This window comes from Streptomyces sp. sk2.1, from assembly GCF_008120935.1.
Lineage (GTDB): Bacteria > Actinomycetota > Actinomycetes > Streptomycetales > Streptomycetaceae > Streptomyces.
Map to the genome: position 1 here is coordinate 1,843,197 of NZ_RDBO01000077.1, position 56,087 is coordinate 1,899,283.

Below are 56,087 nucleotides of genomic sequence, written 5' to 3' on the forward strand. Positions count from 1 at the left end.
GGGCGGGAGGCGTCGGAGGCTTTACCCGTGATTGGTCTGTACCTATTGACGAGTTGGTCCAGACCTTTTAGTTTCCCCTGTGCTCCATGGCACCAAGGAATCCGGCTCCCCCTCAGGACCGCCTCACCGGTCCCTGCCTCATGGGAGAACACCATGTTCGAGCACATGACCCTCAGACCGAGGACGGCGACCGCGCTCGTCGCCGTCCTCGGTCTGCTCCTCGCGCTGCTCTCGCTCCAGGCCGCCCCCGCGCACGCGGCGGGCAAGCTGACGGCGACCTTCACCTCGGCCGACAACGGCTCCTGGTGGAAGGGCACCTACGTCCTGCACAACGACACCGACACCGCCGTGAGCGGCTGGGAACTCGAATTCGACCTGCCTGCCGGGGTCGCGATCGACACCTCGTACAACGGCACCGTCACCACCCGGGGCAGCCACATCACCGCGGTCAACGCCCACTACAACGGCACGGTCGCCGCACACGGCACCAGCGAGCCGTACAGCTTCTGGTTCGTCGCCAAGGGGCCCGTCACCGCGCCCACCGGCTGCCGGATCAACGGCGACAAGTGCGACGGCTCCGCCGACGTGCCGCCGGGCGCGCCCGGCGGGCTGAAGCGGACCGACGTCACCGCCCGCACCGCGTCCCTGTCCTGGACGGCGGCCGAGGCGGGCGACTTCCCCGTGGCGTCGTACGACGTCCTGGCCGGTGGCGAGGTGGTGGGGTCCGCCACCGCGACCACCTCCACCACGGTCACCGGCCTGACCCCGGCCACCGCCTACTCGTTCACCGTCCGCGCCAAGGACACCCGCGGCAACACCTCGGCCGAGAGCGCGCCGCTGGCCGTCACCACCGTCGACCCGGCCACCGACACCTCCCCGCCCACCGCGCCCGGTTCGCTGCGCTCCACGGCCGTCGACTCCTCGTCCGTCACCCTGGCCTGGAACGCGGCGACGGACGACCAGCGGGTCGCCGCGTACGACATCTACCGGGGCGGCCTGCTCGCCACCACGGTCTCCGGCACGACGACCACCGCCACCATCGGCGGACTCTCGCCCTCGACCTCGTACACCTTCACCGTCAGGGCGCGGGACGCGGCGGACAACGCCTCCCCGGCGGGCGCCGCGCTCACGGTGAAGACCGACGACATCGTCGGCGCGGGCGACTACGCCAAGGTCGGCTACTTCGTCCAGTGGGGCATCTACGGCCGCCAGTACTTCGTCAAGAACCTCCAGGACTCCGGGGCCGCGGGCAAGCTCGACATCATCAACTACGCCTTCGCCAACATCGATCCCAACAACCTCACCTGCCTGAACGGCGTCACGAAGGGCACCACCGCCGACCCCCAGGACCCCGAACAGGGCACCGGGGCCGGGGACGCCGACGCCGACTACGCCCGCCCGTTCGCCGCGGCCCAGTCCGTCGACGGCGTCGCGGACGACGGATGGGCCAAGCTGCGCGGAAACTTCAACCAGTTGAAGAAGCTGAAGAAGCTCAACCCGAACCTGAAGATCGTGGTCTCGCTCGGCGGCTGGACGTACTCGAAGTACTTCTCCGACGTGGCGGCCACCGACGCCGCCCGCAAGAAGTTCGTCTCCTCCTGCATCGACATGTACATCAAGGGCAACCTGCCCGAATACAACGGCGCGGGCGGCCCGGGGGTCGCCGCGGGCATCTTCGACGGCTTCGACATCGACTGGGAGTGGCCGGGCACCGGCACCGGACACCCCGGCAACCACTACTCGCCCGACGACAAGGACAACCTGACCCTGCTGCTCGCCGAGTTCCGCAGGCAGCTGGACGTCCTCGGCGGCGAGCACCGGCTCCTCACCGCCTTCACCCCCGCCGACCCGCAGAAGATCGGTGACGGCTGGGACCTGGCCAAGGTCTTCGACTCGCTCGACGTGGCCAACGTCCAGGGCTACGACTTCCACGGCTCGGGCAGCGACAACTCCTGGGAACCCGACCGCACCGGCCACCAGGCCAACCTCTACCCGGACGACCAGGACCCCTACGCGACCCGGTTCAGCGCCGACACCGCCATCAAGGCGTACACCGACGCGGGCGTCGAACCCCGCAAGCTGACCCTTGGCATACCGTTCTACGGCCGGGGCTGGCAGAACGTCACCGACGGCGGGGTCGCGGGCGAATGGCAGGGCGCGGGCGGCGCCGCCCCCGGGCAGTTCGCCGAGGAGGCCGGCAACCGCGGCTACTCCAACCTCATCGGCGCGTACCCGACGATGACGGTCCACCACGACGAGCAGTCGGTCTCCACGTACGGCTACACCGGCAACCAGTGGTGGTCCTTCGACGACACCTGGTCCCTCGGCAGGAAGACCGACTACGTGAAGTCCAAGGGGCTGCTGGGGGTGATGGTCTGGGAGATGTCGGGCGACACGTCGCAGGGCACCCTGATGAACGCCCTGGACGCCGGCCTGAAGTAGCCGGCCGGGGAGCCGGCCGGTCCGCGGGGCTCCGCCGGCCCCCGCGGACCGGCCGTGCGGCGATCCGGGGTCAGACGCCCCCGAGCGCGCCCTCCGCCGAGGTCAGACAGCGCTCGGCCAGTGCCGCCGGTCCCTCCGGTCCCGTCGCGGGGGCGTCGCCGGCCGCCCAGGTCTCCACCGCGGCCCGCACCGCGGCGCCCGCGACCCCGGCCGTCAGCCGGATCTCCAGCGAGCCCGCCCCGTCCGGGAGTCCGGCGCGCGCCGCGAGCACCGCCGCCAGCGTGGCGTCCGCGTCGTGGCACGCGTCGTTCCACACCGACTGCAGGGCCGGGCTGTCCGCCGCCATCCTCAGCAGCGACCGCACCCACTCCAGGGACTCCGAGGCCGCCGTGTCGCCGGGGGCCGGGGCCAGTGTGCGCCCCGCCGCGTGCCGCAGCGCGTCCGGCACCGACAGGGTGCCCGGCGCGTCCCGCACCGCCTCCACCCACTGCCGGGCGCCGACGGAGAGCAGCGGGGTGATGGCCTCCTCCTTGGTCGCGAAATAGCGGTAGAAGGTGCGCGGGGCGACGCCCGCGGCACGTGCGATGTCCTCGGCGCGCGTGCTCCGCAGGCCGTGCTCCACGAAGAGCGCCGCCGCCGTACGGGCGATGTCCAGCCGGGTCGCGGCCTTGCGCCGCTCCGTCAAAGAGCCACCTTGCATGTGGGTCAGGCTATGCCCTGGAGGCACCGCAGCCGTCAGGCATCAACTGCCTATGTGGCAGAATCTGCCATAAGTGCATGTGGTGAACCAGCAAGAGGTGGCAAGAGCGGTGCGTCGGCGGCAGTTCCTTCTTCAGACGGCCGGCCTCGCCGGCGCCACGGCGGCGTTCGGGCTCACCGGCTGCGAGACACGCAAGGATGTGGAGCTGGATCTCCTCGTGGCCAGCTACGACAAGAGCGTGGGCGCCTCGATCGGCGACCAGTGGGACAAGGTCGTCTCCACTTTCGAGAAGCAGCACGCCGGCATCAGGATCAACCTGGAGCGGGTCCCGTACGACAAGATCGACCGAACGCTCGCCCGCCGGGTCGAGGAGGGTCGGGCGCCCGACATCGCGCAGTCGAACATCTTCGCGCCCTATGCCGAGGACGGCCGGCTCCACGACATGACCGAGCTGTTCGACATCGTCACCCAGGCCGACTTCATCCGGTCCTTCACCGAGGCGGGCACGGTCGACAGCGCCACCTACGGAATCCCCTTCCTGGCCAGCACGCCCCGGCTCTTCTACAACAAGGAACTCTTCCGGCGGGCACGCGTCGACGGTGCCCCCACCTCGTGGGACGAGCTCCAGAAGGCCGCCCGGGTGCTGAAGTCGATCGGCGTGAAGACGCCGTACGGGCTCCAGTTCGGCCCCGAGGCGGCCGACGACGAGGCGCTGTCCTGGCTGCTCGCGGCGGGCGGCGGCTACATGGGGGACACCGCGCAGTACGACTTCGCGACGGCCGCCAACACCGAGGCCCTGACCTGGCTGCGGGACGAGTTCGTCGGGGAGGGGCTGGCCGGGGCCGCCCCCGCGGAGCTCAACCGGACCGACGCGTACGCGCAGTTCCTGGGCGGCGAGATCGGGATGCTGATCGCCCACCCCGTGCTGATGGGCGCGGCCGACCAGGCCAAGGTCCCCTACGCGCACGCCCCGTTCCCCGAGAAGGACGGCGGAGCCGCCGTTCCGCTGGGGCTGAGCGACTGGCTGATGGCGTTCCGGCGGGGTGGTCACCGCGAGGAGTGCGGCACGTTCCTCTCGTTCCTCTACAGCGGGAAGTCCGCCATGACCTACGGCGGCAGCCAGTCCGCGCTCCCCGTGACGTACTCGGCGTCCGACGCGGCGACCGGGAAGCCCGCCGAGCAGCCGCTGTCGGCGTTCGTCGAGCAGCTGTCGGACGCGCAGTTCGCCCCGGTCAACATGCGGTCCTGGCCCGCCGTCCGGGAGGCGATCCGTGCCGACGTGGGCCGGGCGGTGATGAAGGGCGGCGACCCCGGGACCGTACTCGCCGCGCTGGACGAGTCGGCCGCCGAGGCGGAGGCGAGGGCGGCGGCCTCCTGAGACCGGTCCGCCCCCGGCGCATGGCTCCGCCCCCGGCACCGCGCGGTGCCGGGGGCGGAGCCATGCGCCGCGAAGCGGCGGGTCAGCCCAGCTGCTCGTACGCGGGCAGGGTCAGGAAGTCCGCGTAGTCCTGGTCCAGTGAGACCGTCAGCAGCAGGTCGTGGGCCTGCTGCCACTTGCCGGCGGCGAAGGCCTCCTCGCCGATCCCGGCGCGGATCGCGGCGAGTTCCTCGGCCGCGACCCTGCGGGCCAGGTCCGCCGTGGCGTGCTCGCCGTTCTCGAAGACCACGTCCGCGTTGATCCACTGCCAGATCTGCGAGCGGGAGATCTCCGCGGTGGCGGCGTCCTCCATCAGGTTGAAGATGGCGACCGCGCCCAGGCCGCGCAGCCAGGCCTCGATGTAGCGGATGCCGACCGCGACGGCGTTGCGCAGACCCTCGTACGTGGGGCGGGCGTCCAGGCTGTCGATGGCGATCAGGTCCCCGGCGGCCACCGAGACGTCCTCGCGCAGGCGCTCCTTCTGGTTCGGCTTCTCGCCGAGGACCGCGTCGAAGGAGGCCATGGCGATCGGCACCAGGTCCGGGTGGGCGACCCAGGAGCCGTCGAAGCCGTCGTGGGCCTCGCGGTCCTTGTCGGCCTTGACCTTCTCGAAGGCGACCTTGTTGACCTCGGCGTCGCGGCGGGACGGGATGAAGGCCGCCATGCCGCCGATGGCGTGCGCGCCGCGCTTGTGGCAGGTGCGGACGAGGAGTTCGGTGTACGCGCGCATGAACGGGGCGGTCATCGTCACCGCGTTGCGGTCCGGGAGGACGAACTTGGCGCCGCCGTCACGGAAGTTCTTGACGATGGAGAAGAGGTAGTCCCAGCGGCCCGCGTTCAGCCCGGAGGCGTGGTCGCGGAGTTCGTAGAGGATCTCCTCCATCTCGTACGCGGCGGTGATCGTCTCGATCAGGACGGTCGCGCGGACCGTGCCCTGCGGGATGCCGACGTAGTCCTGGGCGAAGACGAAGATGTCGTTCCAGAGGCGTGCCTCCAGGTGGGACTCCGTCTTCGGGAGGTAGAAGTACGGGCCCTTGCCGAGGTCGATGAGGCGCTGGGCGTTGTGGAAGAAGTAGAGGCCGAAGTCGACCAGCGCGCCCGGCACCGGGACGCCGTCCAGCTGGAGGTGGCGCTCGTTCAGGTGCCAGCCGCGCGGCCGGGTGACGACCGTGGCGAGTTCCTCGGCGGGCTTCAGGGCGTACGACTTGCCGGACCCCGGGTCCGTGAAGTCGATGGTGCGGGTGTAGGCGTCGATCAGATTGAGCTGGCCGAGGACGACGTTCTCCCACGTGGGGGCGGACGCGTCCTCGAAGTCGGCGAGCCAGACCCTGGCGCCCGAGTTCAGGGCGTTGATGGTCATCTTGCGGTCGGTCGGACCGGTGATCTCCACCCGGCGGTCGTTCAGCGCGGCCGGGGCCGGCGCGACGCGCCAGGAGTCGTCCGCGCGGATCGCCGCCGTCTCGGGCAGGAAGTCCAGCGTGGAGGTGCGGGCGATCTCGGCGCGGCGTTCGCCCCGGCGGGCGAGCAGTTCGTCACGGCGGGGCGTGAACCGCCGGTGCAGCTCGGCCACGAACGCGAGGGCCGCTTCGGTCAGGACCTCGTCCTGCCTGGGCAGGGGCTCGGCATCGACGATGGCCAGCGGGGACGGCGCTGGTGCGGACATGAGCGGTCACTCCTTCAGCGGGCGGTGCGGGCGGCGCCCCGCGACCGCCGGGTCGCCTGGGACGGCACGGCGTGCCAAGGCTCCGGGATACGGGTGGGGGCGCCGTCTGAGGTGCAGAGGGCTTCTGATCAGTGGATAGTAGTTTCCTCATGGTGGAAGTTCAATGGTTTGTTGATGTCGAGATTCTCCGGATCGACAGAAGCGGAGCGGTGACGGCGCGGCGTGCCACCCCGTTCACTCCAGGTGCCCGAGGTCCTCCGCCGTGTCGATGTCGTACGCCTGGGCCACATCGGAACACTCGACGAGCGTGATCGCATCGCGGCGCTCGCGCAGATAGGCGCGGGCCCCCCGGTCGCCCACCGCGTCCGCCGCCACCTCCGCCCACAGGTCGGCCCCGAACAGCACCGGATGGCCGCGCTCCCCGTCGTACGCGGCCGCCGCCAGGCTCCTTCGGGAGCGGTACGCCGAACGCACCCGGTCCACCGCCCGTGCGCCGATGCCCGGCTGGTCCACCAGGAGGACCAGCGCCGCGTCCGCCCCCGCGCCGGTGAGCGCCCCGAGCCCCGCCCGCAGCGACGAGCCCATGCCCCGCGCCCATTCGGGGTTGACGGTCACGGCGCAGCCCGAGAGGTCGGCGCGGGCCAGCACCTCGTCGGCGGCGGCGCCCAGCACCACGTGGACGGGGTCGCAACCGCCGTCCCGCAGCACCCGCACCGCGTGCTCGACCAGGGGCCGGCCACGGTGTTCGAGCAGTGCCTTGGGCCGTCCGCCGAGCCGTCGTCCGCCGCCCGCGGCGAGCAGCAGTCCGGCGACCGCGGGGGTCCGTTCGGTTGCCTGTGTCGTCCGAGTCATGCGGACTGGATACCCCACCGGCTCCCGGACGCGCACCCTTCGCTGAAGCAAGCGACAGGGGATGCGCGTGGGAACACCGTCCACCGGACGACATGGAGATCACCCTTACGGGACACCCCGAATTCTGTCCGCGGAGTGGCGCTCGGCACCTTTCATGGCGTTAACTTGCGCGCACGCCCGGATACTTGACCGCGGTGCGCGGACCAGGCGGAACACTGGCACAAGGTTGTGCGAGGGGGAGTGCTTTGTTGCGAAGCGTGGGGCAGACGCGGGTGACCAGCAGTGGCGAGGACCCGAGGGTGACGGAGCTGCGCACGGCGGTCTCACGGCTCCGCCGCGAACTGGCCGGGCACCCCGCGGAATTCCCGGACCGGGGCATCGCCGAGGACGAACTGGCCGCGCTCGACGCGATGGCGCTCAGCGGGGTGCCGGAGATCCCGCGCCTGCGCCGTTCGCTGCTGCTGATCGCGGGTGCGATCGGCTCGGTCAGCGCCCTGGCCTCCGCGCTCAGGGACGTACGGGTCGCCGTCGACCTCTTCGGGGAACCGCCGCGCGGCTGAGAGCCTGTCAGGTGGCGGGAAGGGGCGGCGGGTCAGCGGCGGATCAGCCGGCGTGCCGTCGCCGCCGCGACCGCCGAGGTGCGGGAGTCCACGCCCAGCTTGGCGTAGATGTGCACCAGATGGGACTTCACCGTCGCCTGGCTGAGGAACAGCTTCTTGCTGATCTGCTGGTTCGACAGTCCCTCGCCGACCAGCTGGAGGACCTCCAGCTCGCGCTTGGTCAACGCCTGGGCGGGGGTCCGCATCCGGTCCATCAGCCGGTGGGCGACGGAGGGCGCGAGCGCCGACCGGCCGGCCGCCGCCGTGCGCACCGCCGCCGCCAGCTCCTCCGGCGGGGCGTCCTTCAGCAGATAACCGGCCGCCCCCGCCTCCACCGCGGCCAGGATGTCGGCGTCCGAGTCGTACGTGGTGAGGATCAGGACGCGGGGGGCGTCCGGCTCCGCCGTGATGGCCGCGGTGGCCTGCGAACCGTGCATGCCCGCGCCGAACTGCAGGTCCATGAGGACGACGTCGATCCCGCCGTCCGCCGCGAGCGCGACGGCCCGCTCGGCGGTGGCCGCCTCGGCCACCACCCGGAACCCGGGCTCGGAGTCCAGGACGGCGCGCAGCCCCGCCCGTACCACCGGGTGGTCGTCGGCGAGCAGCAGCCTGATGGGATCGGGCGTGGGCGAGGTCATGCGGCGTCCTGTCCTGGCCGGCCGTCGGGCAGCGGGAGGGGAAGGGTGAGGGCGACGGCGGTGCCCTGACCGGGCGCCGACTCGACGCTGAGCGTGCCGCCCAGCGAACGGGCCCGCGAACGCATCGCGGGCAGTCCGAAACCACCGGTGCCGGAGTCCGTGGCGGCCGGTGCGTCCCCGGGGGTGAAGCCGCGGCCGTCGTCGACGACGTCCAGCGACACCGAGGTGTCCATGAAGCTGAGGGTGATCTCCGCCCGCCGGGCCGCGGCGTGCCGCACCGTGTTGGCGAGTGCAGACTGCGCGGTGCGCAGCAACGCCACCTCGTACGGGGTCGGCAGCTCCACCGGGGTGCCGCTCACCGCGAACTGCACCGTGAGGCCGGGGGCCGTCGTCCGCGACGAGAGGCGTTCCAGGGCCGCCGCCAGCGAACCGTTCTCCAGGTCGGGCGGGGAGAGGGCGCGCACGAAACGGCGGGCCTCGGCGAGATTGTCCTGGGCGGCCTCGCGGGCCCGGCGGACGTGCGCGGAGGCGGGGGCGTCGTCGGGCAGGGTGCGCTCGGCGGCGCGCAGCAGCAGCTGGATGCTGGACAGGCCCTGCGCCAGGGTGTCGTGGATCTCGCGCGCCAGCCGTTCGCGCTCGGCGAGGGTGCCCGCGGTGTGTTCCGCCTCGGCCAGCTCCGCCCGGGTGGACACCAGCTCCTCGATGAGCTGCCGACGCCGTTCGCTCTCCCGGAACAGCGCCTCGTACCCCAGCACCGTGGCGACCGCGACCGCCGCGCCGAGCAACGGACCGATGAAGGCGCCCGGTGTGACGGCCTGGCCGTGCAGCGTGAAACCGGCGACGGCCGCGAGCGCGGTGACCGCGACGACCGGCAGGGACCAGCGCGTCGGCAGCAGGTGCAGCTGGAGGAAGTACAGCGGGAAGGCCACCCACAGCGCGTCGGGCGACAGGCCGAGCAGCACCAGCCACCCGGCACCCAGCACCGCCAGCCACAGGGCGGCCGCACGGGTGCGCGGCTGCACGGCGGGGGCGAGCGCGCCCGCCCCGTACACCGCGGCTGTCAGGACGCAGACCACGACGGCGGCGACGGCGTGCGGCGCGCGGTCACCGACGGCCCGCAGCGCCGCGAGGGCGAGCAGTCCGACCAGCAGCGCGTGCATGCACAGCCGCAGTGCGGTGGCGACCGGGGGATGGGTGCGGAAATCCATGATTCGTCCAGCGTAAACAAGGAGCGCCCGGCGCCGGTCAATCGAAAGTTTGATGTCGGGCCCCACCGTCGGGCGATGCCGCCGGGGGGCCCGGGGGCCGAGGCTGGGAGCATGTTCGTCGCATGGAGAGACCTTCGGTTCGCCAAGGGCCGGTTCGCGCTCATGGGCACGGTCGTGGTGCTGATCACGCTGCTCGTGGGCCTGTTGTCCGGGCTCACGGCCGGCCTGGCCCGGGAGAACACCTCGGCCGTCACGGGGCTGGACGCCGACCACCTGGCGTTCGCCGCCCCGCCCGACGGCCGGTCGGTGTCCTTCACCGACTCCGTCGTCGCGGAGGACGCCTGGCGGAGCTGGGCGGACCGGCCCGGCGTGCGCGACGCGCAGCCGCTCGGCATCCGCACCCTGAACGCCGCCGCGGACGAGGGGCGGCGCACGGCGGCGGTGTCGGCGTTCGGCGTGGAACCGGACGGCGGCCTCGCGCCCGACGGCGCGCGGGTCGGCGCGGGCGAGGTGGCGCTGTCCGAGTCGGCCGCCGCCGAGCTGGACGCCGCGCCCGGCGACCGGCTGCGGATCGGCGGCACCGAGGTCACCGTCACGTCGGTCGCCGGGGACGCCTCGTACAGCCACACCCCCGTCGTGTGGACCTCGCTCGACGACTGGCAGCGCTTCGGGGAGGGCGGCGCGGGCGGTGAGCGGCACGCCACGGTCATCGCGCTGACCACTGGCGACGGCGCCGACCTCGCCGCGGGCGACCGGGCCGCCGGCACCAGCACCCTCACCCTGGCGGACTCCCTCACCGCGATCGGCTCCTACCAGGCGGAGAACGGCTCGCTCCAGCTCATGCGCGGTTTCCTCTTCGCCATCTCCGCCCTCGTCATCGGCGCCTTCTTCACCGTCTGGACGATCCAGCGCAGCGGTGACGTCGCCGTGCTCAAGGCGCTCGGCGCCTCCACCCCGTACCTGCTGCGCGACGCGCTCGGGCAGGCCGTCGTGATGCTCGTCGTCGGTACGGGCACGGGCGCCGCGCTCGCCTCCGGCATCGGCGCGCTGATCAGCGGCGGAACGGTGCCGTTCGTCCTCGACGTGGCGACCGTGCTGGTCCCGGCCGCCGTCATGATCGTCCTCGGCGCGCTCGGGGCGGCCCTGTCCATCCGGCGGATCACCGCCGTCGACCCGCTCACCGCACTCGGGAGTGCCCGATGACCCTCACCCTCGCCGACGTCACCCTCACCTACCCCGACGGCGACGACCGGCTCACCGCCCTGGACCGGGTCTCGCTGGAGGTGCCCGCGGGCACGCTCACCGCGGTCGTCGGACCGTCCGGCTCCGGCAAGTCCAGCCTGCTCGCCGTGGCCGCGACCCTGGTCACGCCGGACTCCGGCCGGGTCGTCGTCGACGGGGCGGACACCGGGAGCCTGGACCGGGCGGAGAAGGCGGCGCTGCGCCGCGAGCGCATCGGCATCGTCTTCCAGCAGCCCAATCTGCTGCCGTCCCTCACCGCGATCGAGCAGCTCCAGGTCATGACCCATCTGTCGGGCAAAGCGCCCCGCGGGGCCCGGGGCCGGGCGCTGGAACTGCTGGACGCGGTCGGCCTCGCGGACCGGGCGGGCCGCAGGCCGCACCAGCTGTCGGGCGGTCAGCGCCAGCGGATCAACATCGCGCGGGCCCTGATGAACGACCCTGCGGTACTGCTCGTCGACGAGCCGACCAGCGCGCTCGACCACGAGCGGGGCGCGGCGGTGCTGGACCTGCTGATCACCCTGACCCGGGAGCGGTCGACGGCGACGGTGATGGTCACGCACGACCGGGCCCACCTGCACCGCACGGACCACACGGTCACGATGGACGACGGCCGTCTCACGGTGCCCGAACGGGTCTGAGACGGGACACGGAGAGGGGAAGGGGGCGGCCCCGCGGAGCCGCCCCCTTCCCCTCGTGCGTCGGTCGCTCTCCCGCGCGTCAGCCGGCGGAGCCGCTGCTCGCCAGGGCGTCGGAGAGTTCCTTCGCGGCCTGCTGGAGGATCGGCACGATCCGCTCCGTCGCCGCCTCCGTCACCCGGCCCGCCGGGCCGGAGATCGAGATCGCGGCCGAGGTGGGGGAGTCGGGGACGGAGACCGCCAGGCAGCGGACCCCGATCTCCTGCTCGTTGTCGTCCACCGCGTAGCCGACCCTGCGGACCTGCTCCAGCGCTTCGAGGAAGCCGTCCGGAGTGGTGATCGTCTTCTCGGTGGCGGCGGGCATCCCGGTACGGGCGAGCAGGGCCCGCACCTCGTCCGGCGGCGTGTTCGCCAGCAGCGCCTTGCCGACCCCGGTGGAGTGGGGCAGGACGCGACGGCCCACCTCGGTGAACATGCGCATCGAGTGCTTGGACGGCACCTGCGCCACGTAGACGATCTCGTCGCCGTCGAGCAGCGCCATGTTCGCGGTCTCGCCGGTCTCCTCGACCAGCCGCGCGAGGTACGGGCGGGCCCAGGTGCCGAGCAGCCGGGACGCGGACTCGCCGAGCCGGATCAGGCGCGGGCCGAGCGCGTAGCGCCGGTTGGGCTGCTGGCGCACGTATCCGCAGAGCACCAGCGTCCGCATCAGGCGGTGGATGGTCGGCAGGGGGAGACCGCTGCTCGCGGAGAGTTCGCTCAGGCCGACCTCGCCCCCGGCGTCGGCCATCCGCTCCAGCAGATCGAAGGCACGCTCAAGGGACTGCACACCACCGCCGGAAGCGGCGGGCTTGGAGTCGGATGTGCTGGCGTGGGACGGCGGCACGTCAACGGTCCTTTCGAGGCGGAAGGGCGGGCGCCCCGCCCGGCGAGGCACCCAGCAGCCTACCGGGCGGTTCCCGATCGGCCCACCGCCCCGGGCGGGGCGTCCTGGCCGGTCAGAGCCCGTTTGTCCCGGTGTCTGCGCTCGGCGGAGCGGTTCTTCGGGGTCGCACTGGTCCCATGTTACGTTCCGCTCTCCGAAATTACCCTTTTACTTTGTGGAAATCTCCAAGTCCAGGTGCGAGCGGTCCGCCGGGGGCCGGGCGAGGTGGACGGGGTCTTGACGGGCCCCGGTCCCGAGTGAAGACTCCTTCAACAGTTCGTTGAATCTGCCGGTGGCGGAGGCCGCGGCGGAGAGTCGAAGTGAGGAGCACGGGTGTCCGGTGCTGACGTGAATCTGGTGCTGCGCTCGACGCGGGTCGTCACCCCGGACGGGACGCGGCCCGCGACGGTCGCCGTCGCCGACGGGCGGATCGACGCCGTCCTGCCGTACGACGCCGAGGCGCCGGCCGACGCCCGGCTGGAGGACTTCGGCGAGGACGTCCTGCTGCCCGGCCTCGTCGACACGCACGTCCATGTGAACGACCCCGGCCGCACCGAGTGGGAGGGCTTCCACACCGCCACCCGCGCGGCGGCGGCGGGCGGCATCACCACCCTGCTCGACATGCCGCTCAACTCCCTCCCGCCGACCACCACCGTCGAGCACCTGCGCACCAAGCAGCGGGTGGCCGCCGCCAAGGCGCACATCGACACCGGGTTCTGGGGCGGCGCGATCCCGTCCAACATCAAGGACCTGCGCCCACTGCACGAGGCCGGGGTGTTCGGATTCAAGTGCTTCCTCTCGCCCTCCGGCGTCGACGAGTTCCCGGAACTCGACCAGGAGCAGCTGGCCCGTTCCATGGCCGAGATCTCCGGCTTCGGCGGGCTGCTGATCGTGCACGCCGAGGACCCGAGCCACCTGGCCTCCGCCCCGCAGCGCAGCGGCCCCGCGTACGCCGACTTTCTCGCCTCCCGGCCGCGCGACGCCGAGAACACCGCGATCGAGGGGTTGATCGCGCACGCCAGGCGGCTGGACGCCCGCGTCCACGTCCTGCACCTCTCCTCCGGCGACGCGCTGCCGATGATCGCCGCCGCCAGGCGCGAGGGCGTACGGATCACGGTGGAGTCCTGCCCGCACTTCCTCACCCTCACCGCCGAGGAGGTCCCCGACGGCGCGACGGAGTTCAAGTGCTGCCCGCCGATCCGGGAGGCCGCCAACCAGGACGTGCTGTGGGCGGGACTCGCCGACGGGACGATCGACTGCATCGTCTCCGACCACTCGCCGTGCACCACCGACCTGAAGACGCCGGACTTCGCCTCCGCCTGGGGCGGCATCTCCTCCCTCCAGCTGGGCCTGCCCGCCATCTGGACCGAGGCCCGCAGGCGCGGCCACTCGCTCGACGACGTCGCCCGCTGGATGTCGGCCGCCCCCGCCGAACTCGCCGGGCTGACCCGCAAGGGCGCCATCGAGGCGGGCCGTGACGCCGACTTCGCGGTGCTCGCCCCCGACGACACGTTCACCGTCGACCCCGCCGAACTCCTCCACCGCAACCGGGTCACCGCGTACGCGGGCCGGACCCTGTACGGCGTGGTGCGCTCCACCTGGCTGCGCGGGGTACGGATCGCGGCCGACGGCACCGTCGCCGGACCCACCGGCCACCTCCTCGAAAGGAACCACTGATCATGACGGCGACAGCCCGCTTCACCGGTGACGCGAATCCGTACGGCGGCGGCGACCCGTACGCCGACTACCGCACCGACGACTTCCCCTTCACCGACCTCGTCGACCTCGCCGACCGGCGGCTCGGTGCCGGGGTGATCGCGGCCAACGACGAGTTCTTCGCCGAGCGGGAGAACCTGCTGAAGCCGGAGCCCGCCGAGTTCGACCCCGAGCGCTTCGGCCACAAGGGCAAGGTCATGGACGGCTGGGAGACCCGCCGCCGCCGGGGCACGGGCGCGGACGCGCCGCACCCGGCCGACGAGGACCACGACTGGGCGCTGGTACGGCTCGGCGCGCCCGGGGTCGTGCGCGGCATCGTCGTCGACACCGCGCACTTCCGCGGCAACTACCCGCAGGCCGTCTCCGTCGAGGCGACCTGCGTACCCGGCTCCCCGTCGCCGGAGGAACTCCTCGCGCCCGAGGTGAAGTGGACGACGCTCGTGCCCCGCACGGCCGTCGGCGGACACGCGGCCAACGGCTTCGCCGTCGACGCCGAGCGGTGCTTCACCCACCTGCGGGTCAACCAGCACCCCGACGGCGGGATAGCCCGCCTGCGGGTGTACGGCGAGGTCGTCCCCGACCCGGTGTGGCTGGCCGCCCTCGGCACCTTCGACCTGGTCGCCCTGGAGAACGGCGGCACGGTGGAGGACGCCTCCGACCGCTTCTACTCCCCGGCGACCAACACCATCCAGCCGGGCAGGTCCCGCAAGATGGACGACGGCTGGGAGACCCGCCGCCGCCGCGACCGGGGCAACGACTGGATCCGCTACCGGCTCGTCGAGCAGGCCCTGATCGGCGCGGTCGAGATCGACACCGCGTATCTGAAGGGCAACTCGGCGGGGTGGGCGAGCCTCTCCGTCCGGGACGGCGGGAGCGGCGACTGGACCGAGGTGCTGCCCCGGACCCGGCTGCAGCCCGACACCGACCACCGCTTCGTGCTGCCGGAGGCGGTCCGGGCCACGCACGTTCGCATCGACATCTTCCCGGACGGCGGGATCTCCCGGCTGCGTCTGTTCGGCACCCCGACCGAGGAGGGCGCCGCACGGCTGGCCGCCCGCCACCGCGAACTGGGCGGCTGAGCACCTGTCGGGTGGCCCCGGCCGGGGCCACCCGACGGACTCCGGCGGCGCGGTCCGGTCCCGGGGCCCGGCCGGGCGGTTCGGTCATGTGGTCCGGTTCACGCGGTCGGGTCAGGCCGCGTGGCCCCCGTCCACCACCAGCTCCGTACCGGTGATGTACCCGGCCTCGTCACCGGCCAGGTAGGCGATCAGGGACGCCACCTCGTCCGTCGTGCCGAACCGGCCCAGGGCGGTCGCCGCGCGCTGGCCCTCGGCGAACGGGCCGTCGGCCGGGTTGAGATCCGTGTCGACCGGGCCCGGCTGGACCAGGTTGACGGTGATGCCGCGCGGGCCGAACTCGCGGGCGAGCGGCTTGGTGAGCCCGGCCAGCGCCGACTTGCTCATCGTGTAGAGGGTGGAGCCGGGGCCGCCCGCGTACCGGCTCAGGGCCGTGCCGACGCAGATGATCCGGCCGCCCGGCCCCATCAGCTCCGCCGCCGCACGGCAGGCCAGGAACACCGCCCGTACGTTGACGGCCAGCACCCGGTCCACGTCGGCGGTGCTCAGGGTGCCGATCGGTCCGAGGACGCCGATGCCCGCGTTGTTGACCAGGACGTCGAGCCGGCCGAGCGCGTCCGCGGCCCCGGCCACCGCCGCCGGGACGGCTTCGGGGTCGGCGGCGTCCACGCGCAGGGCCGTGCCGCGCCGGCCGTACGACCGGATCCTCTCGACGACCTCCTGTGCTCCGGCCTCGTCCGCCACATAGGTCAGTGCCACGTCGGCGCCGTCCCGGGCGAGCCGCAGGGCGGTTGCGGCGCCGATGCCGCGGCTGCCGCCGGTGACGAGTGCGGTCCGGGGCGCGCCGGTACCGGCGATGGTGCTGGTCATGGTGGTTCCTCGCAGGTCGGGGCGGAGCCCGGCCGGATGGCCGGCCGCTTCGCCTCGGGCTTCGCCACGGCTTCCGCCGCGGCTTCGACATGGACAAGGAAAGTCCTTCCGCCCGGCGGTCACCGGCGGGAATCGGACGCCTGCGTGGGGCCGCGCGACAGCCCGGCAGGGGAACGCGCGACAGTCGGTACGGAGGCGTGCGGAAGGCCGGTACGGGATGGGCGGAGGGCCCGTCCGTGCGGCCGGACCGATGAGTTGCGGTCGGTGCCGGAGTCGGAAGAGTGAAGGACGGACGACCGACGCACCGGGAGAAGAACCATGGCGAAACTGACCCTCACCACGTTCCTGTCGCTCGACGGCGTCATGCAGGCACCGGGCGCTCCCGACGAGGACACCGGCGGCGGGTTCGAGTACGGCGGCTGGACGGTGCCGTTCGCGGACGAGGGCATGATCGAATTCATCAGCGGGGTGATGGGGCGGTCGGCGGCCTTCCTGCTGGGCCGCCGCACCTACGACATCTTCGCCGGGTACTGGCCCAAGGTGACCGACCCCGACGACCCGATCGCGGGCCCGCTCAACACGCGCCCCAAGTACGTCGTCTCGACCACCCTGAGCGACCCCGGATGGCAGAACACGACCGTCGTGTCCACGGACGTCGCCGAGGAGGTCGCCCGCATCAAGGAGCGCACCGAGGGGGGTGAGCTCCAGGTCCACGGCAGCGGCGGACTGGCCCGGTTCCTGATGGCGCACGGGCTGATCGACGAGTACAACCTCCTCACCTACCCGGTCGTACTGGGCCGGGGCCGCCGGCTCTTCCCCGAGGACGGGCGGCCGACCGCCTTCGAGCGGGTCGGGGCGCGGGAGACCCCGAGCGGCGTCTCGATCCACACCTACCGGCCCACCGGCCCGGCGCGGTTCGGTTCCTTCGCCCTCGACGAGTGACGCCCGGTGCCCTCGGCGCCCCCTCTCCCGGGCCGGAACCGGCGTGCCGGACGAGGGGTGGGACGGGTGTGACGATCCGCCTCCCGCACGCGGAGGCTGCGCCGGGAGCGCCTCGTCCCGTGTTCACGCGGGCCACGGCAGCGCGGCCCGGAGACGGAAGCCGCCGTCCGGTTCGGGGCCGGGTAGCGTGATCGTTCCGCGTGCGAGCCACCGAGGTCTCCACCGTGTTTCCCGCCGTGGAGAACCAGGAGAACCGCCAGGTGTCCTCGATCGCCGTGCCCGCCGTCACCCCCTCGCGCCGTGCCTGGCTCACCGACCTGCCCGTACTGCTCGTCGCGGTCGTCTGGGGGACCAGCTACCTCGCGGCCAAGGGCATCACCACCACGCAGACCGTCCTCGCCGTCCTCGTGCTGCGCTTCGCCGTCGTGCTGCCCGTGCTGGTGGTGGCCGGCCGGCGCAGGCTGCGGGCGCTCGGCGCCGCGCAGTGGCGCGGTGCCGGTCTGCTGGGGCTCGTCCTCGGCGCGATCTTCCTGGTGGAGACGTACGGCGTCGTGCACACCTCGGCGACCAACGCCGGGCTCATCATCAGCCTCACCATGATCTTCACCCCGCTCGCCGAGGCCGCCGTGACCCGGGTCCGGCCGCCCCGGGCCTTCCTCGCCGCCGCCGGACTCTCGGTGGCCGGTGTGGTGCTGCTGACCCAGGGCGGCGGATTCACCGCTCCGTCGACGGGCGACCTGCTGATGCTGGTGGCCGCGCTCGCCCGTACCGTCCACGTCCTGCTGATGGCCCGCATCAAGTCGGTGCAGGAGGCGGACTCGCTGTCCCTCACCACGGTCCAGCTCGGCAGCGCGGTCGCCGTCTTCGCCCTGCTCGCGGCCGTGCCCGGCACCGGGGAGGCACCGTGGACGGTGGCCGCCGGGTTCGGTGTCCGGGAGTGGGGCGGACTGCTCTTCCTCTCCGTCTTCTGCACGCTCTTCGCCTTCTTCGTGCAGATGTGGTCGGTACGCCGCACCTCGCCGTCCCGGGTCGGCCTGCTGCTCGGCACGGAGCCGCTGTGGGCCGCCGCCGCGGGCATCGCGATCGGCGGCGAGCGCCTCGGGGTCCTCGGCGCGGCGGGCGCGGTACTGGTCCTGGCCGGTACGGCCCTGGGCCGTCGGGCGGTGGCCCCGGCCCGCTGAGCGGCACCGGCCCCTCCGGCTACTCCGTCTGCTCCGTCTGCTCCTTGATTCGGTCGGCCGCCACCATCACCGCGAATCCCGCCACGATCATCACGATGTTGACGAAGGTCGCGTACGGGCCGATGAAGTCCAGCCGCCGCACCACCGCCAAGAACCGGAACCAATCAATCCATTCGTTCAGGAGTCCGGCGACCCCCTGGGCACAGACGAGGAAGCCGACCGTCTCGCAGAGTTTCTTCATGCCGGAGAGCCTCGCGGGCGCGGCCCGGCCCCCGCGTCGGCCATCGGGCTGCGCGGTGCCGCCGAAAGTCTCGGGTTCCACGACTTTGGTCGCCCACCGGTCCCGTACCCCCGGAACACCCGCCCGACCTGGGTAGTTTTGCCGTATGACACGTACGGAGTACCGCTGGCTGCTGCCCTCGGCGATGGCCGACCCCGAACTGCCGGGAGACCGGGGCGGCCGTTCGCGACGCACCGTGCGGGACTGGGTCGTCGACCTGACGGCCTTCCTCTGTGCGGCCCTGATCGGCATGCTCGCGGCGGCGACGGTCGACGCCGACCGCACCACCCCCGACATCGTCGTCTTCATCGACTGCGTGATCGGGGCGGCCGCCTGCTGCGCCCTGTGGGCGCGGCGGAGGTGGCCGATCGGCGTCGCGGTGGCCCTGGTCCTGATCTCCGCCGTCGAACCGGTCGCCGCGGGGGCCGCGCTCGTCGCCCTGTTCGGCGTGGCGGTGCACCGCCCGTTCCGGCCGGTGGCGGCCATCGGGGCGCTCGCCGTGGTCGTCGGCCCCGTGCAGCCGTACCTGCGCCCGGAGCCGGACGCCTCGTTCGTCGAGTCCATGATCATCGGCACCCTGCTGTCCCTGCTGGTGCTCAGCCTGGGCATGGTCGTACGGTCCAGACGCCAGCTCGTCATCAGCCTGCGCGAACGGGCCCACCGGGCCGAGGCGGAGGCGGAACTCCGCGCGGAACAGGCACAACGGCTCGCCCGTGAGGCCATCGCCCGGGAGATGCACGACGTCCTCGCCCACCGGCTGACCCTCCTCAGCGTCCACGCCGGCGCCCTCGAATTCCGCCCCGACGCCCCGACCGCCGAGGTGGCACGGGCCGCCGGCGTCATCCGGGACAGCGCGCACGAGGCGCTCCAGGACCTCCGCGAGATCATCGGGGTGCTGCGCAGCCCCGGCGAGAGTGACGGCGACCGGCCGCAGCCCACCCTCGCCACCCTGGAATCGTTGGTCGACGAGTCCCGGCTGGCCGGCATGAAGGTCACCCTCGACAACCGCGTCGCCGACCCCGCCGCGGCCCCCGCCGCCACCGGCCGCACCGTCTACCGCATCGCCCAGGAGGCCCTGACCAACGCCCGCAAGCACGCGCCCGGGGCCGAGGTCGCCGTCACGGTCGCCGGAGGCCCGGGGGAAGGGCTCACCATCGAGGTGCGCAACCCGGCACCCACCGAACCCTTCGCGCAGGTGCCCGGCTCCGGACAGGGGCTCATCGGCCTCACGGAACGTGCCACGCTGGCCGGGGGCCACCTCGACCACGGCCCCGAACCGGACGGCGGCTTCCGTCTCCGGGCCGCGCTGCCGTGGCCCGCGTGAACACGGGACGAGGCGCTCCCGGCGCAGCCTCCGCGTGCGGGAGGCGGATCGTCCCGGTGGGTACGGGGCGGGGCGCTCCCGCCGCCTCCGTACCCACGGCGTCGGGTGCGACGGCCCCCGGTACGGCCGGTGCCCGGGCCTGGCTACGGTGGTCGTCATGATCACCTCACCTCCGGAGAACCACCCGGCACCGCCCGTCCGGCTCGCCGTCGTCGACGACGACCCGCTCGTACGGGCCGGGCTCGCCCTCATGCTCGGCGGCGCGGACGACATCCGCATCGTGGGGGAGGCGGCCGACGGCGCCGACGTCGCGGACCTCGTCGACCGGGTCCGCCCCGACGTGGTGCTGATGGACATCCGGATGCCGGTCGTGGACGGGCTGACCGCGACCGAGGCCCTGCGCGCCCGCCCCGACGCGCCGGAGGTCATCGTCCTGACGACGTTCCACGCCGACGAACAGGTGCTGCGCGCCATCCGCGCCGGGGCCGCCGGATTCGTCCTGAAGGACACCCCTCCGGCGCAGATCGTCGAATCGGTGCGGCGGGTGGCGGCCGGCGATCCGGTGCTGTCGCCCGCGGTGACACGCCAGTTGATGGCCCGCGCCGCCGGGACCGGACCCCGCGGCGGCCGGGACGACCGCGTGGACCGCGCCGACCGGGCGCGCCGGCGGATCGCCGCCCTCGGCGAGCGGGAACGCGAGGTCGCGATCGCCGTCGCCCGCGGCCGTTCCAACGCCGAGATCGCCGCGGCGCTCTACCTCAGCGTGGCGACCGTGAAGACGCAGGTGTCCCGGATCCTGACCAGGTTCGACTTCAACAACCGTGTCCAGATCGCGCTGTTGGTGCACGACTCGGGCCTGCTCGACGACGATGCCGCGGAGGACGGCGACGTAGGCTGAACCGGTCGATCCGAAGCGATCGGGGGCGATCGGGCCGAACGATCGAACCGATCAGACCGGGAGGGACGGTCCCATGTCCGAAGCCAGTGGCCCCGCCGCCGACGCCCGAGCCGACGCCGGCCCCGACGTCGATGTCGATCTGCGCGGGGTGAAGGACTTCACGGCGAACCCGTATCCGTACTACGAGAAACTGCGCGCCGCAGGTCCCGTGCACACCGTCCGCACCGACGAGTTCGAGCGGGTCTGGCTCGTGGTGGGGTACGACGAGGCCCGCGCGGTCCTGGCCGACCAGCGGTTCGCCAAGGACTGGCGGGGCCTGCCGGGCGCGCCCGGCGAGAGCGACCCGATCTTCCTCAACATGCTGGAGCTGGACGCCCCCCACCACACCCGGCTGCGCAAGCTCGTCGCCCGGGAGTTCACCGCCCGCAGGGTCGAGGCGCTGCGCCCGCGGGTCCAGCAGATCACCGACGAACTCCTCGACGCGATGCTGCCCGCCGGGCGCGCTGACCTCGTCGACGCGCTGGCCTTCCCGCTGCCGATGACCGTCATCTGCGAGCTGATCGGCGTCCCCGACCTGGACCGCAACGCCTTCCGCCGGCTGTCGAACGGCGTCGTCACCCCCGCCTCGCCGGAGCAGGAGCAGGAAGCGGTGCGCGCCATGAACGCGTACCTCGGCGAACTCATCGGGGAGAAGCGGCGCTCGCCCGGCGACGATCTGATGAGCGCGCTGGTCAGGGCGCGCGACGAGGAGGGGGACGGGCTGTCGCCCGACGAACTCGTGGGCATGGCCTTCCTGTTGCTCGTCGCCGGGCACGAGACCACGGTCAACCTGATCGCCAACGGGGTACGGGCGCTGCTCGACCACCCCGACCAACTCGCCGCCCTGCGCGCCGATCCGGGCCTGCTCGACGGCGCGGTCGAGGAGATGCTGCGCTACGACGGGCCGGTGGAGACCGCGACGTTCCGCTACCCCCGCGAGCGGGTCGAGATCGGGTCGCGGGTCGTCCCGGCGGGCGAGCCGGTGCTGGTGTCGCTGGCCGGTGCCGACCGCGACCACGCCCGCTACCCGGCGCCGGACTCCTTCGACATCCGCCGTGACGCCCAGGGGCACCTGGCCTTCGGGCACGGGGTGCACTTCTGCGTGGGCGCGCCGCTGGCCAGGATGGAGGGCCGGATCGCGATCCGTACGCTGCTGGAGCGGTGCCCCGGCCTCGAACCGGACGCGGAGGCGGGGGAGTCCGACTGGATTCCCGGCCTGCTGATCCGTGGCCGGCGGGGACTTCCGGTCCGCTGGTGAGACGGGAAACCGCCGTGGCGGGAGCCCGGTGGGCGGGAAATCCGGTGAGCGGAGCACCCCGGTGGGATAAGAAGTCGTCATGACCGGACTCGATCTGCCCATGGCCCAGAAGGTTCTCGACAGCCAGCCGTTCAGCGGCCTCGTCGGGGCACGGATCACCGCCTTCGGGGGCGGTGCGGCCACCCTCGAAGTGGACATACGCCAGGAACTCCAGCAACAGAACGGCTTTCTGCACGGCGGGGTACTGGCCTACGCCGCCGACAACTCGATCACCTTCGCCGCCGGTACGACGCTCGGCCCGGCCGTGCTGACCGGCGGCTTCTCCATCCAGTACGTCCGGCCCGCCACCGGACGCACGCTCGTGGCCAGGGCCGAGGTCGTGCACACCGGCCGCCGCCAGGCCGTGGTCCGCTGCGAACTGTTCGCCGCGGGGGAGGACGGGGCGGAGACGCTCTGCGCGGTCGCGCAGGGAACCGTGCTGTCGGCCGGCGCCCCGTCCGCCTGACCACGCGCCGGGTGACCGACGGGCCCGCGCCGCCCCCCCCGCACGGGGGGCGGCGCGGGCCCGTCGGTCACCCGGCGGCCTTCGCGACCTCCGCGACCGTCACGGGGCGCCGCTCCCGGCGGGACACCTCGCACGCCTCCGCGACCAGCAGCGCGTACCACGCCTCCCGGCCGTCGCACGGATTGGGCAGCTCGCCCCGCACCACCCGTACGAACGCGTCCAGTTCGGCCTCGTACGCCGGAGCGAACCGCTCCAGGAAACCGGGCCAGGGGCGGGCGGGGGCGGCGGGGCCCAGCGGCTCGGCGGAGGTGACCGGCGTGCGGTCGTCCAGGCCGACCGTGATCTGGTCCAGCTCGCCCGCCAGCTCCATCCGCACGTCGTAACCGGCGCCGTTGCAACGGGTGGCCGTCGCCGTGGCCAGGGTGCCGTCGTCGAGGGTCAGCAGCGCCGCCGCCGTGTCGACGTCGCCCGCCGCCCGGAACATCGCGGGCCCGGCGTCCGACCCGGTGGCGTACACCTCGGTCACCTCGCGGCCCGTCACCCACCGCAGCACGTCGAAGTCATGGACCAGGCAGTCCCGGAACAGCCCCCCGGAGAGCGGTAGATACGCGGCGGGCGGCGGTGCCGGGTCCATCGTCGCCGCCCGTACGGTGTGCAGCCTGCCGAGCGTCCCGGCCCGGACCGCGGCGCGGGCCGCCCCGTAACCGGCGTCGAACCTGCGCATGAAGCCCAGCTGGAGCACGCTGCCCGCCTCGTCGACCTCCCGCAGCGCGCCCAGCGTCCCCGGCAGGTCCAGCGCGATCGGCTTCTCGCAGAACGCCGGGAGCCCCGCGCGTGCGGCCCGGCCGATCAGCTCCGCGTGGGCCGCGGTGGCCGAGGCGATCACCACGGCGTCCACCCCGGCGCCGAACACCTCGGCCGCGCTCCCGACGGCCGACGCGCCGACGTGCCGCGCGACCCCGGCCGCCCGGCCCCCGTCGATGTCCGTCACCACCAGGGCGTCCACCTCGGGGTGGCGGGCCAGCACACCCGCGTGGAAGGAACCGATCCGGCCGGTGCCGATGAGTCCGATACGCATGGACCCAACGTGCCGCCCACCGGCTGCCCTGTCAACCATATGTCCTTACAAGGTGCGAATTGTTCGTTCGTCATGACATCACGGCATCACAACACTCGTACCGCCGGGCGCCGTTGACGTCCCGTACGACCGCCGCTAGAAAACGTCCAGCCGCACTCCGGCGGCCGTGGAGAGAAGGCGGACCCCACCATGCGCACCTCCCGCAGGGCAGCGGCCCTGATCACCGTCACGGCCCTCGGCATCGGCCTCGCCGTCTCCGGATGCAGCGGCTCGGGCGGCAAGGACGCCGAGGAGGGACCCGCGGCGGGAAGCGGCGGCGGGAAGGCGGCCGGCACCCCCCGGATGAAGATCGCGATGGTCACGCACTCGGGGGAGGGCGACACCTTCTGGGACATCGTGCAGAACGGCGCGAAGCAGGCGGCGGCCAAGGACAACGTCGAGTTCCTCTACTCCGCGAACAAGGAGGGCAGGGAACAGGCCCAGCTCGTCCAGGCCGCCATCGACCAGAAGGTCGACGGCATCGTCGTCACCCTCGCCAAACCGGAAGCGCTCGAAACGGTCGTCACCAAGGCGGTGAAGGCCGGCATACCCGTGGTGACCATCAACGCGGGCGCACGGTTCTCCGCGGAGTTCGGCGCGCTCGGGCACATCGGCCAGGACGAGGCCGTCGCCGGCGAGGCGGTCGGCGAGGAGCTCGCCGCGCGAGGGCGCGAGCGGGTCCTCTGCGTCATCCACGAGCAGGGCAACGTATCGCTGGAGGAGCGCTGCGCCGGGGTGCGGAAGACCTTCGGGGGCCACGTCGAGAACCTGAACGTCGAGGGCACCAACATGCCGGCCGCCACCTCCTCGATCGAGGCGAAGCTCCAGGCCGACAAGGGCATCGACGCCGTCGTCACCCTCGGCGCCCCCTTCGCCGCCGCCTCCGTCAAGGCCAAGGACGGCTCCGGCAGCAGGGCCGAGATCGACACCTTCGACCTGAACGCCGAGGTCGTCGGACGACTGAAGGCCGGGGAGGTCGGCTTCGCCGTCGACCAGCAGCCCTACCTCCAGGGCTACCTCGCCGTCGACGGACTGTGGCTGAACCGGACCAACGGCAACGTCGTCGGCGGCGGAAAACCGGTGCTCACCGGCCCGGCGATCGTCACCGCCGACGACGTGCCGCAGCTGGAGAAGTACACCGCGCGCGGTACCCGGTGAACCCTCCGCGCCCCGCCGCGCGCACCCGGCCCCGACACACGCGCCCCGCCCCTGCCGGGCCGCGCCGCGGACGGCTCGGGGATACTTGGCCAGCCGGTCGGGGCGCGAACCGCCCCCGGCCGCTCCAGGCGGTACAGCGAGCAGCACAAGAAGGGCACGGCGTCGTGGCAAGGGTTCGGACAGGGGTACGTGCGATGGGCGCCGTGCTTGCGGCGGTGCTCGGGGTCTCCCTCGTGGGATGCAGCAGCACCGGCGGCAAGCGGGCGGAGGAGCGCGCGGCCCGGGCCGCCGCCGAGGGCCGGGCCGCGGTGGACACCCCCCGCTGGACCTTCGCCATGGTCACCCACTCGGGCGATGGCGACACCTTCTGGGACATCGTCCAGCGCGGCGCCGAGCAGGCGGCCGTCAAGGACAACATCAAGTTCCTGTACTCGCACAACGACGAGGCGCAGCAGCAGGCCCAGCTCGTGCAGGCCGCCATCGACCAGAAGGTCGACGGGCTGATCGTCACCCTCGCCAAGCCCGACGCGATGAAGGACGTCGTCACCAAGGCGGTGAAGGCCGGGATCCCGGTGATCACGGTGAACTCGGGCTCCGCGGAGTCCAAGCGGTTCGGCGCGCTCACCCACATCGGCCAGGACGAGTCCATCGCGGGCGAGGCCGTCGGCGAGGAGCTCAACGCGCGCGGCCGCAAGAAGGCCCTGTGCATCCTGCACGAGCAGGGCAACGTCGGCCACGAGCAGCGCTGCGCCGGAGCGAAGAAGTCCTTCGACGGACAGCTGCAGAACCTGTACGTGGAGGGCACCAACATGCCCGACGTCCAGGCGTCCATCGAGGCCAAGCTCCAGGCCGACAAGAGCATCGACGCGGTCGTCACCCTCGGCGCGCCCTTCGCGGACGCCGCCGTCAAGGCGAAGAGGACCGCGCGCAGCGAGGCCGAGATCGACACCTTCGACCTGAACGCCAAGGTCGCCACGGCCCTCCAGGACAAGACCCTCGGCTTCGCCGTCGACCAGCAGCCCTACCTCCAGGGCTACGAGGCGGTCGACCTGCTCTGGCTCAACCGCTACAACGGCAATGTGCTCGGCGGCGGACGCCCGGTCCTCACCGGACCGCAGATCATCACCGCGAAGGACGCCGCCGAACTGGCCCAGTACACGAAGCGGGGGACCCGATGAGCGCGATCGCCGGACCGTCCGCCCCGGCGGGGAAGGACGAGCGGCTGCTGCACACCTCACCGCTGCGCAGGCTCCTCGGCCGCCCCGAGCTCGGCTCGGTGGTGGGCGCCGCGGCGGTCTTCGTCTTCTTCTCGATCGTCGCCGACAGCTTCCTGCGCGCCTCCAGCCTCGGCACGGTGCTCTACGCGGCCTCGACGATCGGGATCATGGCCGCGCCGGTGGCGCTGCTGATGATCGGCGGCGAGTTCGACCTCTCCGCCGGGGTGCTGGTCACCAGCTCCGCGCTGATCTCGTCGATGTTCAGCTACCAGATGACGGCCAACGTCTGGGTCGGCGTCCTCGTGTCGCTGCTGGTCACCCTGGCCTTCGGCGCGTTCAACGGCTTCATGCTGACCCGTACGAAACTGCCGAGCTTCATCATCACGCTCGGCACGTTCCTGATGCTGACCGGCCTCAACCTGGGGTTCACCAAGCTGATCAGCGGCACCGTCTCGACGAAGGCCATCGGCGACATGGAGGGCTTCGACTCGGCCCGCAAGGTGTTCGCCTCGCAGTGGACCATCGGCGGCGTCGAGCTCAAGGTCACCATCCTGTGGTGGGCCGTCCTCGTCGCGATCGCCACCTGGATCCTGCTCCGCACCCGCTTCGGCAACTGGATCTTCGCGGTCGGCGGCGAGGCCGACGCGGCCCGCGCGGTCGGTGTCCCGGTGATCCGCACCAAGATCGGGCTCTACCTCGGCGTCGCCTTCGCCGCCTGGGTCTCCGGCCAGCACCTGCTGTTCTCGTACGACGTCGTCCAGTCCGGCGAGGGCGTCGGCAACGAGCTGATCTACATCATCGCGGCCGTCATCGGCGGCTGCCTGATCACCGGCGGCTACGGCTCCGCGATCGGCTCCGCGGTCGGTGCCTTCATCTTCGGCATGACCAGCAAGGGCATCGTGTACGCGGAGTGGAACCCGGACTGGTTCAAGTTCTTCCTCGGAGCCATGCTGCTCCTGGCCACCCTGCTCAACGCATGGGTACGCAAGCGCGCGGAGGCGACGAAATGACGGCCCCCCAGGCACCGGCCGCCCCGGAGACGCCCCGCCGGGCGCTCGTCGAGCTGGACCACGTCAGCAAGTACTACGGCAACATCAGGGCGCTCGACGACGTCTCGCTGGAGGTCCACGCGGGGGAGATCTCCTGCGTGCTCGGCGACAACGGCGCCGGCAAGTCCACCCTGATCAAGATCATCGCGGGGCTGCACCGGCACGACGCCGGCACCTTCCTCGTCGACGGCGAGGAGACCACCCTCGTCAATCCGCGCGACGCCCTGGACCGGGGCATCGCCACGGTCTACCAGGACCTGGCCGTCGTCCCCCTCATGCCGGTCTGGCGCAACTTCTTCCTCGGCTCGGAGCCGACCACGGGCTCGGGCCCCTTCAAACGCCTCGACGTGCGCCTGATGCGCGAGACGACCCGCTCCGCACTGCTGCGCATGGGCATCGACCTGCGCGACGTCGACCAGCCGATCGGCACCCTGTCCGGCGGCGAGCGCCAGTGCGTCGCCATCGCACGGGCCGTCCACTTCGGCGCCAAGGTGCTCGTGCTGGACGAGCCCACCGCCGCGCTCGGCGTCAAGCAGTCCGGGGTCGTGCTCAAGTACGTCGCGGCCGCCCGCGACGCGGGGCTCGGCGTGGTCCTCATCACGCACAACCCTCACCACGCGTATCTGGTCGGTGACCGGTTCGTCCTGCTCAAGCGGGGCGCCATGGCCGGCAGCCACACCAAGGAGAGCGTCACGCTGGACGAGCTGACCCGCCAGATGGCGGGCGGCAGCGAGCTGGAGGAGCTCAGCCACGAGCTGGAACGGGCCACCGGCCCGGACCGGCCCCCCGCCGGCCCGGACACCGACGGCCCCGCGTAGCCCCGGTGGGTACCGGCCCCGCACGCACCGGTCCGCCAGCCCCGGCCCCCCGGCAGTGGCAGAATCGAGCCCGACGGGCGCAGTCCGCCGCCGGGGGCACCACTCCCGGCTCCCCGACCCCGCAGGGACGATGAGCACGTACCGCGACCTCACACACCGCGGCTCCGCCCGCGCCACCGTCCTGCGGACCGTGGGCACCAGGGAGCGGCGCTCCCACCTCACGGCGCCCCGGGTCCCCACCGTCGGCATCGACATCGGCGGCACGAAGGTGATGGCCGGCGTCGTCGACGCCGACGGCAACATCCTGGAGCAGCTGCGCACCGAGACGCCGGACAAGTCCAAGAGCCCCAAGGTCGTCGAGGACACCATCGTCGAACTGGTCCTGGACCTCTCCGACCGGCACGACGTGCACGCCGTCGGCATCGGGGCGGCCGGCTGGGTCGACGCGGACCGCTCCCGGGTGCTGTTCGCCCCGCACCTCGCCTGGCGCGACGAACCGCTGCGCGACGCCCTCGCCTCCCGGCTCGTCGTCCCCGTCATGGTCGACAACGACGCCAACACCGCCGCCTGGGCGGAATGGCGCTTCGGCGCGGGCCGCGGCGAGGACCACCTCGTCATGATCACGCTCGGTACCGGCATCGGCGGCGCGATCCTGGAGGACGGCCGGGTCAAGCGCGGCAAGTACGGGGTCGCCGGTGAGTTCGGCCACATGCAGGTGGTGCCCGGCGGACACCGCTGCCCCTGCGGGAACCGCGGCTGCTGGGAGCAGTACAGCTCCGGCAACGCCCTGGTCCGCGAGGCCAAGGAGCTGGCCGCGGCCGACTCCCCGGTGGCGCACGGCATCATCGAGCGGGTCAAGGGCAACATCCCCGACATCACCGGCCCCCTCATCACCGAACTGGCCCGCGAGGGCGACGCGATGTGCGTCGAACTCCTCCAGGACATCGGCCAGTGGCTCGGCGTGGGCATCGCCAACCTGGCCGCCGCGCTCGACCCCTCCTGCTTCGTCATCGGCGGGGGCGTCAGCGCCGCCGACGACCTGCTCATCGGCCCCGCCAGGGACGCCTTCAAGCGCCACCTCACCGGCCGCGGCTACCGCCCCGAGGCCCGGATCGCGAAGGCCCAGCTCGGCCCGGAGGCGGGTATGGTCGGCGCCGCGGACCTGGCCCGGCTGGTGGCCCGCAGGTTCCGCCGCACCAACCGCCGCCGCGTCGAACGGTACGAGCGGTACGCCCAGATCTACGACCAGGCCGCGAGCACCATCCGCAATACGCGAAACACCCGCACCTCCTAGGGACCCGCAGACACATGACCGCAGCCGAGCACCCCGTCCTGCCGCGCCAGTCCCCGCCGCCCGACGACGAACGGCCGCCGCAGGACCGGCGCCGGATGATCCGCCGCCGTCTGATCACGGCGACCATCATCGTGCTGCTCATCGGCATTCCGGCCGGCTACCTGCTGATCTCCGCCGGCCAGAGCCGCCGCGCCGGCCAGAACAAGGAGGCCGAGGCGGCCGCCCAGGGGCTCCGGGAGGGCTGGCCGTCCCGGATGCAGCGCCGGATCTTCGAGCTCCCGATGCCCGGCAACTCCCTGGACGTGCAGTACTACGAGACCAACAACTGGAAGGCCAGCCGGCTGTACGTGGAGTTCCGCACCACGTCCGCCGGGCTGGACCGGTTCCTCAGCCGGCTCGGCAGCGGGCGGGGCGACCTGCAGGCCGGTGAGGTGACCATCGGCGCCCGCGACCGGAAGGTCTCGGGTTGGTCCTTCGACCCCGGGACCGACTGGGCGGGCACCACGCACACCAACAAGGACCCCCGGCCCACCCAGGACATCATGGTGAACATGACCGACCCGATGAACCCGGTCGTCTACGTGGTGTCCGCGGCGACCCCCTGATACGTGGTGTCCGCGGCGACCTCCTGACCGGGAGGTTTCCCGCCCAGGCCGCCTCCTGACGGGCGGCGGGGACGTCCTTTCCCGCGCAATTCCCCCTCGATCGCCGGTCGCCGACCGCCCCAGGGCCGATCGGCCCTAGTGGCCACGGGCCGCCGATGGGTTCACTGCGATGCGTCGCACGCCGCAGGTGCGCGCGGGAGGGAATCATGGTGATCGCAGTCGTCGGGCACAGGGACCTCGGCAAACCGACCCTGGAGCTGGTGGAAGCCGAACTGAGGACGAGGCTGGACCGGTTGGCGGAGGGGGCCGCCGCACTGGTGCGGGCCGGTTCGGGGCTGCCGGTGGTCTTCGGGCGGGCCGCCCGGGAGGCGGGCCGGAAGCTGACGGTGCTGCTGCCGGCCCAGGGCGCGGTGCCCGCCCCCCTGCCCGAGCCGGACCGCTCGGCCGCGGGCGAACTGCTGGTCCTGGCCGAACACGTACGGCTGCTGGCCTTCGACCCGGCCGACCGGGACGCGTGCGTCGGCGCCGACGAACGGCTGGTGGAGACCTGCCGGACCGTGCTCGCGGTGTGGGACGGATCGCCGTCGGACGGCCGGGACGCCACCGCGCACCTGGTCGCCTTCGCGCGTGCGCGGGGCATCGAGGTGGAGGTCGTCTGGCCGCGCGGTTCGGTGCGGGGGCGGGCATGAAGCCGTCGGAACACGTCGTGGAAGACGACGAGGACGCCGGGGACGGCGGGCGGGCCGGCGCCACCTGGAGCGGGACCGGCCCCGACCCGGAGCGCACCGGGGCGGGGCGGGGACCGGCCTGGCTGCTGATCGTCACCGCCGTGCTCGGGCTGCTCGGTTCGTTCGTCATCACGGTCGACAAGATCGAACTGCTCGTCGACCCCGGCTTCGTGCCCGCCTGCTCGCTCAGCCCCGTGGTGTCCTGCACGAGCGTGATGACCAGCGACCAGGCGTCGGTGTTCGGCTTCCCCAACCCGCTCATCGGGCTGATCGGCTTCGCGGTGGTGCTGTGCACCGGCGCGGGCCTGCTCGCCGGTGCGCGCTACCGGCGCTGGTACTGGCTGGGGCTGAACCTCGGCATGTTGTTCGGCGTCGGCTTCTGCATGTGGCTGATGACCCAGGCCCTGTACGAGATCGGCGCCCTGTGCCTGTGGTGCATGCTGGTGTGGGCGGTCACGATCTTCATGTTCTGGCGCGTCACGGTGCACAACCTGCGCCACGGCGTGCTGCCGGCGCCGCGCGCGCTGGTCGCGGCGGCGCTGGAGTTCCCGCTGGTGGTGCCGGTGACCTGGTGCCTGGCCGTCGTCATGCTGATAGCAGTCCGGTTCTGGCCGTACTGGCGGACATTCCTGTGACCGTTCCCATGCCGGTGGTGTCGAGGTGAATGTGCGCGTCCGGCATCCCGGCGGCGGACAGCCGGGCGGCGATGCCCCGCTCCGCCCCGGCCGCGGCGGCCTCGGGGGAGAGGGCCACGAAGGCGTGCTGCCGGGCGAGGGCCCGCACCCCGACGTCCCCGAAGGAGGAGCCCGCGGCGTCCGCCGTGACGACGGTCAGCCAGGGCCGGGTGCGCCGGAACACCTCCAGGCACGCCGCGTCGTACATCTCCTCGCCCGCCGCCTCCCCCGGACCGGCGGGCCCCAGCAGCAGCCGTACCCGGTGCACACCGGAGCGGTCCGCGTCGATCCGCTGGAGCAGCGCCTTCATCGGCGCCCAGCCCGTGCCCGAGGCGAGCAGCAGCAGGTCCGCGGAGAGCAGGTGGTCCGGCAGGGCCAGCGCACCGCGCGGCGCACCGAGACGGACGGTGCCGCCCTCCCGCGTACCGTGCACCAGCGCGTCGCTCACCCCGCCGGCGCCCCGGGCCCGTATGTGGAACTCCAGCTCGCCGTCCGGGTGCGGCGCGCGGGCCAGGTAGTAGGGGCGCCAGGCCTGCTCCAGCAGCGGCGACTCCAGGGACGCGTACTGACCGGCCTCGAAGGCGTAGGGCTGGTGCGGGCGGATCCGCAGCACCGCCAGGCCGGGGGCACGCAGCTCGTGCGAGGTCACCGTCGCCTCCCAGCTGGACGGTTCGGCGATGGCCTCGTCCGCGCCCCGGACCATCGCCGAGACCGCCAGGTCCAGCATCCGCAGCCAGGCGTCCTCCAGCGCACTGGTCCACCGGGCCCCGGCACGCAGCCGCAGCGCCTCGACGAGCGCCGCCTCGAAGGCCTCGAACTGTGCCCGACGGACCCCGAGTTTGCGGTGGTCTCGTCCCAACTGGCCGAAGACGCGGATCAGTTCGTCCGTGCGGTGCAGATTGCCGATCAAGTAGTGGAAGATCGACGCGAGATGGTCCTGCTGGAACGCCATCGACTCGGGGAACAGTGCCCGGAGGTACGGGTGCCGCTCGAACAGGACCCGGTACAGGTCGGCGATCAGCTCCTCCATCGGGGCCACCAGCGCCATCGAGTCGCTGATCAGCAACTGGTCGGCCGCGCCGTCGTAGGCCCGGGGGACCTCGGCGCTCCACCGGTCCGTACGGCTGTCGGCCGGGGCCAGGATGCGTCGTCGCAGCCGCATGGCGTCGTGCCGTGCGAGCAGTGCGTGGTAGTCCTCGCTGGAGGTGTTCATGGGCCGGGGGCTCCTTGATGCAGCGCAGTGGGGGTGGCCGGACGGCAGACGTCCGTGGCGCCCGGACGATCTTGGCGGCGTCAGTATGGCACCGGGCCCCGCCCGCTGACCGGCCCCCGGCCGCAGGGACTTTCGGCCCTGTTCAGACGCCGTTCACCATGCCGTGACACCCCGCCGGAAGCGCCTTCGGAGCCGGGCACATACTGTTCCCGGCCCTCTCCCCGAACCGATAGAGCCTGATGTGAGTGAGTTCGTGAACACCCCACCGAGCACGACCCCGCCGAGCACGGACCCCCTGGACACGACCCCGCCGGACGCGGACCCGTCGCGACCCGAGGCCCCCGTACGCGTCTTCATCCTCGACGACCACGAGGTCGTACGGCGCGGTGTGCGCGACCTGCTGGAGGCCGAGGGCGACATCGAGGTGGTCGGCGAGGCGTCCACCGCCCGGGAGGCGCTGGTACGCGTACCGGCCACCAGGCCGCAGGTCGCCGTGCTGGACGTACGCCTCGGCGACGACCGGGGCGGCGACCACGCCGGGATCGAGGTGTGCCGGGAACTGCGCGCCCTGATGCCCGAACTCGCCTGCCTGATGCTGACGTCGTTCGACGACGACGAGGCGCTGTTCGACGCCATCATGGCGGGGGCCGCGGGCTATGTGCTCAAGCAGATCAACGGCGCCGACCTGATCACCGCCGTGCGCCGGGTCGCCTCGGGCACCTCGATGCTCGACCCGCGGACGACCGCCCGGGTGATGGAACGGCTGCGGGGCGCCGAACAGCCCCCGGCCGAGCCGTCCGAGGCGTCGGAACTGGACGGGCTCACGCCCCGGGAGAGGCAGATCCTGGACCTCATCGGCGAGGGACTCACCAACCGGGAGATCGCCGAACGCCTCTTCCTGGCCGAGAAGACCGTCAAGAACCGCATCTCGTCGATCCTCGCCAAACTGGGCGTGGGCCGCCGCATCCAGGCCGCGATGCTCGTCGGCCGGGTCAAGGACCGCAGGGGCTGAAGGCCCCCGCGGCGCGGGGCCCGCCGGGCGGCCCGCGACCGGACGGGCCCTCAGTCGTGCAGCGGGGCGCACCAGACGATCCGGGTGCCGCCGTCCACCGGCCGCTCGACGGCCAGCGAACCGCCGCACAGCTCTGCCCGCGTACGCATGTTGGCCAGCCCCCCGGGGCGCCCGGCCGCCGGTCCGCCGGCCGCCGGCCCCGCCCCGGCGGCGGCCACCACGCCGTCCCGGAGCCCGACGCCGTTGTCGGTGACGGTCAGGGTCACCACCTCGTCGGCCGACAGCTCGATGGCGATGCGGGTGGCGCGGGCGTGGCGGGAGGCGTTGGACACCGCCTCGGCGGCCACCGCCACCAGGTGCTCGGCCAGTTCGTCCGGCACCGTGGTGTCCACCGGCCCGTCGATCCGCAGCGAGGGCTGGAACCCCAGGGCGTGCGCCGCCGTACGGGCGGTCTCCGCCATCCGGTGCCGCAGCCCGCCCCGGCCCGCCCGCTCCGCGGTCCGCAGATCGAAGATGGTGGACCTGATGATCCGGATGGTGGTGTCCAGGTCGTCCACCGCCCGGCTGACCCGCTCGGCCGCGTCCGGCCGGTCCGCGATGGCACGCGTGGTGCTCTGGAGCGTCATCCCGGTCGCGAAGAGCCGCTGGATCGCCAGGTCGTGCAGATCGCGGGCGATCCGGTCCCGGTCGTGCATGACGGCGAGCTCCTCGGACTCGGCCCGCCTGCGGGCCAGTTCCAGGGCGATGGCCGCCTGGTCGGCGAAGCCCGAGACGAGCGCGATCTCGGTGTCGTCGAACGGCGGACGGTCCACCGGCCGCCCCAGCCGCAGCGCGCCGCTCGCCCCCGTGTCGACCCGCAGCGGCACCGTCACCACCGGCCCCAGACCCTCCTCGGTGCCGTCGCCGAACGGATGGGCCCGGGGATCGGTCCGTACGTCGGCGCAGTGCACCGGCGTCCCGGTACGGGCCGCGAGCCCGGCCAGCGACCCCCGCGCCGGGACGGACAGCCCCGTGACGCGCCCGGCGTCCTTGCCGTGGGCGACCGCGACGGTCAGCCGCGCGTCGGCCGCGTCCGCGGACCCGGCGGAGGGCGGCGACGGCAGCAGGATCGCGGCCCGGTCGGCCCCCGCCACCTCCATCGCCCGCTCGGCGATCAGATGCAGCACCTCGTCGGCGTCCGTCCCCGAGAGCAGGGTGCGGGTGATCTCGCCGAGCGCCTCCAGACGCCGCTCCCGGCGACGGCTCTCGTCGTACATGCGGGCGTTGTCGATGGCCACCCCGGCCGCGATCGACAAGGTGGTCAGCACCGCCTCGTCGTCGGCGTCGAAGCCCGCCCCGCCCCGCTTCTCGGTGAGGTAGAGATTGCCGAACACCTCGTCCCGGACCCGCACCGGCACCCCCAGGAAGGTGCGCATCGGCGGATGGTGGGGCGGGAAGCCGAAGCTGCGCGGATGGCTGCTGAGATCGGTGAGCCGCAGCGGTTCCGGCCGGTGGATCAGCTCACCGAGGATGCCGCGCCCGCACGGCGTCTGGCCGATCTCGGCGGCCAGCTGCTCCGATATGCCGACCGGCAGGAACTCCAGCAGCTTCTGCCCGTCCCCGAAGAACGGCAGGGCCAGTACGTAGACCTCGGGATGGCCGAAGAACCAGAAGAGGTGCTGCCACAGCAGCGCGCCGCCGTTGGCGGGGTCGAAGATGTGCGAGCCGAACTTCCGGTCCATCTCCAGTGCGAAGAGCGCCGCGGCCAGGACCGGGAAGACCAGGAGGATGAGCCTCTCGGGGGAGGCCGGGCACCGTGGGTGCTGTCTCTGTCATCGGGGTGCCGCTCTCAGGTTCCGTGTGCCGTATGCCGGGAAGTCGCTCACCGGATCACCGCGGGGCTGGGACCGGTCCACGGCCCGTCAGCCTACGGCAGCCGCCGGACCCGGTGGCCGGACGGTGGGGCCGGTCGGCCATCCGCGGGGCCGGCGAGTAGGGCCGGTCGTCCCGGCCGACGGTGCCCGTCGGTCCCTGGATGGCCCCGGAGGGCGCGGCCACCATGGTGCGGCCGGGAAGGTCCGGCCCGTCCCCTCGTGATCCACCGGACCTTCCCGGCCGCTCCCCGCCGCCCTCCCCGCGGCCGGGGAGCGCTCGTGGAACGCAAGAGCTGGAGGACACGGTCCGGTGGACGCAATGGAAAAGCAGGGCAATCGAGCCGCCCCCGCACAGGGGCCCCTGCCCCCCGGCCCCGGTCGGCCGGGCCGTGCCTCCCGCGGGCGGATCGTCGTCTCGTGGCTCACCACGACCGACCACAAGCAGATCGGCACGCTGTACCTCGTCACCGCGTTCGTGTTCTTCCTCGTCGGCGGCGCGATGGCGCTCGTGATGCGCGCCGAACTGGCCCGCCCCGGCACGCAGATCATGTCCAACGAGCAGTTCAACCAGGCGTTCACCATGCACGGCTCGGTGATGCTGCTGCTGTTCGCGATGCCGCTGTTCACCGGCTTCGCCAACTGGCTCATGCCGCTCCAGATAGGCGCGCCCGACGTGGCGTTCCCGCGGCTGAACATGCTGGCGTACTGGCTGTTCCTCTTCGGCTCGCTGATCGCCGCCGGGGGATTCCTCACCCCGCAGGGCGCCGCCGACTTCGGCTGGTTCGCCTACGCCCCGCTGTCCGACGCCACGCACTCACCGGGAATCGGCGCCGACATGTGGATCATGGGCGTGGCGCTCTCCGGCTTCGGGTCCATCCTCGGCGCGGTCAACTTCATCACCACCATCATCTGCATGCGCGCCCCGGGAATGACCATGTTCCGGATGTCGATCTTCACCTGGAACGTGCTGCTCACCGCCGTGCTCATCCTCCTGGTCTTCCCGGTCCTGGCCGCGGCGCTCTTCGCACTGGAGATGGACCGGAAGTTCGGCTCGCACATCTTCGACCCCGCCAACGGCGGCGCGCTGCTGTGGCAGCACCTCTTCTGGTTCTTCGGCCATCCCGAGGTCTACGTACTGGCCCTGCCGTTCTTCGGGATCGTCTCCGAGATCGTCCCGGTCTTCTCCCGCAAGCCGATGTTCGGCTACATCGGCCTGGTCTCCGCGACGATCGCCATCGCCGGACTCTCCGTCACCGTCTGGGCCCACCACATGTACGTGACCGGCGGTGTGCTGCTCCCCTTCTTCTCCTTCATGACCTTCCTGATCGCCGTACCGACCGGGGTGAAGTTCTTCAACTGGATCGGCACGATGTGGAAGGGCTCGCTGTCCTTCGAGTCACCGATGCTGTGGACCACCGGATTCCTGATCACCTTCGTCTTCGGCGGGCTGACCGGGGTCATCCTGGCGTCGCCGCCGCTCGACTTCCACGTCTCGGACTCGTACTTCGTCGTCGCGCACTTCCACTACACGCTCTTCGGCACGGTCGTGTACGCGATGTTCGCCGGATTCCACTTCTGGTGGCCGAAGTTCACCGGGAAGATGCTCGACGAGCGGCTCGGGAAGATCACGTTCTGGACGCTGACGGTCGGGTTCCACCTCACCTTCCTCGTCCAGCACTGGCTGGGGGCCGAGGGCATGCCGCGCCGGTACGCGGACTACCTCGCCGCCGACGGGTTCACCACCCTCAACACGCTCTCCAGCATCGGATCGTTCCTGCTCGGACTGTCGTTCCTGCCCTTCTTCTACAACGTCTGGAAGACCAGCCAGTACGGCACGAAGGTCACCGTCGACGACCCCTGGGGCTACGGCCGCTCCCTGGAATGGGCCACCTCCTGCCCGCCGCCCCGGCACAACTTCACCTCCCTGCCCCGCATCCGCAGCGAATCCCCGGCCTTCGACCTGCACCACCCGGAGATCACCGCACTCGAAGCCACCGCGTCGCACTGACCCGCCCGCCCCGCGAGCCGTTTCCCGAGGAGTGCCGCCGATGTCCCACGGAGTACTGGCAGCAGGAGTCGTCGCGCTCCTCGCCGCCGGCAACGTCTGGTACCTGCCCGCCTACGTCGACCTGCGGGCGGGCCAGGACCGGCCGCGCTCCCGGCGGCCCGCCGCGGCCGCCGTGCTGACCGGGTGGGGAACGGTCACCCTCACCCTGCTCCTGCTGCTCCTGCCCGTGGCGCCGGGGCTGGCCGTGCTCCCGGCGGCGGCCGGTGTCACCGCCGTGGCGTGCCTGGCCGTCCGGTCCCGGCTGCTGCGGGCCCGGGAACGGCGCGAGGAGGAGGAGTGCTGGTCCGCCCTCTTCCCGGTACCGGCGGCCGGGCGGCGGGAGACCGAGTAGCGGAACGCGGGGCCGGATGTGGAGGATCTTCGTCCGGCAACGCACGCATGCGGAGGTCCGGCGAGCGTCCCGACCCCTCTCCCACCGGAAAACGTGAGATATGGGAGCGTGGGCGGGTGAGTGAGACGACGACTGAAACCCTGCAGTACCGCTTCGACGGGCCCGAGGACGCGCCGATCCTGGTCCTGGGACCCTCCCTCGGCACCTCCTTGCACATGTGGGACCGCCAGGTACCGGAGCTCACCCGGCACTGGAGGGTCTTCCGCTACGACCTCCCCGGCCACGGCGGCGCCCCCGCGCACCCCGCCACCGCCATCGGCGAACTCTCCGACCGGCTGGTCGCCACCCTCGACGGCCTCGGCGTACGGCGCTTCGGGTACGCGGGCTGCTCCATCGGCGGCGCGATCGGCGCCGACCTCGCGCTGCGCCACCCGCACCGGATCGCCTCGCTGGCCCTGGTCGCCGCCTCGGCCCGGTTCGGCAGCGCCGACGAGTTCCGCCAGCGCGGGGTGGTCGTCCGCACCAACGGTCTGGAGCCGATGGCGCGCAGCGCGCCGGAGCGCTGGTTCACCCCCGGGTTCGCCGCCGCCCAGGCGGCCATCGTCGACTGGGCCGTCCAGATGGTCCGCACCACCGACCCCGGCTGCTACATCGCCGCCTGCGAGGCCCTCGCCGCCTTCGACATCCGCGGCGAGCTCGGCAGCATCACCGTCCCGACCCTCGCCCTGGTCGGCTCCGAGGACCGGGTCACCGGGCCGGGCGACGCCCGAACCCTGGTCGCGGGAATACCGGACGCCCGGCTCGCCCTCGTCCCCGGCGCCTCCCACCTCGCGCCGGTCGAGCAGCCCGGAGCCGTCACCGACCTGCTCCTCACCCACTTCTCCACGGCCTGGCAGGACACCCTCGCGGCCATCCCCGTCCCGTCGGACGTCCCGCAGCTCTCCGCCCCCGTGCTGCCCGTCGCGGAGATCACCGCGGCCGCCTCCCTGCCGCAGCCCGACACGGCCGGACGCCCCGACCCGTACGACGCCGGGATGAAGACGCGCCGCGAGGTGCTGGGCGACGCCCACGTGGACGCGGCCGCGGCCGCCGCCGACGACTTCACCGGCGACTTCCAGGAACTGGTCACGCGCTACGCCTGGGGGGAGGTGTGGACCCGGGAGGGGCTGGACCGCCGCACCCGCAGCTGTGTCACGCTCACCGCGCTGATCGCCTCCGGCCGCATGGAGGGCCTGGCCGCACACGTCAGGGCCGCCCTGCGCAACGGCCTCACCCCGGCCGAGATCAAGGAGGTGCTGATGCAGACCGCCGTCTACTGCGGCGTGCCCGCGGCGAACGCGGCCTTCACCATCGCCCAGGGCGTCATCCGGGAAGAAACGACGCTCCGTCCGTAGCAGGATGGGGCCCATGAACGCGGAGAACCCCACACACCTGACCCTGACCAAGAAGACGCACTCCTGCATCCGCCTGGAGAAGGACGGGCGGACGCTCGTCATCGACCCGGGCGGCTTCTCGGAGCAGGACGCCGCCGTCGGCGCCGACGCGATCCTGGTGACGCACGAGCACGTCGACCACTTCGACGAGGGACGGCTGCGGGCCGGACTGGAGGCCGATCCGGCCGTCGAGGTCTGGACCCTGCGCAGCGTCGCCGAACGGCTCTCCGCGGCCTTCCCCGGCCGCGTCCACACCGTCGGCCACGGCGACGCCTTCACCGCCGCCGGCTTCGACGTCCAGGTGCACGGCGAGCTGCACGCGGTGATCCACCCGGACATCCCGCGGATCACCAACATCGGCTTCCTGGTGGACGGTTCGGTGTTCCACCCGGGTGACGCGCTCACCGTCCCCGACCGGCCGGTCGACACCCTGATGCTCCCGGTGATGGCCCCCTGGAACAAGATCTCCGAGGTCATCGACTACGTGCGCGAGGTCGGACCGCGGCGCGCCATCGACATCCACGACGCGCTGCTCACCGATCTCGCCCGCCCGATCTACGACAACCAGATCGGTGGCCTCGGCGGCGCCGACCACGGCCGGCTGGCCCCGGGGGACTCGACCGGCCTGTGACCGCCGCCGGACCGGCGGCTGTCGGTGGCAGCCGCTAGGTTTACCCCCATGCGCATCGCCACCTGGAACGTCAATTCGATCACCGCCCGGCTCCCGAGGCTGCTGGCCTGGCTGGAGAGCACCGGCACGGACGTGCTGTGCATCCAGGAGACCAAGTGCGCCGCCGAACAGTTCCCGGCGGACGCGCTCCGCGAACTCGGCTACGAGTCCGCGGTCAACGCCACCGGGCGGTGGAACGGCGTGGCACTGGTCTCCCGCGTCGGCCTGTCCGACGTCGTCACGGGCCTGCCGGACGGACCCGAGTACGAGGGCGCGCAGGAGCCGCGGGCCGTCTCGGCGACCTGCGGCCCGGTCCGCCTCTGGTCGGTGTACGTGCCCAACGGCCGCGAGGTCGAGCACGCGCACTACGCGTACAAGCTGCGCTGGTTCGAGGCGCTGCGGAAGGCCGTCGCCGAGGACGCCGCGGGCCCGCGGCCGTTCGCGGTGCTGGGCGACTTCAACGTGGCCCCGACCGACGAGGACGTCTGGGACCCGGCGCTGTTCGAGGGCGCCACCCATGTCACCCCGGCCGAGCGCGCCGCCCTCGCGGCCCTGCGCGAGGAAGGGCTGTCGGACGTCGTGCCGCGCCCGCTCAAGTACGACCGCCCGTACACCTTCTGGGACTACCGGGAGCTGCGCTTCCCGAAGAACAAGGGCATGCGGATCGACCTGGTCTACGGCAACGCGCCCTTCGCCGAGGCGGTCCAGGACAGCTACGTGGACCGCGAGGAGCGCAAGGGCAAGGGCGCCTCCGACCACGCCCCGGTGGTGGTGGACCTCGGCCTCTGACGGCCCCCGCCGCCCGGTGGCGCCCTCGTCCTGCGGGCGGGGGCACGGCTCCCGGGCGGCGTTGTCAGTGGTCGCCGCTAGCGTGGTTCTCGTCCTTATCCCGCTTGCTGGCTGCTTGCAGAGAACAGGACGGCCCCGCCCGTTCAGCGCCGGGCGGGGCCCACGACCCGCCCGTCAGAGCGCGGCGACCCCGTCCCGGCCGTGCTCGGCGACCCGCAGGACGCCCGGCGCCGCGGCGGTGCCCAGCGCCAGGACCATCAGCAGCGCGCTGACCCACAGCGGGGACCGGAAGCCGAGCCCCGCGTCGATCGCCAGCCCGCCGAACCACGGCCCGAGCGCACCGCCCACGTTGAACGCGGCCGTCGCGAACGAACCGGACAGGGTCGGCGCGTCGGCCGCCAGCCGGAACACCCACGAGATCAGCGCCGTCCCGGTGCCGAACGCGAGCGTCCCCTGGACGAGGACGAGCACGACCGCGGCGAGCGGGCTGCCCGCGGTCAGCGCGAACCCGGCCCAGCCGACGGTCAGCGCCACCAGCCCGGCGGCGGTCCAGACGACCGGCCGCGCGTCGACGTACCGGCCGGTGGCGGTGACCCCGAGGAACGAGCCCAGCCCGAACAGCGCCAGCAGCACCGGCACCCAGGCGTCCCCGAGCCCGGTGACCCGGGTGGCCAGCGGTTCGAGGTAGGAGAACGCGCAGAACGTCGCCCCCTGCACCAGGGCGCTCGTCAGCAGGGTCAGCAGCAGGGGCCGCCCGGTCAGGACCCGCAGCTCGGCACTGGCCCGGACGGGGACCGGCTCCGGCCGCTTCGCCGGGATCGCCCCGGCGATGACGACGGCGGCCGGCACGCAGACCAGGGCCACGGCCCAGAACGCGGACCGCCACCCCCAGTGCCCGCCCAGTGCCGCACCGGCCGGCACCCCGGCCACGCAGGCGAGGGTGACGCCCCCGACCACCACCGAGGTGGCGCGGGCGCGGGCCTCGGGCCCGACCATGGAGACCGCGGTGACCAGGGCCACGGCCCAGAAGCCCGCGTTGGCCAGTGCCCCGACGACCCGGGTCGCCAGGAGCACCCCGTAGCCGGGGGTGAGCGCGCCGACCACATGGGCGGCGCCGAAGACGCAGAGGAAGAACAGCAGCGCCCGACGCCGCGGCCAGGAACGGCTGAAGAGCGCCATCAACGGCGCCCCGACGATCATCCCGATCGCGAAGGCCGAGGTCAGCAGGCCCGCGGCCGGGATGGACACATGCAGATCGGAGGCGATGTCCGAGACCAGACCGGACAGCATGAATTCGGAGGTGCCCTGGGCGAAGACGGCGAGCCCGAGCGCGTATACGGCAAATGGCATGAAAGAAACCCCATGGACGGCTGATGGATGGACCGGGCAGGGGGTGCGGGCCCGCGCCCGCCCGTCGTGACGGGCGGCGACACGGAAGAACGTCCGGGAGCACCCGGGACGTGATCCGGCAGCACGGCGGAGGCCGGAGCCGGGGAACGCGCGCGTCGTCGTGTCGCCTGCGGAAGCGATCACGAGCGCGTCGGGAGAGCGCAGCCCCGCACCATGGCGGTCCTGCGGCGGCAGCCGGACGGAGACGATCCGGGACCGCTGTCGGGCCCGCGGGATCGATTCGACGACGGATCGGCCACCGGCGGACCGGTGGCTAGCCTCTGTCGGACTCGGGGCTGGACATGAGCGCGAAACTACCAGCCCGGACGTCCGGCCTCCACCTTTTTTCGGCCGGGAGCCCGGAGCGCCTGCGCGAGGACGGGCGCCGGGACCGGTCGGGTACTCGGGCGCCGGGCCGCGCGCCCTGTGGTGCCCGACACACCGGGGATGCGACCCTGAGCGGTATGAACATCCCTTTCTTGGACAACTGGCGTAAGCGTCACGACGGCACGCGGGGGGCGGGGCTCGCCTCCGCGGTCGCCGCCGACCCCGAGGGCGTGGCCGAGCTTCTTGCCGAGTGCGAGCTGCTGCGTGTCCGGGTGGGGGAGCGCGGGCTCCGGCTCGACGACACCCCGGCCTCGTTGGCGGCCCTCGACCAGTTGCCGCCGCGCTGGCGCGACGACCCCGAGGAGCTGCCCTGGCTGGGCAACGACGCGGGTCTGTACCTGGGGACGGTGCTGGTGCGGAACGTCTCCGGCGCGGCCTGGAGCATCAGGCCCAGCGGGCAGCCCGTCGTGCGGCTCGCCTCGGGGCGGGAGATCGACGTGGTCGAGGCGGGACTGGACTGGGCGATCTCCGGCAGTCCCGAACTTTCACAGGTGTACTCGGAGTCGGCCGAGGGATAGAGATTTCCCTACAACCGGACAAGAAGCCTTATGCACCATTTGTGCGTGTCGATGACGAAGTCCCTTTTCGGGCTGGTTAGTTTGCGCTGACCTCGGCACAGCGAAAAGTGGGTAGGGCAGCGTATGGCCGTCGATCCGTTGATCGAGCTGCGGGACGTCAACAAGTTCTACGGACAGTTGCACGTACTGCAGGACATCAGTCTCACCGTCGGACGCGGGGAGGTGGTGGTGGTCATCGGTCCCTCCGGCTCCGGCAAGTCGACGCTCTGCAGGACCATCAACCGACTTGAGACGATCGAGTCGGGACGCATCACGATCGACGGCAGACCCCTCCCCGAGGAGGGCAAGGGACTGGCCGACCTCCGGGCCGAAGTGGGCATGGTCTTCCAGTCGTTCAACCTCTTCGCGCACAAGACCGTGCTGGCCAACGTCTCGCTCGCCCAGCTCAAGGTCCGCAAGCGGAAGAAGGACGAGGCGGACCGGCGCTCCCGCGAACTGCTGGAACGGGTCGGGCTGGCCGCGCACGCCGACAAGTACCCCGCCCAGCTCTCCGGCGGCCAGCAGCAGCGCGTGGCCATCGCCCGCGCCCTCGCCATGGACCCCAAGGCACTGCTCTTCGACGAGCCGACCTCCGCGCTCGACCCGGAGATGATCAACGAGGTGCTGGAGGTCATGCAGCAACTCGCCCGGGACGGCATGACGATGGTCGTCGTCACGCACGAGATGGGCTTCGCCCGCTCCGCGGCCAACCGCGTGGTCTTCATGGCCGACGGACGCATCGTCGAGGACCGCACCCCCGAGGCGTTCTTCACCGCTCCGGAGAGCGACCGCGCCAAGGACTTCCTGTCCAAGATCCTCAAGCACTGACGGGGGCTCCGTGTTGCGTACGAGAAGAGTTCTGGGCGCTCTGGCCGGCCTCCTGCTGGCCGCCCTCGCCGCCGCCGGCTGCGGCAAGGAGGGCAGCCCGCCGGTGAAGGGGCCCAAACCCGAACAACTGCCGGTGTACAAGGTCGACACCGGCTTCCGACTGCCCGACTCGCCGACCTGGACGAAGGCGAAGAAGCGCGGATACCTCCGGGTCGGGGCCAAGGAGGACCAGCCCTACCTGGGCGAGAAGGACCCCGCCACCGGCGTCTACTCGGGCTTCGACATCGAGATCGCCAGGATGATGTCGGCCTCGCTCGGCTTCGACCCGAAGACGATCCGCTTCCGGACCATCGCCTCCGCCAACCGCGAGACGGCGCTGCAGAACGGACAGATCGACTACTACGTGGGCACCTACACCATCAACGACATGCGCAAGAAGCTCGTCGGTTTCGCCGGGCCGTACTACATGGCCGGACAGGGCCTCCTCGTCCGCACCGACGAGAACGACATCCACGGCCCGCAGGACCTGGCCGGGAAGACGGTCTGCTCGGCCGCGGGATCGACCCCGTACCAGCGCATCGCCGCCGACTACCCGAAGGCGATCCTGGTCTCCTACGACACGTACTCGATCTGCGTGGACAACCTGCTGACCTACCAGGTCGACGCCGTCACCACCGACGACGCCATCCTGCTGGGCTTCGCGGCCAAGGCGCCCGACGAGATGAAGGTGGTCGGCAAGCCGTTCTCCGAGGAGCCGTACGGCATCGGGGTCCCGCGCAGCGACAACGCGCTGCGGTTCGCGCTGAACGACGCCCTGGAGGCCAACGAGAAGAACGGCAACTGGAAGAAGGCGTTCGAGGCCACGCTCGGCCTGTCCGGGGTGCCCGCGCCGACACCGCCGCCCATCGACCGCTACCCGGCGACCTGAGAGGGCGGACCACGACCATGGACGTACTCACAGAGAACTTCTCGCTCTACGGCAAGGGCTTCCTGGGCACGGTCGAACTGACCGTCTACTCCTCGATCCTGGCCCTGCTCCTCGGTTTCTTCATGGCCTCCTGCCGGGTGGCCCCCGTCGGCTCGCTCCGGGTGCTCGGCACGGTCTGGGTGACGGTGCTGCGCAACACCCCGCTGACGCTGCTCTTCTTCGCCGTCCTGCTCGGACTGCCCCGCTTCGGCCTGGTGCTCCCCTTCGAGGTCTTCGCGGTCCTCGCACTGGGCTGCTACACCTCCGCGTTCATCTGCGAGGTGCTGCGCTCGGGCATCAACACCGTGCCGAGGGGGCAGGGCGAGGCGGCCCGCAGCCTCGGCATGACGTTCGGCCAGACACTGAACACCGTGGTGCTGCCGCAGGCGTTCCGGTCGGTGATCCCGCCGATCGGCTCGACGCTGATCGCCCTCGCCAAGAACTCCGCGATCGCCGGCGCGTTCAGCGTCACCGAACTGCTCGGCACCTACAAGACCCTCAACGAGCTGGGTTACAGCATCATCTGGTCCTTCGTCTGGATCGCCGTCGGCTACCTGATCATCACCCTGTCCATCAGTGCGCTCTTCAACGTGATGGAGAAGCGCTGGGGAGTCGCCCGATGACCACCCGCACCGCACCGTCCGCCACCGCGCTCTACGACATCCCGGGCCCCATGGCCCGCAGACGGCACAGGGCGTACGGAATCGTCTCGACGGCGCTGATCCTCGCCCTGTTCGGCTGGATCGTCTACCTGCTCTTCGACACCGGGCAGTTCACCGCCGCCAAGTGGACCCCCTTCACGTACAAGGGCATCCAGGAACTGCTGTTGCGCGGACTGGGCAACACCCTCAAGGCGTTCGCGTACGCCGCGGTGCTCTCCCTGCTGCTCGGCGCGGTGCTCGCCATCGGACGGCTCTCCGAGCACCGGGTCGTGCGCTGGGTCGCGACGGTGTTCGTCGAGTTCTTCCGGGCCATGCCCGTACTGGTGATGATCTTCTTCATCTTCGTGGCGCTGAAGGTGCAGCCGCTGCCCGCGCTGGTCACCGGACTGACCCTGTACAACGGCTCGGTGCTCGCCGAGGTGTTCCGCACCGGGATCAACTCCGTGGAACGCGGCCAGCGCGAGGCCGCGTACGCCCTGGGGATGCGCAAGACGCACGTCATGACCTACGTACTGGCCCCGCAGGCGGTGCGGGCCATGCTGCCCACCATCATCAGCCAGCTGGTCGTGGCGCTGAAGGACACCTCGCTCGGCTATCTGATCACCTATGAGGAGTTCCTCCACGCGGGCAAGCTCATCGCGTCCAACCTCGACTACGATCTTCCCTTCATCCCCGTGGTGATGGTGATCTCACCGATCTACATCGGGATGTGCATGCTGCTCTCCTGGTTCGCGACCTGGGTGGCCGAGCGGGAGCGGCGCAGTCCGAAGATGAAGGCCGTGGATGTCGCACCGGCCGAACCAGGAACGCTGCTGCCGGGAGTGCAGTAGCGGGGGCCCGCCGCGAGGCGGTCCCCGAGGAGCAGTGCCCCGTCGGCAGCAGCCGGTGATCACTTCTCGCGCGGGACGACGGATCCGTGCGACGGGCCCTTTCCGGGCGAGAAGAAGGTCAGCTGCGTGCCGGCCGGGCCGTGCTCGACGTACGGCGGCCGACGGCGTCGCCCGCCCCGGGGCGGCCCCCTCGGGGCGTACGTCGGCGGGCGTCCGCGCCGGCTCCGCGCTCCCGCCGGGCCGTGGGCCGCCGGGAGCGCTCCCGGCGGCCCACAGCCCCGCAAGGGGCCCGCTCCTCCCGTTACAGCGCGCTCTTCGCCCGCCAGTCGGCCCACGACACGTTCCACGCCCCGTAGCCGTTGCCCTCCGCGACCGTGCCCTTGGCGTCCGCGCCGGTGATCTCGAACGGGTCGCCGGGCCGCACCTGCCCGTACAGCGCTCCGGCATCGGCGTCGCTCATCCCGATGCAGCCCGAACTGCGGTTCGCCGAGCCGAAATGGGCGGCGTTCCAGGGCGCCGCGTGGGCGTACATCCCCGACCAGGTCAGCCGCATCGACGAGTCGACCATCTTGTCGTAGGCATTGCCGAGGCCGACCGTCTCGGAACGCATGTTGATCGTGCCCTCCTTGGCCATCAGCACGGCCGTGCCGCGCCAGGACGCCTTCTCGCCGCCGGGGGTACCGGCCGACATGGGCACGTCCAGGACGGTCTTCCCGCTCCGCTGCAACGCGAGCCGGTGGCGGTCCAGATCGACCTTCACCACCTGCTCGTCGCCGATCGTGAAGGTGGTCCGGTAGTCACGGACGAACCAGCCGCCGGACGGGCCCGAGTCGACGCCGTTGAGATCGGCGTCGAGCGTGACCTTCGTGCCGGACTTCCAGTACTCCGCGGGCCGCCAGTCGACCCGGTCCTTTCCGGAGTAGTCCTGCAGCCAGCCCCAGGAACCCTCGGTGCCGTTCGAGGTGGAGACCTTCAGGGCCCTCTCGACCGCGGCCCGGTCCTTCACCGGGTTGTCGAAGACGATCGACAGCGGCTGGGCGATGCCGACCGTGGTGTTCTTGCCCGGGGCCAGCGTCAGCTTGTTGACCTTGTCGGCGGCCGAGGTGGTGAAGGCGGCCGTGCCGCTGCCGCCCTCGGTGTTCCTCGCCTCGACGCGGTACGCGGTGCCGGGCGCGGCCACCCGGTCCGACGTCCAGGTACGGCCGTCGGCGGATATCCGGCCGGTGAGCGCGTCCCCTCCGTCCGCGCTCACCGCGACCGACTTCAGCTTTCCGCTGCCGAGCGTCACCTTCACCGGCTTCCCCGGAGCGGCGGCGTCGCCCCGGAGGTTCACCGAGATCTCGGCCCCGCGCGCCGCCCCGGCCGAACCGCCCGCGGCCGAGTCCGACGCGGCGGCCCCGGAACAGGCGGTGAGCGTGAGACCGAGCACCGCGGTCCCGGCGGTCAGGGCGAACCGGACCGGGCGGCCGGGAGCGGCGGTACGGCGTACGGGCCGACGTGCAGCGAACAACGGAAAAACCTCCAAGGCAGTGCTTCTCGCCGAGGGAGAGGCGATCCCGGAGGGAACAGGTTCCATGAAATAGCAGAAAATCAGGAAATCGTGGTGTGAGATGGGCCGCAGTGCGACGGGCCGCCCCCGGCCGCCCGCACCGCCGCATCGGGCGGGCACCGGCGCGCGGGGTACCCTCCATCCCTGATCCGGACGCCCGCCCGGTCGCTCCGCCGGACGGAGCGGTACCGGTGCCCGGGCCGTCAAGACGTTCGGGGGAACGGGGGACCGCGGTGGGCGGAGCCATGGACAACACCTGGTACCGGACGCCCCGGGCGTCCTCGGCCGCACGGGGACGCCGATGACGACCACCCCGCAGGCCCCCGCCGAACGGACCGAGGAGCGCCGGTCCGGCTCGGTGCTGCGCAGCGGCGCCGTCATGGCCGCCGGCTCCGTCGTCTCCCGCGCCACCGGCTTCATACGCTCGGCGGTCGTCGTCGCCGCGCTCGGCACCGGCCTCCAGGCCGACGGGTACAACGTCGCCAACACCGTGCCCAACATCCTCTACACCCTGCTCATCGGCGGCGCGCTCAACGCCGTCTTCGTCCCCGAGCTGGTGCGCGCCGCGCGCAACCATCCCGACGGCGGAGCCGCGTACACCGACCGGCTGCTCACCGCCTGCACCGTCGCCCTGCTCGCCCTCACCGGCCTCACGGTCGTCGGGGCCCCGTGGATCATCGAGGTCTACGCCCCCGGCTACCACGGCGCCCAGGCGGAGCTGACCGTGGCCCTGGCCCGCTACTGCCTGCCGCAGATCCTCTTCTACGGACTGTTCACCCTGCTCGGCCAAGTGCTCAACGCCCGCGACCGGTTCGGCGCGATGATGTGGACCCCGGTCCTCAACAACCTGGTGATCATCGCGGTGTTCGGGATCTTCCTGGGCGTCGCCACCGGTTCCGACGGCACACTGACCCCGGCGCAGGCCCAATGGCTCGGCTGGGGCACGACCGCGGGCATCGCCGCCCAGACCCTCGCCCTGGTCCCGGCACTGCGCGCCGCGAAGTTCCGCTGGCGGCCCCGCTTCGACTGGCGGGGCAGCGGCCTCACCAGGCCGCTGCGCGCGGCCGGATGGCTCGTCATGCTCGTGCTGACCAACCAGATCGCGTACTGGGTGGTCACCCGGCTCTCCACCACTGTCGGGCAGAGCGCCGCGGACCAGGGCATGGCGGGCGCCGGCTACACCGCGTACAGCTACGCCCATCAGCTGTGGGTGGTGCCGCACGGCATCGTGACCGTCTCGCTCGTCACCGCGCTGATGCCCCGGATGAGCCGGGCCGCGGCCGACCACGACCTGGCGGGGGTGCGGCGCGACGCCTCGTACGCCCTGCGCACCTCGGCGGCGGTCGTGGTGCCCGCGGCGGCCCTGCTGTTCGCGCTGGCACCGTGGGTGACGGGCGCCGTGTACGGGTACGGGCGCACGGACGACGCGGACATCACCGTGATGGCGGGCATGCTGATGGCGTTCGCGCCCGGACTGATCGCCTACTCGGGCCAGTACGTGCTCTCCCGCGCGTTCTACGCGATGGGCGACACCCGGACCCCGTTCCTCCTCAACCTGGTGATCGCCGCGCTCAACGCCGGTCTCTCGGCCGCCGCCCACCTCCTGCTGCCGATCCGCTGGGCCGTGACCGGCATGGCAGGGGCCTACTCGGTGGCACTGTTCGTGGGCTTCGGGATCACCGCGTACGTGTTGCGCCGGAGGATCCCGGACCGCGCCGCGCCCGGGGCGCCACCGGCGCAGGCGCGACTGGTGGTGGCGGCCGTGCCCGCCGGACTGCTGGGGTACGCGGCGGCCCGCGCCTGCGCGTCGTACGGGGACTTCGCCGCCCTGGGCGCGGGTACCTGCGTCCTGCTGCTCACGGTGGCACTGCTGGCCCGGCCGCTGCGGCTGCGGGAGATCGAGGCCGCGCTCGCGGCGGGCCGGAGGCGGCTGCGACGGTCCGGGTGACACGGGTCCGCGTCGCCCGGTGGGGCGTTCCCGGAACGGTCACGGAGCATCGCGATCCGTCACCGGCCCCCGTAACCTCGGCCGTTCGCCGAGCCGCCCGCCGGCGGAGGGGTACACCACCGCGTGTCTCATGTACTGCTGGGCCGCCACCTCGACCACCTGCGGCAGGATCTGGCCGAACGCCTCCATGCTGGGCACGCCCCTGGCCGCGGCGCGGCAGTGGGCGCGCCCCTGGCGCATCAAGACCGGCATGGTCCGTTCGAGCTTCCCGGTCAGTTCGGCCTCGGCCGCCATGCTCTGCCGGTCCTCGCGGCTCCACGGCACGGCCGGAGCGATCCAGGGACGGTTCTCGGCGTCGAAGTCGGCGAGCCTCCTGCACCGGTCCTCGTCCTGGAGGGCCCAGCGGTCGACGAGCAGGATCTCGGGGCTGCCGGGCGGCTGCTTGCTGTTTCCGCGCTCCGTCTCCTCGTCGAAGGAGGTGATGGTGGCCCGGTAGTTGAGGGAGCGCACCAGGTCCTCGGCGACATAGGCCAGGGGACGGGTGGTGGCGGGGTGGTAGGGGTTCCAGTCCCGCGCACTGTCGCCGTAGTAGTCGGCCAGGCGCCCCTCGGGCAGGTCGCGGCGAGTGGGGGCGACCACGGTGATCCGGATGGGACGGGGCCCGGACGCGCTGTTGCGCGGGCCGAAGGCACTGGGGGCCTGTCGGTAGTCGACCGGGCGACCGATGCCGATCCTGGTCGTGTCGGCGACGTTGACGATGCGCTTGGCGAGCTCGTACACCGCGCGCTCGTACTCCTCGGCGAAGATCCTGAGTTTGATGAGGCCGTAGAGCCCGTCGCTGACGTAACGGTCCCCGAAGTCGCGGTGGTCGAACTGCAACCGCTCGGCCGGACCGGGGAGCTGGCTCGGCGGCACGGGCACCCAGAGCGCCGGGACGATCGCCTCGGCCGGCCGGCTGGAGCGGGCCCGGTGGTGGATGGCGCGCTGCGCGAAGGCGTACCACTCCTTGCCGCACATCTCACTGGCGAAGTAGCGCGGCGAGAACAGCGGAACGAACACCCGGCAGGTGGCGAGCACCTCGCCGAGCCGCTCCGACCAGCCCTCGCCGGAGCGTACTTCCCGGTCCATGAACCCCGCGGGCGCGCCCGCGGGCAGATCCGTCATGGCCGCCACGTGGTCACAGAGATCCCTGAAGAGGCGTTCGACCCACATGTCCGGGTCCGTTCCACCGCCGTACCCCGGTGTGTGGGCATAGCTCAGGAAGAAGTACGGGGCCGTCGCGCGGGCGGTGCTTCCTTCGAGCACGGTCGGGGCGGAGGGGACGAGGCGCCCCGGCCCACCGGCCACCGACGTCCGGACAGGGGGCACCACCGGTTCCGAGGGGGGCTCGACAGGCGGGAGTTCGGCGGAGGCGGCCATCGTGAGGTCGGCCGGCTCCGGTGTCCGGGCCGGGATGCCCAGCGCCAGCAGGACACCGGTCGACACCTCGCCGAAGGGTTCGGGGTCCATCGCGATCCCGTCCGCCCCGGCTCCGGACACGGCGGCCCGGAAACGCGTGGGCGAGGCGGATTCGCTCCTGACGAAACGGTCCACGGCGCTGTGCAGGAGCCGGGCGTCCCGGGCGCCGAGCCTGGGCATGAGCCGCTCACGCGTGCCGTCCCGGAAACGCAGTACGGGATGGCCGCCCGCCCGGGCGGCCTCGGTGACGGTGACGAGACCGCCGACGACGAACTCGGCCAGGTCGGAGGGCGTCGCCTCCGGGACCAGGCTCTGCTGGACGACCCGGAGCACATCGACGCTCACCTGCGGGTACAGCGAGCACAGCACGGCCAGCCGGACCGCGGCCGCGGACGCGCGGTGCAGATAGGCGTCCGTCAGGGACCGGCCGCTGCGCGGTCCCTCCTCGTCCTGTTCCACCAACTGGTCGACGAGACCCGGCGCGGGCAGGAGCAGGGCTTCGCAGCCGGCGGGGTCCGAGAGCATGAGGGAGCGGGCCCAGCCGCCGATCGAGTGGGGCGACAGGGAACTCACGGGGACCGGCAGCCAGTCCCGGTCGGTGGTGCCGGGAAACGCCTGGCTCATCAGGAGCGTGGTGACGAACCGCAGCCGGGCGTTGTGCGCGCCGGGCGTCCCGGGCGGGACCACGCGGACGGCCGGCAGGCTCATGCCCGTCTGCCGCCAGATCTTCGACGGCAACGGGTTGAGCAGGACGGTGGGCATGGCGGCGGCCCATGTGCGGAGCTGGTTCCACTGGGAGCCGTCGCGCCACGCGGCCGACGCCCAGTCGGAGAGGACGAGCATCAGCCGCCGCGACGCGACGGACCTTCCGCCGCCCTCCACGACGCGCTGCCCCAGCGGGCCGTGCAGGGCCGGTGTGCTCCCCGGCACCCCGTCCGAGTGGAGCTCACGGACCCGCAGGGTGCGGAACACACCGGTGCGGGCCAGCAGACGCACCAGTTCGTCGGCCGTGCCCGCCCACACCGCCATGGTGGGGGAACGGTCGATGACCACGGTCGCGTCGAACCAGCGCTCCGGTTCGCCGGAGAACACCGGGGTGAGCTCGCCGGCGCGCGCGTAGTCGGCCACCGTCGCCGGGATGTCCAGCCGCTGCCTGCGCCCCCGCGGCCATGGCCGCTTCAACGGTTTCAGGGCCCGGGCCAGTTCCCGGCCGCGCGGCAGTGTGCTGTCGCGGGGCAGTGACACCCCGACCGCTCCCGGGCCCGGCGCACCGTCCTTCCAGGGCGTGTGCAGCGGGCTCCGCCGCGCGGCCCCGTCCGTCTCCGCCGACTGCCCGGCGTCCGCCGCCCGGGCGTCCGGCTCCTCCCGGCTCCCGGTGTCGCGGGTCCGCGGACCGTCGCTGTCGTCCCGGGCGGCGAGCCAGAGCAGCTCGGCGATCGACACCGCGTCGAGGTCCCTGCCCAGACCGAGCAGCGAGTCGACGACGGCGCCCAGCCCGTCGGTCCGGTCAGGCACCGGACAGGTTCTTCATCAGCAGCCCGATGAGCGCGCCGCGCTCCGACGCCGCCACCTTCGCCGGCCCGTCCAGCAGATGGAGGGTACTGAGCAACTGGTCGATCGCGACTCGCTCGCCGTCGCCCACCCGGCGCACGAAGTCGTCGACGAGATCGGCGAGCGGACCCGACCCGGGCACGTCGAGCCGCAGGTGCCTGCGCACGATCTCCCGGACGAGCTCCGGTGTGGGGCGGGGCATCGTGTAGCGCAGGCACCGCCGCAGGAACGGCGCGGGCAGCTCCTGCTCCCCGTTGCTCGTCATCACGATGAAGGGGAACTCGGTGCACTGCACATGGCCGTTGCGCACGGGGTACTCGGCGTCCCCGCCGAACATGCGCAGATGGGCGAGGTCCTGCCCCTCGCGGCGCAGTTCCTCGATGCGGAACTCGCCGCGTTCCAGCACGTCGAGCAGGTCCCCGGGAAGATCCAGATCGGCCTTGTCGATCTCGTCGATGAGGAGCGCCCGCGGCCGGTCCGACGGCAGCAGCGCCGTTCCCAGCGGCCCCAGGGTCATGAACGCCGCGATGTCGTCGGTGCCGACGTCCCGCTCACCGGCGCGCGCCCGCTCCTGCTGCAGCCGGTGGGCGTGGATGCGCCCGAGGGCGTCGTAGTGGTACAGCGCGTCCCCGAGCGTGCTGCGCGAGGTCACGTGCCAGCGCAGTACGGGGCCCAGCGCGAGCTCCGCCGCGACCTGTTCGATCACGGTGGACTTGCCCGTGCCCGGACTGCCCGTGATCAACAGGGGCCGGCGCAGGGCGAGGGCGGCGTTGACCGCGGGGACGAGCCCCTCCGGCGGTTCGAACAGTCCGGGGGACGACACACGGGGGAAGGTCCTCCACGGCGGCGGTGCGGGCAGCCGGGTGTCCTGCCGCACCTCTCCGTCGCCTCGGTAGTACGGGTTCCACGTCATGAGGTTTCCTCGATCGTGTTCTGGACGGGGGGAACGGTGGTTCTCACGAGCCGGCAGAACCTCAGCCACGCACGGTCGTCCCAGACCGCGCGCAGATCGGCAAGGTGACCGGCGTACTCGCCGCGCCACCGCCGCTGGTAGGCGCGGCCGAGCCCTTCCGGCATGGTCAGCCACTGCGGCTCCAGGCAGTGGTGCCGGTCGACGGGGAATCCCTCCGCCCCCTGGGGCCACAGCAGCACCGGGGTGTAGGAGAGGAGGATCTCCATCAACTGGTCGTCCAGCCCGGCGTGGTGCGTCAGACCGATGGCCCGCCGGTACATGCCGTCCCGCAACTTGCCCTGCAACGGCGGCCGTTCGGACGTTTCGGAGGCGTCCAGCCAGTCGACGGGCACTCCGGTGCAGGCGGCGATCTCCTCCCACCGCTCGTTCACCGCGCCCTGGATCCGTCTCAGCAGGGGATCGGGGGCGAGCCGACGGCTCCAGTGCAGCACGACGTCGTACTGCACCCCGAAGCGCAGGCCCCTGCCGGCTTCCTCCGGGCGCCACTCCAGCAGCACACCGCTCGGCACCGCGATGTCGAGCCATCTCAGCCGCAGCCCGAGCGCCTCCGCATGGTCCTCCGCCCAGACGGCCGCCTCCTCGACCGCGGCCTCCGCGCCCGCCCGGTCCACCGTGGGGCAGTCGAAGTCCTGCCGTTCGAGCAGTTCCCCGTCCCGGAGCAGCCACGCGCTCACGGTTTCCGGCCAGCCGCCCGTCAGCGAGGAGTCGAGGCCGACGGCGAGTCTCAACTGCTGGTCCTCCCGGTCGTCGAGGACCTTCGCCACGGCGTCGTTGAGTTCCTGCTGGGCGTCCACGGACCGCGCCCACGCGTGCAGTTCCGAAGAGGCCAGGTCCTTGCCCGAGGCGAGGGCGAGGCGCACCACGAACTCGGCGACCGACGGTTTGCCGTTGCTCCGGGTCACCGAGTGGTCGAAGGCCAGCCGGTCCAGGATCGCGACGTCGGTGAACTCGGGCAACGGGGAGGACAGGGCGCGGTGCTCCGACGCCAACAGGGCCCGCAGGGCCTGGCGCAGCCGGGCCGTCGTCAGCTCGCCGCCGATCCAGCCGCGAAGGAACCCGACGGTCCGCAGCGCGGTGAGGGCGAAGAGCACGGCCTCCCTGGCCCGGTCGCGGGCCGGGGACGGCGGAAGGCAGCCGAGTGCCTTCAGGGCGTCGAGCGCGGACGGCACGTCGTGCGGCACGTGCGGGGCGGGCACGGCGGCAGGCAGCGCGCCGAACGCCTCGGTGAGGTCCTCGTGCGCCAGCCGGCCGAGGAGCCCACCGGGGTCGGCGCCGCGGTCCTGCGCGTTGCGGGTGACCCAGAGGCGCCCCGTCGCGAAGGGGTCGCCGTCGTGCTGGAAGACCGTCACGTCCTGTCCGACGACGGAGCCGCGCAGCGCCCGCTGCACGTCGTCCGCCCCCAGCAGGGGGCCCGCTCCGGGCACGCCCTTCCTGATCAGCCCGGTGAGCGCCCTGGAGAACGAGAGGTCGACCGCCTGCTGGGTGAGCGACGCGGACATGAGCACGGCGAGTCGGCTGCGCCCGTTGCCGGCGCCGCCCGTGAGGTCCTGGCCCGGGGGCGTCGCACCGGCCGCGTGGCAGGTGTCGACGATGCCGAGCACGCCGGGGATGCCGGGCCTGTTCGCGGCGGCCGCGAGGAGCTCGCCCACGTTGACCGCCCGTTCGGGCGCGTCCTCGACGGAGTCGGCGCCCATCAGGTACAGCGTGTGCGTGCTTCCGGGTACGAATCCGTGCCCCAGCAGGGCGAGGACGAGCGACGCGCCCCGGTCCTCGGCATGGCTGATCGCCTCACCGATCAGCGTCCGGATCCAGTTGCTCGTCAGCCGTTCGTCGACGATCAGGGAGCGTCCGTCGGGGAGCCCCGGAGCGCAGTCGCCCGTGTCCGGGTCGACCAGCGCGGCATGCAGCGCCGAGGCCGCCTCCCCGAGGCGGGTGAGGTGCCGCATCGACGCGCACTGGGGTGCCACGACCAGGAGGTGGCGCCGGGGCTCCTCATCCATGGGACACGGACAGGAGGGCCTCCGCGACGGGTCCTGCGACGGCGGCCTGGGCCAGGTACTTCCCGGCGGAGTGGACCCAGACCCCGTCCGAGTCGACCCGGCTGCTGCGGGGGAGCACCCCGGCCGCGTTGGCCGCCACATCGCGTTCGAGCAGGGGGCGGACGGCGATGATGTCGTCCTTGTCCCAGAAGTTCAGCCATCGATCGACACGCTCGGGCGTGCGCGGCGGCTGCGGCAGGAGCCTGGGCCGGACGACCGTACGCATCGAGAGCGGTGATCCGAGCGTGACGAGGAGGGGAGTGGCCGCCCGGTGCTCGTGCAGTGCCTCCAGCGCGACGACGGTCCCCAGGGAGTGCGCGACCACGACCGCGGGGGCGTCCCCGAGCGCCTCGTGCAGACGGTTCCGTACACGACGGTCGAGGGTCAGCCCGGACGCGTCCTTCTCCCCGCGCGCCAGATAGCGCGACACCTGGGCGAGGTCGCCGACCATCAGCTTGGGGGTCGCCCAGCGTGCGACACCGCCCCACGGCTTGAGCGCCATCAGGGTGGTCG

Annotated in this window: 50 protein-coding genes and 1 pseudogene (1 of these 51 only partly in view); 33 read left to right on the forward strand and 18 right to left on the reverse strand. The window is 72.4% G+C overall.

The genetic code is table 11. The annotated features are described in order from the left end of the window. Positions 1-153: 153 nt before the first annotated feature. A complete protein-coding gene (locus EAO76_RS35350; protein ID WP_148840161.1) occupies positions 154-2,442 on the forward strand; it encodes a glycosyl hydrolase family 18 protein in 2,289 nt (762 codons plus the stop codon). A 70-nt stretch (positions 2,443-2,512) separates the two neighbouring features. Here EAO76_RS35350 and EAO76_RS35355 read toward each other — a convergent pair whose 3' ends face one another. Continuing rightward, the gene (locus EAO76_RS35355; protein ID WP_148840162.1) at positions 2,513-3,142 is read right to left on the reverse strand and encodes a TetR/AcrR family transcriptional regulator; all 630 of its coding nucleotides are present in this window, start codon (positions 3,140-3,142) and stop codon (positions 2,513-2,515) included. 82 nt (positions 3,143-3,224) lie between these two features. On the opposite strand from EAO76_RS35355, the gene EAO76_RS35360 reads away from it, so the two are divergent. Then, positions 3,225-4,520 (forward strand): extracellular solute-binding protein, encoded by a 1,296-nt coding sequence (locus EAO76_RS35360; protein WP_262375960.1) that lies wholly within the window; start codon positions 3,225-3,227, stop codon positions 4,518-4,520. A gap of 82 nt (positions 4,521-4,602) precedes the next feature. Here EAO76_RS35360 and aceB read toward each other — a convergent pair whose 3' ends face one another. Together aceB and EAO76_RS35370 are read right to left on the reverse strand one after the other, a co-directional pair. Further along, positions 4,603-6,222, reverse strand: a complete 1,620-nt coding sequence (gene aceB, locus EAO76_RS35365; protein ID WP_148840163.1) for a malate synthase A — start codon at positions 6,220-6,222, stop codon at positions 4,603-4,605. A gap of 234 nt (positions 6,223-6,456) precedes the next feature. Beyond that, on the reverse strand, positions 6,457-7,074 hold the full coding sequence (locus tag EAO76_RS35370) for an NTP transferase domain-containing protein (RefSeq protein WP_148840164.1): 618 nt from the start codon (positions 7,072-7,074) through the stop codon (positions 6,457-6,459). A gap of 257 nt (positions 7,075-7,331) precedes the next feature. Between EAO76_RS35370 and EAO76_RS35375 the strand changes: the two genes are divergently transcribed. Beyond that, on the forward strand, positions 7,332-7,634 hold the full coding sequence (locus EAO76_RS35375) for a DUF5955 family protein (RefSeq protein ID WP_262375961.1): 303 nt from the start codon (positions 7,332-7,334) through the stop codon (positions 7,632-7,634). A gap of 32 nt (positions 7,635-7,666) precedes the next feature. Here the strand turns inward: EAO76_RS35375 and EAO76_RS35380 are convergent, their stop codons facing one another. Then, the gene (locus EAO76_RS35380; protein ID WP_148840166.1) at positions 7,667-8,311 is read right to left on the reverse strand and encodes a response regulator transcription factor; all 645 of its coding nucleotides are present in this window, start codon (positions 8,309-8,311) and stop codon (positions 7,667-7,669) included. Next, positions 8,308-9,519, reverse strand: coding sequence for a sensor histidine kinase (locus tag EAO76_RS35385; RefSeq protein WP_148840167.1), 1,212 nt, complete (start codon positions 9,517-9,519; stop codon positions 8,308-8,310). Before EAO76_RS35385 ends, EAO76_RS35380 begins: the two co-directional genes overlap by 4 nt. A 111-nt stretch (positions 9,520-9,630) precedes the next feature. Here EAO76_RS35385 and EAO76_RS35390 point away from each other — a divergent pair, with 111 nt between their 5' ends. Next, positions 9,631-10,722, forward strand: a complete 1,092-nt coding sequence (locus EAO76_RS35390) for an ABC transporter permease (RefSeq protein WP_148840168.1) — start codon at positions 9,631-9,633, stop codon at positions 10,720-10,722. After that, a complete protein-coding gene (locus EAO76_RS35395) occupies positions 10,719-11,399 on the forward strand; it encodes an ABC transporter ATP-binding protein (RefSeq protein ID WP_148840169.1) in 681 nt (226 codons plus the stop codon). Before EAO76_RS35390 ends, EAO76_RS35395 begins: the two co-directional genes overlap by 4 nt. Before the next feature lie 79 nt (positions 11,400-11,478). Here the strand turns inward: EAO76_RS35395 and EAO76_RS35400 are convergent, their stop codons facing one another. After that, positions 11,479-12,279, reverse strand: coding sequence for an IclR family transcriptional regulator (locus tag EAO76_RS35400; RefSeq protein ID WP_148840170.1), 801 nt, complete (start codon positions 12,277-12,279; stop codon positions 11,479-11,481). Between the two features lie 372 nt (positions 12,280-12,651). On the opposite strand from EAO76_RS35400, the gene allB reads away from it, so the two are divergent. Together allB and alc are read left to right on the forward strand one after the other, a co-directional pair. Continuing rightward, a complete protein-coding gene (gene allB / locus EAO76_RS35405) occupies positions 12,652-13,995 on the forward strand; it encodes an allantoinase AllB (RefSeq protein ID WP_148840171.1) in 1,344 nt (447 codons plus the stop codon). A gap of 2 nt (positions 13,996-13,997) precedes the next feature. Further along, positions 13,998-15,113, forward strand: a complete 1,116-nt coding sequence (gene alc / locus EAO76_RS35410) for an allantoicase (RefSeq protein WP_148840172.1) — start codon at positions 13,998-14,000, stop codon at positions 15,111-15,113. A gap of 111 nt (positions 15,114-15,224) precedes the next feature. Here alc and EAO76_RS35415 read toward each other — a convergent pair whose 3' ends face one another. Next, positions 15,225-15,980 carry an SDR family NAD(P)-dependent oxidoreductase gene (locus tag EAO76_RS35415; protein ID WP_148840173.1) on the reverse strand — a complete coding sequence of 252 codons (756 nt, stop codon included), beginning with the start codon at positions 15,978-15,980 and terminating at the stop codon, positions 15,225-15,227. 318 nt (positions 15,981-16,298) lie between these two features. Here EAO76_RS35415 and EAO76_RS35420 point away from each other — a divergent pair, with 318 nt between their 5' ends. Continuing rightward, a complete protein-coding gene (locus tag EAO76_RS35420; protein WP_148840174.1) occupies positions 16,299-16,922 on the forward strand; it encodes a dihydrofolate reductase family protein in 624 nt (207 codons plus the stop codon). Between the two features lie 260 nt (positions 16,923-17,182). Continuing rightward, positions 17,183-18,103 (forward strand): DMT family transporter, encoded by a 921-nt coding sequence (locus EAO76_RS35425; protein WP_148840492.1) that lies wholly within the window; start codon positions 17,183-17,185, stop codon positions 18,101-18,103. A gap of 19 nt (positions 18,104-18,122) precedes the next feature. On the opposite strand, the gene EAO76_RS35430 is transcribed toward EAO76_RS35425, so the two are convergent. Then, positions 18,123-18,344, reverse strand: a complete 222-nt coding sequence (locus EAO76_RS35430) for a hypothetical protein (RefSeq protein WP_148840175.1) — start codon at positions 18,342-18,344, stop codon at positions 18,123-18,125. Positions 18,345-18,489: 145 nt separating this feature from the next. Between EAO76_RS35430 and EAO76_RS35435 the strand changes: the two genes are divergently transcribed. The 4 genes from EAO76_RS35435 (at position 18,490) to EAO76_RS35450 (ending at position 22,407) form a co-directional block, all read left to right on the forward strand. After that, positions 18,490-19,707 carry a sensor histidine kinase gene (locus tag EAO76_RS35435; protein WP_148840176.1) on the forward strand — a complete coding sequence of 406 codons (1,218 nt, stop codon included), beginning with the start codon at positions 18,490-18,492 and terminating at the stop codon, positions 19,705-19,707. Positions 19,708-19,864: 157 nt separating this feature from the next. After that, on the forward strand, positions 19,865-20,605 hold the full coding sequence (locus tag EAO76_RS35440; RefSeq protein ID WP_148840177.1) for a response regulator transcription factor: 741 nt from the start codon (positions 19,865-19,867) through the stop codon (positions 20,603-20,605). A gap of 73 nt (positions 20,606-20,678) precedes the next feature. Continuing rightward, positions 20,679-21,902, forward strand: coding sequence for a cytochrome P450 (locus EAO76_RS35445; protein WP_148840178.1), 1,224 nt, complete (start codon positions 20,679-20,681; stop codon positions 21,900-21,902). A 79-nt stretch (positions 21,903-21,981) separates the two neighbouring features. Then, positions 21,982-22,407 (forward strand): PaaI family thioesterase, encoded by a 426-nt coding sequence (locus EAO76_RS35450; protein ID WP_148840179.1) that lies wholly within the window; start codon positions 21,982-21,984, stop codon positions 22,405-22,407. A gap of 67 nt (positions 22,408-22,474) precedes the next feature. Here EAO76_RS35450 and EAO76_RS35455 read toward each other — a convergent pair whose 3' ends face one another. Beyond that, the gene (locus tag EAO76_RS35455; RefSeq protein ID WP_148840180.1) at positions 22,475-23,485 is read right to left on the reverse strand and encodes a Gfo/Idh/MocA family oxidoreductase; all 1,011 of its coding nucleotides are present in this window, start codon (positions 23,483-23,485) and stop codon (positions 22,475-22,477) included. Positions 23,486-23,674: 189 nt separating this feature from the next. Between EAO76_RS35455 and EAO76_RS35460 the strand changes: the two genes are divergently transcribed. The 8 genes from EAO76_RS35460 to EAO76_RS35495 all read left to right on the forward strand — a co-directional run bounded on the left by EAO76_RS35460 (position 23,675) and on the right by EAO76_RS35495 (position 31,028). Continuing rightward, complete coding sequence (locus EAO76_RS35460) at positions 23,675-24,682, forward strand: sugar ABC transporter substrate-binding protein (RefSeq protein WP_148840181.1); 1,008 nt, start codon at positions 23,675-23,677, stop codon at positions 24,680-24,682. A gap of 194 nt (positions 24,683-24,876) precedes the next feature. Then, a complete protein-coding gene (locus EAO76_RS35465; RefSeq protein WP_148840182.1) occupies positions 24,877-25,860 on the forward strand; it encodes a sugar ABC transporter substrate-binding protein in 984 nt (327 codons plus the stop codon). Then, entirely contained in the window at positions 25,857-26,909 is a 1,053-nt protein-coding gene (locus tag EAO76_RS35470) for an ABC transporter permease (protein WP_148840183.1), read from the forward strand. The genes EAO76_RS35465 and EAO76_RS35470 overlap by 4 nt, the downstream gene beginning before the upstream one ends. After that, complete coding sequence (locus EAO76_RS35475; RefSeq protein WP_148840184.1) at positions 26,906-27,766, forward strand: ATP-binding cassette domain-containing protein; 861 nt, start codon at positions 26,906-26,908, stop codon at positions 27,764-27,766. Before EAO76_RS35470 ends, EAO76_RS35475 begins: the two co-directional genes overlap by 4 nt. 130 nt (positions 27,767-27,896) lie before the next feature. Continuing rightward, positions 27,897-29,060, forward strand: a complete 1,164-nt coding sequence (locus tag EAO76_RS35480; RefSeq protein WP_148840185.1) for an ROK family glucokinase — start codon at positions 27,897-27,899, stop codon at positions 29,058-29,060. A 14-nt stretch (positions 29,061-29,074) separates the two neighbouring features. Beyond that, positions 29,075-29,665, forward strand: coding sequence for a hypothetical protein (locus tag EAO76_RS35485; RefSeq protein WP_148840186.1), 591 nt, complete (start codon positions 29,075-29,077; stop codon positions 29,663-29,665). A gap of 209 nt (positions 29,666-29,874) precedes the next feature. Continuing rightward, the gene (locus EAO76_RS35490) at positions 29,875-30,354 is read left to right on the forward strand and encodes a hypothetical protein (RefSeq protein WP_148840493.1); all 480 of its coding nucleotides are present in this window, start codon (positions 29,875-29,877) and stop codon (positions 30,352-30,354) included. Then, complete coding sequence (locus EAO76_RS35495) at positions 30,351-31,028, forward strand: vitamin K epoxide reductase family protein (RefSeq protein ID WP_148840187.1); 678 nt, start codon at positions 30,351-30,353, stop codon at positions 31,026-31,028. Before EAO76_RS35490 ends, EAO76_RS35495 begins: the two co-directional genes overlap by 4 nt. On the opposite strand, the gene EAO76_RS35500 is transcribed toward EAO76_RS35495, so the two are convergent. After that, positions 30,979-32,280, reverse strand: a complete 1,302-nt coding sequence (locus EAO76_RS35500; RefSeq protein WP_148840188.1) for a globin domain-containing protein — start codon at positions 32,278-32,280, stop codon at positions 30,979-30,981. The genes EAO76_RS35495 and EAO76_RS35500 overlap by 50 nt on opposite strands. 295 nt (positions 32,281-32,575) lie before the next feature. Between EAO76_RS35500 and EAO76_RS35505 the strand changes: the two genes are divergently transcribed. After that, positions 32,576-33,292, forward strand: coding sequence for a response regulator transcription factor (locus EAO76_RS35505; RefSeq protein ID WP_148840494.1), 717 nt, complete (start codon positions 32,576-32,578; stop codon positions 33,290-33,292). 50 nt (positions 33,293-33,342) lie between these two features. Here the strand turns inward: EAO76_RS35505 and EAO76_RS35510 are convergent, their stop codons facing one another. Next, positions 33,343-35,013 carry a GAF domain-containing protein gene (locus EAO76_RS35510; protein WP_187438888.1) on the reverse strand — a complete coding sequence of 557 codons (1,671 nt, stop codon included), beginning with the start codon at positions 35,011-35,013 and terminating at the stop codon, positions 33,343-33,345. A gap of 451 nt (positions 35,014-35,464) precedes the next feature. Here EAO76_RS35510 and ctaD point away from each other — a divergent pair, with 451 nt between their 5' ends. The 5 genes from ctaD (at position 35,465) to EAO76_RS35535 (ending at position 40,436) form a co-directional block, all read left to right on the forward strand. Further along, a complete protein-coding gene (gene ctaD, locus EAO76_RS35515) occupies positions 35,465-37,153 on the forward strand; it encodes a cytochrome c oxidase subunit I (RefSeq protein WP_148840495.1) in 1,689 nt (562 codons plus the stop codon). Between the two features lie 40 nt (positions 37,154-37,193). Further along, positions 37,194-37,544: a hypothetical protein gene (locus EAO76_RS46860; RefSeq protein ID WP_262375962.1), complete on the forward strand. Its 351-nt coding sequence runs from the start codon at positions 37,194-37,196 to the stop codon at positions 37,542-37,544. A gap of 116 nt (positions 37,545-37,660) precedes the next feature. Next, on the forward strand, positions 37,661-38,938 hold the full coding sequence (gene pcaC, locus EAO76_RS35525; protein WP_148840190.1) for a 4-carboxymuconolactone decarboxylase: 1,278 nt from the start codon (positions 37,661-37,663) through the stop codon (positions 38,936-38,938). Between the two features lie 13 nt (positions 38,939-38,951). Continuing rightward, positions 38,952-39,608, forward strand: coding sequence for an MBL fold metallo-hydrolase (locus tag EAO76_RS35530; protein ID WP_148840191.1), 657 nt, complete (start codon positions 38,952-38,954; stop codon positions 39,606-39,608). A gap of 48 nt (positions 39,609-39,656) precedes the next feature. Next, positions 39,657-40,436: an exodeoxyribonuclease III gene (locus EAO76_RS35535; RefSeq protein WP_148840192.1), complete on the forward strand. Its 780-nt coding sequence runs from the start codon at positions 39,657-39,659 to the stop codon at positions 40,434-40,436. A gap of 174 nt (positions 40,437-40,610) precedes the next feature. On the opposite strand, the gene EAO76_RS35540 is transcribed toward EAO76_RS35535, so the two are convergent. After that, positions 40,611-41,786, reverse strand: coding sequence for a Cmx/CmrA family chloramphenicol efflux MFS transporter (locus EAO76_RS35540; RefSeq protein WP_148840193.1), 1,176 nt, complete (start codon positions 41,784-41,786; stop codon positions 40,611-40,613). A gap of 503 nt (positions 41,787-42,289) precedes the next feature. On the opposite strand from EAO76_RS35540, the gene EAO76_RS35545 reads away from it, so the two are divergent. From EAO76_RS35545 to EAO76_RS35565, 5 genes are all read left to right on the forward strand, one after another. Continuing rightward, complete coding sequence (locus EAO76_RS35545) at positions 42,290-42,730, forward strand: DUF6278 family protein (RefSeq protein ID WP_148840194.1); 441 nt, start codon at positions 42,290-42,292, stop codon at positions 42,728-42,730. Between the two features lie 123 nt (positions 42,731-42,853). Beyond that, positions 42,854-43,597 carry an amino acid ABC transporter ATP-binding protein gene (locus EAO76_RS35550; RefSeq protein ID WP_148840195.1) on the forward strand — a complete coding sequence of 248 codons (744 nt, stop codon included), beginning with the start codon at positions 42,854-42,856 and terminating at the stop codon, positions 43,595-43,597. A 10-nt stretch (positions 43,598-43,607) separates the two neighbouring features. Continuing rightward, complete coding sequence (locus EAO76_RS35555) at positions 43,608-44,525, forward strand: glutamate ABC transporter substrate-binding protein (RefSeq protein ID WP_376036721.1); 918 nt, start codon at positions 43,608-43,610, stop codon at positions 44,523-44,525. Positions 44,526-44,542: 17 nt separating this feature from the next. Continuing rightward, positions 44,543-45,187 carry an amino acid ABC transporter permease gene (locus EAO76_RS35560; protein ID WP_148840196.1) on the forward strand — a complete coding sequence of 215 codons (645 nt, stop codon included), beginning with the start codon at positions 44,543-44,545 and terminating at the stop codon, positions 45,185-45,187. Beyond that, positions 45,184-46,056: an amino acid ABC transporter permease gene (locus EAO76_RS35565; protein WP_148840197.1), complete on the forward strand. Its 873-nt coding sequence runs from the start codon at positions 45,184-45,186 to the stop codon at positions 46,054-46,056. Before EAO76_RS35560 ends, EAO76_RS35565 begins: the two co-directional genes overlap by 4 nt. Positions 46,057-46,357: 301 nt before the next feature. Here EAO76_RS35565 and EAO76_RS35570 read toward each other — a convergent pair whose 3' ends face one another. After that, entirely contained in the window at positions 46,358-47,566 is a 1,209-nt protein-coding gene (locus tag EAO76_RS35570) for an Ig-like domain-containing protein (RefSeq protein ID WP_187438889.1), read from the reverse strand. Between the two features lie 340 nt (positions 47,567-47,906). Here EAO76_RS35570 and murJ point away from each other — a divergent pair, with 340 nt between their 5' ends. Beyond that, complete coding sequence (murJ, locus tag EAO76_RS35575; RefSeq protein ID WP_148840199.1) at positions 47,907-49,553, forward strand: murein biosynthesis integral membrane protein MurJ; 1,647 nt, start codon at positions 47,907-47,909, stop codon at positions 49,551-49,553. Positions 49,554-49,592: 39 nt separating this feature from the next. Here the strand turns inward: murJ and fsxC are convergent, their stop codons facing one another. The 5 genes and pseudogenes from fsxC to EAO76_RS35595 form a co-directional block, all read right to left on the reverse strand. After that, complete coding sequence (fsxC, locus tag EAO76_RS35580; protein ID WP_262376054.1) at positions 49,593-50,858, reverse strand: FxsC protein; 1,266 nt, start codon at positions 50,856-50,858, stop codon at positions 49,593-49,595. 276 nt (positions 50,859-51,134) lie between these two features. Beyond that, positions 51,135-52,526, reverse strand: a pseudogene (locus EAO76_RS46865) (SAV_2336 N-terminal domain-related protein); the annotation flags it as partial. Beyond that, on the reverse strand, positions 52,519-53,475 hold the full coding sequence (locus EAO76_RS35585; protein ID WP_148840200.1) for a MoxR family ATPase: 957 nt from the start codon (positions 53,473-53,475) through the stop codon (positions 52,519-52,521). The pseudogene EAO76_RS46865 and the gene EAO76_RS35585, both read right to left, overlap by 8 nt. Beyond that, a complete protein-coding gene (locus EAO76_RS35590; protein WP_148840201.1) occupies positions 53,472-55,535 on the reverse strand; it encodes a hypothetical protein in 2,064 nt (687 codons plus the stop codon). Before EAO76_RS35590 ends, EAO76_RS35585 begins: the two co-directional genes overlap by 4 nt. Further along, positions 55,528-56,087 carry the 3' portion of an alpha/beta hydrolase gene (locus EAO76_RS35595; protein WP_262376055.1) on the reverse strand. 409 nt of this gene lie beyond the right edge of the window, so 560 of the gene's 969 nt are visible here — the last part of the coding sequence; the start codon falls outside the window, past its right edge — the gene reads right to left on this strand; it ends in the stop codon at positions 55,528-55,530. Before EAO76_RS35595 ends, EAO76_RS35590 begins: the two co-directional genes overlap by 8 nt.

Bases quoted from the DNA above. Each gene is read 5' to 3' on its own strand.
- EAO76_RS35350 (WP_148840161.1), top strand. From the start codon at position 154: ATGTTCGAGCACATGACCCTCAGACCGAGGACGGCGACCGCGCTCGTC.
- EAO76_RS35355 (WP_148840162.1), bottom strand. From the start codon at position 3,142: ATGCAAGGTGGCTCTTTGACGGAGCGGCGCAAGGCCGCGACCCGGCTG.
- aceB (WP_148840163.1), bottom strand. From the start codon at position 6,222: ATGTCCGCACCAGCGCCGTCCCCGCTGGCCATCGTCGATGCCGAGCCC.
- EAO76_RS35370 (WP_148840164.1), bottom strand. From the start codon at position 7,074: ATGACTCGGACGACACAGGCAACCGAACGGACCCCCGCGGTCGCCGGA.
- EAO76_RS35380 (WP_148840166.1), bottom strand. From the start codon at position 8,311: ATGACCTCGCCCACGCCCGATCCCATCAGGCTGCTGCTCGCCGACGAC.
- EAO76_RS35385 (WP_148840167.1), bottom strand. From the start codon at position 9,519: ATGGATTTCCGCACCCATCCCCCGGTCGCCACCGCACTGCGGCTGTGC.
- EAO76_RS35390 (WP_148840168.1), top strand. From the start codon at position 9,631: ATGTTCGTCGCATGGAGAGACCTTCGGTTCGCCAAGGGCCGGTTCGCG.
- EAO76_RS35395 (WP_148840169.1), top strand. From the start codon at position 10,719: ATGACCCTCACCCTCGCCGACGTCACCCTCACCTACCCCGACGGCGAC.
- alc (WP_148840172.1), top strand. From the start codon at position 13,998: ATGACGGCGACAGCCCGCTTCACCGGTGACGCGAATCCGTACGGCGGC.
- EAO76_RS35415 (WP_148840173.1), bottom strand. From the start codon at position 15,980: ATGACCAGCACCATCGCCGGTACCGGCGCGCCCCGGACCGCACTCGTC.
- EAO76_RS35420 (WP_148840174.1), top strand. From the start codon at position 16,299: ATGGCGAAACTGACCCTCACCACGTTCCTGTCGCTCGACGGCGTCATG.
- EAO76_RS35430 (WP_148840175.1), bottom strand. From the start codon at position 18,344: ATGAAGAAACTCTGCGAGACGGTCGGCTTCCTCGTCTGTGCCCAGGGG.
- EAO76_RS35435 (WP_148840176.1), top strand. From the start codon at position 18,490: ATGACACGTACGGAGTACCGCTGGCTGCTGCCCTCGGCGATGGCCGAC.
- EAO76_RS35440 (WP_148840177.1), top strand. From the start codon at position 19,865: ATGATCACCTCACCTCCGGAGAACCACCCGGCACCGCCCGTCCGGCTC.
- EAO76_RS35445 (WP_148840178.1), top strand. From the start codon at position 20,679: ATGTCCGAAGCCAGTGGCCCCGCCGCCGACGCCCGAGCCGACGCCGGC.
- EAO76_RS35450 (WP_148840179.1), top strand. From the start codon at position 21,982: ATGACCGGACTCGATCTGCCCATGGCCCAGAAGGTTCTCGACAGCCAG.
- EAO76_RS35455 (WP_148840180.1), bottom strand. From the start codon at position 23,485: ATGCGTATCGGACTCATCGGCACCGGCCGGATCGGTTCCTTCCACGCG.
- EAO76_RS35460 (WP_148840181.1), top strand. From the start codon at position 23,675: ATGCGCACCTCCCGCAGGGCAGCGGCCCTGATCACCGTCACGGCCCTC.
- EAO76_RS35465 (WP_148840182.1), top strand. From the start codon at position 24,877: ATGGGCGCCGTGCTTGCGGCGGTGCTCGGGGTCTCCCTCGTGGGATGC.
- EAO76_RS35470 (WP_148840183.1), top strand. From the start codon at position 25,857: ATGAGCGCGATCGCCGGACCGTCCGCCCCGGCGGGGAAGGACGAGCGG.
- EAO76_RS35475 (WP_148840184.1), top strand. From the start codon at position 26,906: ATGACGGCCCCCCAGGCACCGGCCGCCCCGGAGACGCCCCGCCGGGCG.
- EAO76_RS35480 (WP_148840185.1), top strand. From the start codon at position 27,897: ATGAGCACGTACCGCGACCTCACACACCGCGGCTCCGCCCGCGCCACC.
- EAO76_RS35485 (WP_148840186.1), top strand. From the start codon at position 29,075: ATGACCGCAGCCGAGCACCCCGTCCTGCCGCGCCAGTCCCCGCCGCCC.
- EAO76_RS35495 (WP_148840187.1), top strand. From the start codon at position 30,351: ATGAAGCCGTCGGAACACGTCGTGGAAGACGACGAGGACGCCGGGGAC.
- EAO76_RS35500 (WP_148840188.1), bottom strand. From the start codon at position 32,280: ATGAACACCTCCAGCGAGGACTACCACGCACTGCTCGCACGGCACGAC.
- EAO76_RS35510 (WP_187438888.1), bottom strand. From the start codon at position 35,013: ATGGACCGGAAGTTCGGCTCGCACATCTTCGACCCCGCCAACGGCGGC.
- ctaD (WP_148840495.1), top strand. From the start codon at position 35,465: ATGGAAAAGCAGGGCAATCGAGCCGCCCCCGCACAGGGGCCCCTGCCC.
- EAO76_RS46860 (WP_262375962.1), top strand. From the start codon at position 37,194: ATGTCCCACGGAGTACTGGCAGCAGGAGTCGTCGCGCTCCTCGCCGCC.
- EAO76_RS35530 (WP_148840191.1), top strand. From the start codon at position 38,952: ATGAACGCGGAGAACCCCACACACCTGACCCTGACCAAGAAGACGCAC.
- EAO76_RS35535 (WP_148840192.1), top strand. From the start codon at position 39,657: ATGCGCATCGCCACCTGGAACGTCAATTCGATCACCGCCCGGCTCCCG.
- EAO76_RS35540 (WP_148840193.1), bottom strand. From the start codon at position 41,786: ATGCCATTTGCCGTATACGCGCTCGGGCTCGCCGTCTTCGCCCAGGGC.
- EAO76_RS35545 (WP_148840194.1), top strand. From the start codon at position 42,290: ATGAACATCCCTTTCTTGGACAACTGGCGTAAGCGTCACGACGGCACG.
- EAO76_RS35550 (WP_148840195.1), top strand. From the start codon at position 42,854: ATGGCCGTCGATCCGTTGATCGAGCTGCGGGACGTCAACAAGTTCTAC.
- EAO76_RS35560 (WP_148840196.1), top strand. From the start codon at position 44,543: ATGGACGTACTCACAGAGAACTTCTCGCTCTACGGCAAGGGCTTCCTG.
- EAO76_RS35565 (WP_148840197.1), top strand. From the start codon at position 45,184: ATGACCACCCGCACCGCACCGTCCGCCACCGCGCTCTACGACATCCCG.
- murJ (WP_148840199.1), top strand. From the start codon at position 47,907: ATGACGACCACCCCGCAGGCCCCCGCCGAACGGACCGAGGAGCGCCGG.
- EAO76_RS35585 (WP_148840200.1), bottom strand. From the start codon at position 53,475: ATGACGTGGAACCCGTACTACCGAGGCGACGGAGAGGTGCGGCAGGAC.
- EAO76_RS35590 (WP_148840201.1), bottom strand. From the start codon at position 55,535: ATGGATGAGGAGCCCCGGCGCCACCTCCTGGTCGTGGCACCCCAGTGC.